This window comes from Sporosarcina sp. AD_1, assembly GCF_057373025.1.
Map to the genome: position 1 here is coordinate 57,672 of NZ_JBPVIR010000010.1, position 57,671 is coordinate 115,342.

At 43.7% G+C, this 57,671-nt stretch carries 62 protein-coding genes and 1 riboswitch (2 of these 63 cut by a window edge); of the genes, 19 read left to right on the plus strand and 43 right to left on the minus strand.

All coding sequences use genetic code 11. From position 1 onward, the window contains the following. Both ACSW3C_RS17605 and ACSW3C_RS17610 read right to left on the minus strand, forming a co-directional pair. Window positions 1-154: the beginning of a hypothetical protein gene (locus ACSW3C_RS17605; RefSeq protein WP_486564102.1), read on the minus strand. The gene continues 1,400 nt to the left of window position 1, outside the view; only the first 154 of its 1,554 coding nucleotides appear in the window; its start codon is at window positions 152-154; its stop codon lies off the left edge, out of view. A gap of 69 nt (window positions 155-223) precedes the next feature. Continuing rightward, entirely contained in the window at window positions 224-772 is a 549-nt protein-coding gene (locus tag ACSW3C_RS17610) for a hypothetical protein (RefSeq protein ID WP_486564103.1), read from the minus strand. Window positions 773-1,006: 234 nt separating this feature from the next. On the opposite strand from ACSW3C_RS17610, the gene ACSW3C_RS17615 reads away from it, so the two are divergent. From ACSW3C_RS17615 to ACSW3C_RS17625, 3 genes are all read left to right on the plus strand, one after another. Then, window positions 1,007-1,486 (plus strand): histone H1-like repetitive region-containing protein, encoded by a 480-nt coding sequence (locus tag ACSW3C_RS17615; RefSeq protein WP_486564104.1) that lies wholly within the window; start codon window positions 1,007-1,009, stop codon window positions 1,484-1,486. 103 nt (window positions 1,487-1,589) lie between these two features. Next, window positions 1,590-2,672, plus strand: a complete 1,083-nt coding sequence (locus ACSW3C_RS17620; RefSeq protein ID WP_486564105.1) for a CotH kinase family protein — start codon at window positions 1,590-1,592, stop codon at window positions 2,670-2,672. A 26-nt stretch (window positions 2,673-2,698) separates the two neighbouring features. Next, window positions 2,699-3,076 (plus strand): SET domain-containing protein, encoded by a 378-nt coding sequence (locus ACSW3C_RS17625; RefSeq protein WP_486564106.1) that lies wholly within the window; start codon window positions 2,699-2,701, stop codon window positions 3,074-3,076. Between the two features lie 228 nt (window positions 3,077-3,304). Here ACSW3C_RS17625 and ccsB read toward each other — a convergent pair whose 3' ends face one another. Further along, complete coding sequence (gene ccsB / locus ACSW3C_RS17630; RefSeq protein WP_486564107.1) at window positions 3,305-4,477, minus strand: c-type cytochrome biogenesis protein CcsB; 1,173 nt, start codon at window positions 4,475-4,477, stop codon at window positions 3,305-3,307. A gap of 140 nt (window positions 4,478-4,617) precedes the next feature. Between ccsB and ACSW3C_RS17635 the strand changes: the two genes are divergently transcribed. From ACSW3C_RS17635 to ACSW3C_RS17655, 5 genes are all read left to right on the plus strand, one after another. Continuing rightward, complete coding sequence (locus ACSW3C_RS17635) at window positions 4,618-5,907, plus strand: sensor histidine kinase (RefSeq protein WP_486564108.1); 1,290 nt, start codon at window positions 4,618-4,620, stop codon at window positions 5,905-5,907. After that, window positions 5,888-6,640: a LytR/AlgR family response regulator transcription factor gene (locus tag ACSW3C_RS17640; protein WP_486564109.1), complete on the plus strand. Its 753-nt coding sequence runs from the start codon at window positions 5,888-5,890 to the stop codon at window positions 6,638-6,640. The genes ACSW3C_RS17635 and ACSW3C_RS17640 overlap by 20 nt, the downstream gene beginning before the upstream one ends. 89 nt (window positions 6,641-6,729) lie before the next feature. Next, on the plus strand, window positions 6,730-7,383 hold the full coding sequence (locus ACSW3C_RS17645; RefSeq protein ID WP_486564110.1) for a GntR family transcriptional regulator: 654 nt from the start codon (window positions 6,730-6,732) through the stop codon (window positions 7,381-7,383). 114 nt (window positions 7,384-7,497) lie between these two features. Continuing rightward, window positions 7,498-7,902 carry a CidA/LrgA family protein gene (locus ACSW3C_RS17650; protein ID WP_486564111.1) on the plus strand — a complete coding sequence of 135 codons (405 nt, stop codon included), beginning with the start codon at window positions 7,498-7,500 and terminating at the stop codon, window positions 7,900-7,902. Continuing rightward, entirely contained in the window at window positions 7,872-8,564 is a 693-nt protein-coding gene (locus ACSW3C_RS17655; protein ID WP_486564112.1) for an LrgB family protein, read from the plus strand. Before ACSW3C_RS17650 ends, ACSW3C_RS17655 begins: the two co-directional genes overlap by 31 nt. 61 nt (window positions 8,565-8,625) lie before the next feature. Here the strand turns inward: ACSW3C_RS17655 and ACSW3C_RS17660 are convergent, their stop codons facing one another. From ACSW3C_RS17660 to ACSW3C_RS17690, 7 genes are all read right to left on the minus strand, one after another. Then, a complete protein-coding gene (locus ACSW3C_RS17660) occupies window positions 8,626-9,984 on the minus strand; it encodes an APC family permease (RefSeq protein WP_486564113.1) in 1,359 nt (452 codons plus the stop codon). Between the two features lie 22 nt (window positions 9,985-10,006). Next, window positions 10,007-10,717 carry a cysteine hydrolase family protein gene (locus ACSW3C_RS17665; RefSeq protein WP_486564114.1) on the minus strand — a complete coding sequence of 237 codons (711 nt, stop codon included), beginning with the start codon at window positions 10,715-10,717 and terminating at the stop codon, window positions 10,007-10,009. Window positions 10,718-10,890: 173 nt separating this feature from the next. Beyond that, window positions 10,891-11,075: riboswitch (Lysine riboswitch) on the minus strand. A gap of 197 nt (window positions 11,076-11,272) precedes the next feature. Then, window positions 11,273-12,388: a mandelate racemase/muconate lactonizing enzyme family protein gene (locus tag ACSW3C_RS17670; RefSeq protein ID WP_486564115.1), complete on the minus strand. Its 1,116-nt coding sequence runs from the start codon at window positions 12,386-12,388 to the stop codon at window positions 11,273-11,275. Beyond that, a complete protein-coding gene (locus tag ACSW3C_RS17675) occupies window positions 12,385-13,545 on the minus strand; it encodes a M20 metallopeptidase family protein (protein ID WP_486564116.1) in 1,161 nt (386 codons plus the stop codon). Before ACSW3C_RS17675 ends, ACSW3C_RS17670 begins: the two co-directional genes overlap by 4 nt. A gap of 26 nt (window positions 13,546-13,571) precedes the next feature. Next, a complete protein-coding gene (locus ACSW3C_RS17680; RefSeq protein WP_486564117.1) occupies window positions 13,572-14,963 on the minus strand; it encodes a YfcC family protein in 1,392 nt (463 codons plus the stop codon). Window positions 14,964-15,093: 130 nt separating this feature from the next. Further along, complete coding sequence (locus ACSW3C_RS17685; protein ID WP_486564118.1) at window positions 15,094-16,404, minus strand: hypothetical protein; 1,311 nt, start codon at window positions 16,402-16,404, stop codon at window positions 15,094-15,096. After that, window positions 16,401-17,003: a hypothetical protein gene (locus tag ACSW3C_RS17690; protein ID WP_486564119.1), complete on the minus strand. Its 603-nt coding sequence runs from the start codon at window positions 17,001-17,003 to the stop codon at window positions 16,401-16,403. The genes ACSW3C_RS17685 and ACSW3C_RS17690 overlap by 4 nt, the downstream gene beginning before the upstream one ends. A gap of 132 nt (window positions 17,004-17,135) precedes the next feature. On the opposite strand from ACSW3C_RS17690, the gene ACSW3C_RS17695 reads away from it, so the two are divergent. Continuing rightward, window positions 17,136-17,456 (plus strand): DUF3889 domain-containing protein, encoded by a 321-nt coding sequence (locus ACSW3C_RS17695; RefSeq protein WP_486564121.1) that lies wholly within the window; start codon window positions 17,136-17,138, stop codon window positions 17,454-17,456. Between the two features lie 72 nt (window positions 17,457-17,528). Here the strand turns inward: ACSW3C_RS17695 and ACSW3C_RS17700 are convergent, their stop codons facing one another. The 3 genes from ACSW3C_RS17700 to ACSW3C_RS17710 form a co-directional block, all read right to left on the minus strand. Further along, the gene (locus ACSW3C_RS17700; protein ID WP_486564123.1) at window positions 17,529-18,020 is read right to left on the minus strand and encodes a hypothetical protein; all 492 of its coding nucleotides are present in this window, start codon (window positions 18,018-18,020) and stop codon (window positions 17,529-17,531) included. A gap of 115 nt (window positions 18,021-18,135) precedes the next feature. After that, complete coding sequence (locus ACSW3C_RS17705; RefSeq protein ID WP_486564125.1) at window positions 18,136-18,294, minus strand: hypothetical protein; 159 nt, start codon at window positions 18,292-18,294, stop codon at window positions 18,136-18,138. 252 nt (window positions 18,295-18,546) lie between these two features. Then, complete coding sequence (locus ACSW3C_RS17710) at window positions 18,547-19,776, minus strand: NupC/NupG family nucleoside CNT transporter (RefSeq protein WP_486564127.1); 1,230 nt, start codon at window positions 19,774-19,776, stop codon at window positions 18,547-18,549. A gap of 170 nt (window positions 19,777-19,946) precedes the next feature. Between ACSW3C_RS17710 and ACSW3C_RS17715 the strand changes: the two genes are divergently transcribed. Further along, the gene (locus tag ACSW3C_RS17715) at window positions 19,947-20,936 is read left to right on the plus strand and encodes a LacI family DNA-binding transcriptional regulator (RefSeq protein WP_486564129.1); all 990 of its coding nucleotides are present in this window, start codon (window positions 19,947-19,949) and stop codon (window positions 20,934-20,936) included. Between the two features lie 28 nt (window positions 20,937-20,964). Here ACSW3C_RS17715 and ACSW3C_RS17720 read toward each other — a convergent pair whose 3' ends face one another. The 4 genes from ACSW3C_RS17720 to rbsK all read right to left on the minus strand — a co-directional run bounded on the left by ACSW3C_RS17720 (window position 20,965) and on the right by rbsK (window position 25,380). Then, a complete protein-coding gene (locus tag ACSW3C_RS17720; RefSeq protein ID WP_486564131.1) occupies window positions 20,965-22,251 on the minus strand; it encodes a uracil/xanthine transporter in 1,287 nt (428 codons plus the stop codon). A gap of 64 nt (window positions 22,252-22,315) precedes the next feature. Continuing rightward, window positions 22,316-23,236, minus strand: coding sequence for a nucleoside hydrolase (locus tag ACSW3C_RS17725; RefSeq protein ID WP_486564132.1), 921 nt, complete (start codon window positions 23,234-23,236; stop codon window positions 22,316-22,318). Further along, window positions 23,233-24,438, minus strand: a complete 1,206-nt coding sequence (locus ACSW3C_RS17730; protein WP_486564134.1) for a M20 metallopeptidase family protein — start codon at window positions 24,436-24,438, stop codon at window positions 23,233-23,235. Before ACSW3C_RS17730 ends, ACSW3C_RS17725 begins: the two co-directional genes overlap by 4 nt. Before the next feature lie 12 nt (window positions 24,439-24,450). Then, entirely contained in the window at window positions 24,451-25,380 is a 930-nt protein-coding gene (gene rbsK, locus ACSW3C_RS17735; protein ID WP_486564136.1) for a ribokinase, read from the minus strand. 248 nt (window positions 25,381-25,628) lie between these two features. Between rbsK and ACSW3C_RS17740 the strand changes: the two genes are divergently transcribed. The 6 genes from ACSW3C_RS17740 to ACSW3C_RS17765 all read left to right on the plus strand — a co-directional run bounded on the left by ACSW3C_RS17740 (window position 25,629) and on the right by ACSW3C_RS17765 (window position 32,124). After that, window positions 25,629-26,348, plus strand: coding sequence for a polysaccharide deacetylase family protein (locus ACSW3C_RS17740; protein ID WP_486564138.1), 720 nt, complete (start codon window positions 25,629-25,631; stop codon window positions 26,346-26,348). Between the two features lie 198 nt (window positions 26,349-26,546). After that, a complete protein-coding gene (locus tag ACSW3C_RS17745; protein WP_486564140.1) occupies window positions 26,547-28,064 on the plus strand; it encodes a phytoene desaturase family protein in 1,518 nt (505 codons plus the stop codon). 14 nt (window positions 28,065-28,078) lie between these two features. Then, window positions 28,079-28,942, plus strand: a complete 864-nt coding sequence (locus tag ACSW3C_RS17750) for a phytoene/squalene synthase family protein (RefSeq protein ID WP_486564142.1) — start codon at window positions 28,079-28,081, stop codon at window positions 28,940-28,942. A gap of 23 nt (window positions 28,943-28,965) precedes the next feature. Continuing rightward, window positions 28,966-30,459 (plus strand): phytoene desaturase family protein, encoded by a 1,494-nt coding sequence (locus ACSW3C_RS17755; RefSeq protein WP_486564144.1) that lies wholly within the window; start codon window positions 28,966-28,968, stop codon window positions 30,457-30,459. A gap of 42 nt (window positions 30,460-30,501) precedes the next feature. Continuing rightward, window positions 30,502-31,611, plus strand: a complete 1,110-nt coding sequence (locus tag ACSW3C_RS17760; protein ID WP_486564206.1) for a glycosyltransferase family 2 protein — start codon at window positions 30,502-30,504, stop codon at window positions 31,609-31,611. Between the two features lie 30 nt (window positions 31,612-31,641). Next, window positions 31,642-32,124 (plus strand): glycosyl-4,4'-diaponeurosporenoate acyltransferase CrtO family protein, encoded by a 483-nt coding sequence (locus tag ACSW3C_RS17765; RefSeq protein ID WP_486564146.1) that lies wholly within the window; start codon window positions 31,642-31,644, stop codon window positions 32,122-32,124. A gap of 45 nt (window positions 32,125-32,169) precedes the next feature. Here the strand turns inward: ACSW3C_RS17765 and ACSW3C_RS17770 are convergent, their stop codons facing one another. The 6 genes from ACSW3C_RS17770 to ACSW3C_RS17795 all read right to left on the minus strand — a co-directional run bounded on the left by ACSW3C_RS17770 (window position 32,170) and on the right by ACSW3C_RS17795 (window position 35,169). Then, the gene (locus ACSW3C_RS17770; protein WP_486564148.1) at window positions 32,170-32,613 is read right to left on the minus strand and encodes a GNAT family N-acetyltransferase; all 444 of its coding nucleotides are present in this window, start codon (window positions 32,611-32,613) and stop codon (window positions 32,170-32,172) included. A 30-nt stretch (window positions 32,614-32,643) separates the two neighbouring features. Next, window positions 32,644-32,982, minus strand: a complete 339-nt coding sequence (locus tag ACSW3C_RS17775; RefSeq protein ID WP_486564150.1) for an NIPSNAP family protein — start codon at window positions 32,980-32,982, stop codon at window positions 32,644-32,646. Window positions 32,983-33,011: 29 nt separating this feature from the next. Then, window positions 33,012-33,488 carry a GNAT family N-acetyltransferase gene (locus ACSW3C_RS17780; protein WP_486564152.1) on the minus strand — a complete coding sequence of 159 codons (477 nt, stop codon included), beginning with the start codon at window positions 33,486-33,488 and terminating at the stop codon, window positions 33,012-33,014. Window positions 33,489-33,584: 96 nt separating this feature from the next. Further along, window positions 33,585-34,442, minus strand: a complete 858-nt coding sequence (locus tag ACSW3C_RS17785) for an aminoglycoside phosphotransferase family protein (RefSeq protein ID WP_486564154.1) — start codon at window positions 34,440-34,442, stop codon at window positions 33,585-33,587. Further along, window positions 34,439-34,654, minus strand: a complete 216-nt coding sequence (locus ACSW3C_RS17790) for a hypothetical protein (protein ID WP_486564156.1) — start codon at window positions 34,652-34,654, stop codon at window positions 34,439-34,441. The genes ACSW3C_RS17785 and ACSW3C_RS17790 overlap by 4 nt, the downstream gene beginning before the upstream one ends. Window positions 34,655-34,683: 29 nt before the next feature. Continuing rightward, window positions 34,684-35,169 (minus strand): NUDIX domain-containing protein, encoded by a 486-nt coding sequence (locus ACSW3C_RS17795; protein ID WP_486564158.1) that lies wholly within the window; start codon window positions 35,167-35,169, stop codon window positions 34,684-34,686. A 200-nt stretch (window positions 35,170-35,369) separates the two neighbouring features. Between ACSW3C_RS17795 and ACSW3C_RS17800 the strand changes: the two genes are divergently transcribed. Further along, window positions 35,370-35,651 (plus strand): phospholipase, encoded by a 282-nt coding sequence (locus ACSW3C_RS17800; RefSeq protein ID WP_486564160.1) that lies wholly within the window; start codon window positions 35,370-35,372, stop codon window positions 35,649-35,651. A 176-nt stretch (window positions 35,652-35,827) separates the two neighbouring features. Then, window positions 35,828-37,900, plus strand: coding sequence for a S9 family peptidase (locus tag ACSW3C_RS17805; protein ID WP_486564162.1), 2,073 nt, complete (start codon window positions 35,828-35,830; stop codon window positions 37,898-37,900). A 50-nt stretch (window positions 37,901-37,950) separates the two neighbouring features. Here ACSW3C_RS17805 and ACSW3C_RS17810 read toward each other — a convergent pair whose 3' ends face one another. The 15 genes from ACSW3C_RS17810 to ACSW3C_RS17880 all read right to left on the minus strand — a co-directional run bounded on the left by ACSW3C_RS17810 (window position 37,951) and on the right by ACSW3C_RS17880 (window position 52,578). Then, window positions 37,951-38,469 carry a DUF402 domain-containing protein gene (locus tag ACSW3C_RS17810; protein WP_486564163.1) on the minus strand — a complete coding sequence of 173 codons (519 nt, stop codon included), beginning with the start codon at window positions 38,467-38,469 and terminating at the stop codon, window positions 37,951-37,953. Window positions 38,470-38,586: 117 nt separating this feature from the next. Beyond that, window positions 38,587-39,420, minus strand: coding sequence for a GNAT family N-acetyltransferase (locus ACSW3C_RS17815; RefSeq protein ID WP_486564165.1), 834 nt, complete (start codon window positions 39,418-39,420; stop codon window positions 38,587-38,589). Between the two features lie 19 nt (window positions 39,421-39,439). Continuing rightward, window positions 39,440-40,459, minus strand: a complete 1,020-nt coding sequence (locus ACSW3C_RS17820) for a serine hydrolase domain-containing protein (RefSeq protein ID WP_486564208.1) — start codon at window positions 40,457-40,459, stop codon at window positions 39,440-39,442. A 189-nt stretch (window positions 40,460-40,648) separates the two neighbouring features. Continuing rightward, window positions 40,649-40,927, minus strand: a complete 279-nt coding sequence (locus ACSW3C_RS17825) for a CD3324 family protein (protein WP_486564167.1) — start codon at window positions 40,925-40,927, stop codon at window positions 40,649-40,651. Window positions 40,928-41,160: 233 nt separating this feature from the next. Then, complete coding sequence (locus ACSW3C_RS17830) at window positions 41,161-42,006, minus strand: DUF4037 domain-containing protein (RefSeq protein ID WP_486564169.1); 846 nt, start codon at window positions 42,004-42,006, stop codon at window positions 41,161-41,163. A gap of 28 nt (window positions 42,007-42,034) precedes the next feature. Continuing rightward, window positions 42,035-43,090 carry a hypothetical protein gene (locus ACSW3C_RS17835; protein ID WP_486564171.1) on the minus strand — a complete coding sequence of 352 codons (1,056 nt, stop codon included), beginning with the start codon at window positions 43,088-43,090 and terminating at the stop codon, window positions 42,035-42,037. Between the two features lie 339 nt (window positions 43,091-43,429). Next, window positions 43,430-44,662, minus strand: coding sequence for an amidohydrolase (locus ACSW3C_RS17840; RefSeq protein WP_486564173.1), 1,233 nt, complete (start codon window positions 44,660-44,662; stop codon window positions 43,430-43,432). Further along, window positions 44,659-45,906, minus strand: coding sequence for an amidohydrolase (locus ACSW3C_RS17845; protein WP_486564175.1), 1,248 nt, complete (start codon window positions 45,904-45,906; stop codon window positions 44,659-44,661). Before ACSW3C_RS17845 ends, ACSW3C_RS17840 begins: the two co-directional genes overlap by 4 nt. 148 nt (window positions 45,907-46,054) lie before the next feature. Continuing rightward, a complete protein-coding gene (locus tag ACSW3C_RS17850) occupies window positions 46,055-46,765 on the minus strand; it encodes an ankyrin repeat domain-containing protein (protein ID WP_486564177.1) in 711 nt (236 codons plus the stop codon). 220 nt (window positions 46,766-46,985) lie between these two features. Continuing rightward, the gene (locus tag ACSW3C_RS17855; RefSeq protein WP_486564179.1) at window positions 46,986-47,753 is read right to left on the minus strand and encodes a 3-hydroxybutyrate dehydrogenase; all 768 of its coding nucleotides are present in this window, start codon (window positions 47,751-47,753) and stop codon (window positions 46,986-46,988) included. Between the two features lie 46 nt (window positions 47,754-47,799). Beyond that, window positions 47,800-49,116 carry a GntP family permease gene (locus tag ACSW3C_RS17860; protein ID WP_486564181.1) on the minus strand — a complete coding sequence of 439 codons (1,317 nt, stop codon included), beginning with the start codon at window positions 49,114-49,116 and terminating at the stop codon, window positions 47,800-47,802. Window positions 49,117-49,137: 21 nt separating this feature from the next. After that, window positions 49,138-49,800 carry a 3-oxoacid CoA-transferase subunit B gene (locus ACSW3C_RS17865; RefSeq protein WP_486564183.1) on the minus strand — a complete coding sequence of 221 codons (663 nt, stop codon included), beginning with the start codon at window positions 49,798-49,800 and terminating at the stop codon, window positions 49,138-49,140. A 17-nt stretch (window positions 49,801-49,817) separates the two neighbouring features. Beyond that, window positions 49,818-50,510, minus strand: a complete 693-nt coding sequence (locus ACSW3C_RS17870; RefSeq protein WP_486564185.1) for a CoA transferase subunit A — start codon at window positions 50,508-50,510, stop codon at window positions 49,818-49,820. A gap of 222 nt (window positions 50,511-50,732) precedes the next feature. Beyond that, the gene (locus ACSW3C_RS17875; protein ID WP_486564187.1) at window positions 50,733-52,076 is read right to left on the minus strand and encodes a sigma-54 interaction domain-containing protein; all 1,344 of its coding nucleotides are present in this window, start codon (window positions 52,074-52,076) and stop codon (window positions 50,733-50,735) included. Window positions 52,077-52,236: 160 nt separating this feature from the next. After that, the gene (locus ACSW3C_RS17880; protein WP_486564189.1) at window positions 52,237-52,578 is read right to left on the minus strand and encodes a VOC family protein; all 342 of its coding nucleotides are present in this window, start codon (window positions 52,576-52,578) and stop codon (window positions 52,237-52,239) included. Between the two features lie 111 nt (window positions 52,579-52,689). On the opposite strand from ACSW3C_RS17880, the gene ACSW3C_RS17885 reads away from it, so the two are divergent. After that, window positions 52,690-53,199, plus strand: coding sequence for a TetR/AcrR family transcriptional regulator (locus tag ACSW3C_RS17885; protein ID WP_486564191.1), 510 nt, complete (start codon window positions 52,690-52,692; stop codon window positions 53,197-53,199). A 69-nt stretch (window positions 53,200-53,268) separates the two neighbouring features. On the opposite strand, the gene ACSW3C_RS17890 is transcribed toward ACSW3C_RS17885, so the two are convergent. From ACSW3C_RS17890 to ACSW3C_RS17910, 5 genes are all read right to left on the minus strand, one after another. Next, complete coding sequence (locus ACSW3C_RS17890; protein ID WP_486564193.1) at window positions 53,269-55,023, minus strand: sensor histidine kinase; 1,755 nt, start codon at window positions 55,021-55,023, stop codon at window positions 53,269-53,271. Window positions 55,024-55,026: 3 nt separating this feature from the next. Beyond that, window positions 55,027-55,794, minus strand: coding sequence for a response regulator transcription factor (locus ACSW3C_RS17895; protein WP_486564195.1), 768 nt, complete (start codon window positions 55,792-55,794; stop codon window positions 55,027-55,029). Window positions 55,795-55,862: 68 nt separating this feature from the next. Then, a complete protein-coding gene (gene msrAB, locus ACSW3C_RS17900) occupies window positions 55,863-56,966 on the minus strand; it encodes a bifunctional peptide-methionine (S)-S-oxide reductase MsrA/peptide-methionine (R)-S-oxide reductase MsrB (RefSeq protein ID WP_486564209.1) in 1,104 nt (367 codons plus the stop codon). Window positions 56,967-56,999: 33 nt separating this feature from the next. Beyond that, window positions 57,000-57,530 (minus strand): redoxin family protein, encoded by a 531-nt coding sequence (locus tag ACSW3C_RS17905; protein WP_486564196.1) that lies wholly within the window; start codon window positions 57,528-57,530, stop codon window positions 57,000-57,002. A 14-nt stretch (window positions 57,531-57,544) separates the two neighbouring features. Beyond that, window positions 57,545-57,671 carry the 3' end of a cytochrome c biogenesis CcdA family protein gene (locus tag ACSW3C_RS17910; RefSeq protein ID WP_486564198.1) on the minus strand. It continues 590 nt past the right edge of the window, so the window shows 127 of its 717 coding nt (coding positions 591-717); its start codon lies beyond the right edge, outside the window; its stop codon occupies window positions 57,545-57,547.

Sequence of the window (57,671 nt, forward strand, 5' to 3'; positions counted from 1 at the left end):
TAAAATAAAACACATTTTTTGATATCTCAACTATGAGATGGTCACGCTTGATATCTAGCAAGATTCCTTCAATAAATTGATCATCTTTTAGAAACAACCCAATTTGTAAACCTCTAAATCCCCCCAATGCCTTCTCAAGGTTTTGCTTGTTCACTTTAGGGGTTCCCCTTTCATAGGTGATTTGTCGCTCCTAGCGAAAGAAGCGACAAATAGAACTGCTCTATTACTTTTCTTTCTTCTTCTCATTTCCTTCGCTAGACTTTTTATTACCGCCATCCTGTTTACTCTTATCTTGTTCCTTGGATTTATCTTCTTTATTTTCTTGCTTGTTAGCTTCAGGGTTTTTTGGGACTTTCTCTCCGTGGCTAATATTCCGGATATGGAACATAGACAGTCGGACGACTTCTTCATTTAATACGATGGTTACATAATCATCGGTAATCTCATCGAGAACTCCTTCTAACTTTTCCGGCCCGCCACGGTTGATTTTCACCCAGTGGTATTTGAGATTGTCTAAAATCCCTTTAAAGGTTTTGGCTTTCTTGTATTCGAAATTATCAGGAACTTCTATATTAAAGTTCAATCCGCTTTTTGTGTTGGCAGTTAAACTTTTAATATGATGAACTTTGTAATAGATAACCCCGTCATCTTCTGTGAGGAGTGTGATATGGTCCTCATTTGCCTCCAATAACTTTCCAATTCTTGACTCAGGTCCACCTCTGTCGACTTTAATTACTTTACCTACTAATGAAAGTAACAATTCTCTGTTCAATGTGCTTTAGCCCCCATTTATCGTAGTCCTATTATCTATATGCATTATCAGATTACGATGAAACAGGCATATGCCCAGTACGGCTGCGACTCTATCTAGATCCAATCGTTCCACTAGTCCTAATTCATCCATTACTGTGGCTTTGCCACCACGATTTTCAATAGGCTATCAACCGACACTGTTCTGGGATTGCTGAATACATTGATATTAGACACTTAGAAAGGTGGAAAATTGATGCCAAAAGGAAAGAAAGCAAGACTTCGTCAACATACTACGACCGGAAACCAAACCACAGGACATGAGACGACCGGACATAAAACAACTGGACAGAAAACGACTGGACATAAAACAACCGGGCAGAAAACGACCGGACATAAAACGACCGGACATAAGACTACTGGGCAGAAAACGACCGGACAGAAACCAACCGGACATAAGACTACTGGGCAGAAAACGACCGGACATAAAACGACCGGACATAAGACTACTGGGCAGAAAACGACTGGACATAAAACTACTGGACATAAGACTACTGGGCAGAAAACGACTGGACATAAAACTACTGGACATAAAACTACTGGACATAAAACGACCGGGCATATTACAACCGGACATAAGACTACTGGTCACCAGACAACCGGGCACCAAACGACTGGTTCTTGTCATTCAGACTCGAAAAAAAGAGTTGAACGAAAAAGACGTCGTACACAATAGTCATGCTTACCACTTCCGCTAATTATTCGATACAGCGGAAGTCTTTCTATTTGGCACCATTTTGCACTTTTCACTGATTGAACAATGAAAGGAAAGGATCTACGTGGACTACCAAGTGCCTTCTTTTTTCTTACACATTGATCAAGACAACCTGGATGAGCTGAGACATGATATTTGGAATGATGAACCCCTTCCCGCCGAGTTGAAAATAGAAGACACATTATTCGATATAGATATAGCCTATCGGGGATCCTATACGAGGAAATTCCGCAAAAGATCGTATCTTATTGATTTTATCCAACCGGAGTTTTACGATAACGCTCGGCAAATTCACTTAAATGCAGAATACAAAGATCCCTCATTCATTCGAAACAAACTATCCTTTGATTTTTTCCACGACATTGGTGTATTAGCCCCGCAAACTCAACACATCAATCTATTTCGCAACGGCACTCGAAAAGGTGTCTATTTGCAAATTGAATCTGTGGATGACTATTTCTTAAAAAACAGAGAGCTTTCTTCCGGTCCTATCTATTATGCTGTAAACAATAATGCGAATTTTTCCTTGCTGCGAGATGAATCACTGAAAAGATCACTACTATCGGGATATGAACGAGCATGTGGTGAAGATTTGGATGAAGCTCGCCTTATTGAATTCATCTCTATAATAAACAAGGCACCCCTGTGTGACTTCCATAAAGAAATTAGTCAACATCTCAACATAGATATGTTTTTACGATGGCTTGCCGGTGCAATTTGCACGATGAATTATGACGGTTTCACCCACAATTACGCTTTGTACCAAAATCGTGACACAGGCTTGTTTGAATTAATTCCTTGGGACTACGATGCTACATGGGGAAGACAGGTTGATGGTGGTGTGATGAATTATGATTACATTCCAATTGAAGGAAAGAAGAGTAATCACCTGTGCTATCTGTTACTTCGAATACCTGAAATCCGCAAGCAGTATCGTGCGATTGTTGAAGAAGTATTAGAGACGCAATTCACTGTAGAGAAGATGGTAAAGAAAATTTCTAGATTACATCAAGCACTTAGACCCCATGTTCTTCTAGATCCCTATAAGCAAGGGGCTATCCAGACATTTGATTCCGAGCCGGAGTTCATCCTTCAATTCATTCGTAATCGAAATAGATACTTGAGAGAGGAATTAGTCAACTTTTGAATGGATTTGAAAAGGAGGTATGCAGCTTGCAAACAGTATTTATTAAAGATACCGATAAGTATGGTAGAGGAGTATTTGCGGCACGCGATATCAAAAAAGGTGAACTGATTGAAGTCTCACCCGTATTAATATCTCCTAAAGAAGAGTGGAAATACTTACGTAAGACCGTACTATTTGATTATTGTTTTACTTGGGGTAAAGATTACGAGCAGACGGCGATTGCCTTAGGGTACGGATCGCTGTTTAATCATTCCTATCAGCCGAACACCATGTTTAGTAACAATAGCGATCATTGTACCATTGATTTTTACGCCATACGCGATATAAAAGAGGGTGAGGAAATTACAATCAATTACAATGAAGATTCGGAAGATCAATCACCTCTTTGGTTTGAAGTGAAATAGAAATATCAATCGGCCATCTGCCACGTCGTGAAATCCACATCTCCTTTCAGCGAGGATTTTATTCACCCTTAATACTTTTTGTAAGGTCTTTCGTCAATTGCATACAGAATCTGAGGGGGGAGCGGTATGCAACTCCCTCCCGTCCTATACGAAATCCCTATACCTTCTTCAGGTTTGCTCCCCCACTCGCTTCCCTTTTTACTATGTGTGTAACCTTCCATTGACTCGTTAGGCGTAGGAATGCAATCCCGAAATAACTAGATTGACAAAGACTTGATTAAATACGATTAAACCAAAACCGATGACTGCCATCCAAGCCGTCCGTTTTCCCTGCCACTCCCGGGAAGAGCGCAAATGAAGAAATCCAGCGTAAAATAACCAAGTAATTAACGCCCATACTTCTTTTGGATCCCATCCCCAAAAACGTCCCCATGCAAAATGTGCCCATATCATAGCGAAAAGTAGACCTCCCAAAGAAAAGAGAGGAAACCCGATGAGGACGGCGCGATATGATATTTCATCCATCAACGGCAGATTCACTTTCTTAGTAAGTGGTTTCATGGCTTGTATGATTTTCCTTCGAGTTAGTAATCGAATCATGATGTATAGAATAGTCCCTGTTAAGACAGCCCATGTAATGGAATTGAGTTTCTTTGCATCTATTGAATTTGGAATAGGTATTGATGAAAACTTCTCCTCCCCTTCACTTTCTACAGCTCCTTTTGTTATGAAAATAGCGGGCAATTGGTATACCGCTTTTTCCTCCATTCCACTTCTGTTTTCAAAACGCACGATCCTCTCTTCTGTTGTCATTGCAAAGATCAGTGAGCTTAGGATAAATCCGATAACCACAATCAAACAATACATAACAAACTCTAATCCTCTTGTCTGCATTGTCTTTCGATTAACATCTGTTTCTCGTAGCAAATAAATGAGGCCAGAAGCAAAGGCGACGGAAAGTATTGCACTCGAAAGAGCGACGGTTATGACGTGAATGGCAAGCCAATTACTCTGAAGGGCCGGAACGAGGGGTGATGCCTCTCTTGTAAAAACAGCCCCATATCCTATAATGATTAATGTAACCGGTATTGAAAACAATAGCACCACCAACTGTTTATATAGATGGTGTATCAGCAATGTGCTGCCTACTAGCATAATGCCAAAGAATGTCATGAACTCATACATATTGCTGACAGGAGCATGTTCAATGGCAGCCCATCTGCATGTGAAGTAAATTAGTTGCAGGATAAATGCCAAGAATGTTAACGCCAATCCCATTTGTCCGATCCATTTTTTATTGGATCGGATTGCCGCAGCAATCGGTATGATAGCAAGTAATAATAAGAGAAAAGATAAAAACAGGGATTGGCTGCTTAATTCGATAAAACTGATAGACGACATAAAATAATCCTCCATTTCTACGGTTGTAAAACTGACTATCTTCATCAAGGATTTATTATAGGCAGTCCGCCCAAGCGAATGGAGGTTTTATCTTAAACGTATGAAAAACAATCATGACCGTCACGGAATGGAGCGTGTCCATGTTATTTATCTTATTTAGCCTTTTAAATTATTTCATTTTATACGGCTCACTTTTTTATGTACTTTCCTTGCGAGTAACTGCATCACGCTTCCTTGCCAGTTTTTTTCTGAATGCCGTTGTCGCTTCTCTCGCCTATTTTTTTCTTAGCCATCTTTGGATTTCTATTTTTGCGGGCATTTTATTAAGCGGCGGCTTATTTTATTTATTCTCTCGAAGGACAAGCGCATTTCTTCATTCTATTGTCATCCCAATTGGCAGCCTCCTTGCAGAATACACGTCGGCTCTGGTCGTTCACCACTTCGACCTTCCTCTTTATATCCATGGCTCTCTAATCGTTCTGTTACTGGCCATTTTTGTAGCTCTTTATAAGCGTGTAGTTGATTATTATGAAGACGCGATTCGTTCATCCAGACTTTCAAAAGCCGTCTTATTTCTAATTGCCAGTCTAACCTTTATTGTGTTTTATTCACTTGTCTTCATTCCCTCAGAGAAGGGAGAGTTCGATCTATCTGCATTCAATCTATCACTTTTGATATTTTATTTTCTCATTATGGTAGCCCTGTCGGGGATCTTGCTCTATACCGTGAATAAAGAAAAAAAGCTGACCGACAAGCTTATAGAGCAACAGCAATTCTCTCATTACATACAAGCGTTAGAACAAGTGAACCGCGAAATGCAATCCTTTCATCATGATTATGCGAATATCTTGCTTTCCTTGCGGGGATACATGGAGCTTGAGGATTGGGAAGGATTGAAATGCTTTTTCGAACAACAAATTCTAAAGGTTGAAGAACAGACTCTTGCTAGGAATCGGATATTCCACCAGCTTGACCGATTGGCGATTACCGAAATAAAAGGACTTTTGGCTACGAAACTTATTCAGGCAGACAAACTTTCGATACCGGTCAATATTGAAATTCCAGATAATATTGAGTCCATCTCATTAAATACAATTGATTTGACTCGCATCTTAGGAATCTTCATGGACAATGCTATTGAAGAAAGTACCCTTGTAAAGGACCCGCAAATTAACTTGGCTTTTATCTCTACTAAGAATCAAGTCATTATCGTCTTTGAGAATAAGATGAAAGAAAGAGATGAATCCGTATCTGCTTTGTACGAGGAGCATTATTCAACAAAGGGGCAAAATCGCGGCTTGGGGCTTCCGATTGCTAAGAAAATACTATCAGCTCATCCAAATGTAACATTTAATTCCCATATCGAGAATGGTTGGTTTATTCATATCGTAATTATTGAGAGGTGCCAAAATGAAAATAGTCATTTGTGAAGATGATCAGCTACAACGAGAGCAATTATTGAACGAAGTTCAGAGCTACGCAGACTTTCATGAACCCAGCATTGAAGTTGTCCTTTGTACAGGCAAGCCTGAAGAAGTGTTGGCTTATTCACGCAACCAGCAAGCGAATTGCTATTTACTAGATATCGAGTTAAATCACCAGCTTGATGGAATGGATATCGCCATGGGTATCCGGCAGAATGATCCGCTAGCGAGTATCATTTTTATTACGACACATGCCGATCGGTTAAAGCTGACCTTTTCGTATAAATTGGCTGCTCTCGATTTTATTGTGAAAGATACACCAAAACAGATTTCCGCTCAATTAAGAGAATCATTACAAGCCGCCTTCACCACCTATAAGCAAATTGGCCAATCCGAACAAATTCCGATGGTTCAACTTGAAATCGGTGAGCGAATTAAAAATATAAAAGTCCAAGACATCTATTACATAGAGACCTCTCCACTCCCACACAAACTTACGTTATATGATAGCAGTGGCTTTTATGAGTTCTATGGGAAATTAAAGGATTATGAACAATTGGATAGTACTTTTTTTCGTTGCCATAAAAGCTTTCTAATTAATTTACTTCACGTCAAAGAGGTAAACAAGAAAAGTCGTACGGTATTAATGGCAAATGGATCAACATGTGAGGTTTCTTTTCGATTGGTTAGAGAGTTGCAAAAGCGATTGATCAGTGAACAGGAGAAACGAAAGATATAAGGTCAATTGCATGATTTTCACTATAGTGATATACTTTTTAGTACATCTGGTATTCCAGATACCAGTTTTCCTACTTCGGAGGGGATACGATGGATTTAAGTAAAATTGCACAACCTGAACTTTTTAAGGACCAGGCTTACAAGGAGATTAAAAAAGCGATTATCTCGTATTCCATTGAGCCGGGCGCTATGCTTTCTGAGCGCTCTTTAAGTGACAGTCTTGGAATTAGCCGGACGCCGTTGAAGCTTGCCTTGCAACAACTGGAAGTGGAGGGATGGGTAATATCCGTTCCCCGAAAAGGTATTTTTGTGAAAGAAATTACTGAAACGGATGTCCGGGAAGTGTTCGAGCTCCGGCGCGCCAATGAAGTGCTTGTAGTCGAGCTTCTAATTCCTTTGTTGAATCAAGAGACGCTGCATCAGATTGAATCAAAATACAAAGAACTAACTGACGAGAAGCATGATGCTTTTAAAGTAGTACAACTCGATTCAGCGTTCCACTTATATCTTGCAGAGCTAAGCCGGAACCGCCGGCTGCATCAATTAATAAAAAATCTTACGGACCACTTTCAATGGTTCGGGATGGCTGCATTAAAGTCGGGCAAAAGCCTGGAAGAAATTATTCAGGAACACGGCTCTATTCTTGAATCGCTTCGTTTACGGGATGTGGCACAAGCCAAAAAAGCGGTGCTCCTCCATCTGGACAATACGTACCAATCCATCAGCAAGAATTTGCAGAATTGAGCACTCGTACTGCATAACAGAACGAATTCAAAACATCCCACTTGTCATGTGATCATCTTAGAAAAACAAACTAGAAAGAAGGAAGTTGTTCCTCAGCGGAGGAGCAACGTTTACATGAAACCTCTCATTATTTGCTTACAAATAGGCATCCTCTTTATTTTTTCGTATATTGGCACTGTGATACAGAATTTCTTCCATTTAATTATTCCAGGGAGCATTATCGGACTGATTCTCCTCTTTCTTTGCTTATGCTTGAAAGTAGTGCCTGTCCAATTGATTGATCAAGGTGCTGGCTTTTTGCTGAGCATCTTAACGTTATTATTCGTACCAATGACGGTCGGTATCATGAAATATCCTTTCTTGCTCTCTTGGCAAGGCTTGCTTTTATTCGCGGCTGTCCTTGTGAGCACGATTCTTACAATCGGCATCTCCGGCCTATCCAGCCAATTCTTTGAGAAGAGTACAGAGAAAAGGAAGGAGGACCAAAAATGCAACAAGCAGTATACGCATTCCTCATGATCCTTTTGACCGTCGCATGCTTTTTTATGATGGCAAAGCTTTATGCAAGGCTCGCCTATGCATTTTTAATACCAGTGTTAACGTCTACCTTTTTGATCATAGTGATTCTAGTTGCCTGTAGGATTCCGTATGAAAGCTACATGGAGGGCGGTAAGTGGATCAATTCGCTTCTTGGCCCTGCAGTCGTGGCACTGGCTTTTCCCCTATATAAGCAACGGGAGTTTTTAAAGAAACACTTGGTTCTCATCGTAGGGAACGTGGCCATCGCCGGTTTCGTCGGAATGGTGAGTGTGGCGCTGATTGCCAAATGGATTCATTTAAACCACTCATTGAGCCTTTCCATTCTGCCTAAATCGGTTACGACCCCCGTCGCGATGGCGGTGGCCGACGGCTTAGGTGGCCGTGCGTCTATGGCAATTGTCGGCGTCATGATTGCAGGGATATTCGGTGCCATGTTAGCTCCGTACATCTTTCGCCTCTTCGGCGTGGAAAGTCCTGTCGGAAGAGGAATCGCCCTCGGCAGCGCCTCCCATGCATTAGGAACATCAAAAGCCGCCGAATATAATGAGCTGGCGTTTTCGATGGCCTCTGTATCCATGACATTGAATGCAATTTTGAGTTCTTTGCTTGGTCCCATCATTGCTTGGCTATTGCTTAGTTGATCTACAGAAAACAAGCTATAAAAAGAGTGCCGGAATCTATCCAGGCACTCTTTTTACATAGTTACAACTCGGCCAGCGCAGGCGGCAGTTTCTTAAATCCTTTCGTTGTCACGAGCGAATAGATAACCCCAAGGGCAAGCCATACAAAACCAACCTTCAGTGTCGTATGGGACAAGTTAATAAATAGATAGAAACAGATGAGAAAACCAAAACCGGGAAGTAAGAAGTAGCGGACAATTTTGCGTTCCTTTTTACGGAAAAAATAATAGATGATGACCGATAAGTTTACGAACATGAATCCTGTCAGTCCGCCAAAGTTCATTAATTCGGCTACCAAATTAATCGGCAAAAAGATCGCTCCCACAATACTGATTCCACACATTAATAAAATATTGTACATCGGTGTCTGATACTTCGGATGCAATCGTGTGAAGAACTTTTTCGGCAGCACTTCATCACGCCCCATACTGAACATTAGACGTGAAGCACTCGCTTGTCCTGTCAAACCGGCAGTGAATGTGGACACGATAACAGCTACTGTAAACAGCGTCGCTAACAGTGCACCGCCTGCCCGTTCCGCCACCTCGAACAAAGCAGTATCTGCAGACTTGAAACTTCCTACATCTGGCCAGACAAGCTGCGCCACATACGCTTGCGCAATAAAAATGATGCCGCCAATCAAGCAGGAAAGAATAGCCGCTTTCCAAACATCATTTTTTGGATTCACTGCTTCTTCAGATAATGTCGTAATCGAGTCAAATCCTAAAAAGGAGAAGCAGGCAATCGCTGCGCCCGAGACGATCGCTCCGATTGCGAACGTATCACTGGCAAAGAACGGTGTAATGGAAACTAAAGCGGACGCCCCCTCTTCTACTGTGATCGCTTTTATGCAAAAGATCACGAAGATGGCGACGATGACTCCCATAAATAAAACGAGAATCCGGTTCGTTTTAGCGGCCATCTGCATGCCGAGAATATTAATCACCGTAATCACGCCTGCTATGATGAGCACCCATACCCAATAAGGAATAAACGGAACTAACGCGTTGGCGTATGACGCACCGATCATAAAGACAATGAGCGGAACCAGAACATAATCCATAAACATGGCCCAGCCAGCAAAAAAGCCCAAGTGCGGATTGATCGCACGCTGTGTATATGTATATGTGGAACCCGAAACAGGAAAAGCGGCAGCCATCCGTCCGTAGCTGTAGGCCGAAAACATCATGGCCAACATGGCAACCAAATATGATAACGGCAGCATCCCGCCTGTTAGCTGGGAAGCATAGCCATAAATATAAGCCGGAGCGATTGGTGTCATAAAGGCGATTCCGTAAATGACCAGGTCCCTCAGTTTCAGAACCCGTTTGAATTGCGGAGCCGCTTGGTCTTGTGATGTATTTTGCTGCATGGTCGTCATCTCGCCCGCTTCCTCTCTATCATTAAACTAAAATTTCTTGCTGCAATTGTTCCTCAATCAACTGAATCGTTTCTTCCGTGCTCATCACTTGGCAATAGATTTGATTCATGATCATGATTTCGGCGTCATGCAATTGTTGTGTTGCCGCGGCACATGCGTCTTCGACGAGTATCACTTCAAAGCCGGCATCTGCTAAACTGCGGACAGTGGAAGCGACACATTGGTCGGTAACCACGCCCGTGCATACGACCGTTTCAATGCCCATATTACGTAGTAGGAATTCATAGTTCGTTCCGCTCAATACGCTGTCCGTTGTTTTATTCACTACAATTTCATCATCCAGCGGCTTCAGCTCCTCGACCATTTCCGCTCCCGGATCGCCAATCGGCAATAAAATATTGTTCCATCCCGGACGGCGCTGTACTGGTGAACGATCGCGGCCGTCTTTATGATGGCATGCAATGCGGCCAAAGGTTACTTCCAGTTGGTTACCACGGAAAAAGTCCAGCAGCTTTTTATTGTTTGGAACGACCATGTCATCAATCCGGTCGAAGAAGTACTCCCACTTATCAAACATGCCGCGTTCATGGGCTAATTTGGCATCTAAGCCATCTCTGCTAATGAATTGATGTTGCATATCAACGATCAATAAGGCAGTTTTCGCGGGATCGACGACCATTTTCTTTTCCTCAGTCGGGGCGAATTCGTAATACAAGGTTTGTTGGTTTTCCATCATAAATTCCTCCAATTCACAGCCATTCTGAGCTGCATTTTAGTAATTCAGAAATACAAAAAAGAGATTCTTCATGTGCTAAAGAATCTCCAAAGGCAATAAAAAAAGACTATATCTTTCCAGAAGAACCGGAAATGATGCAGTCATTCCAAATTCCTCGCCTTTTTATCTCAAGTGGAGATAGCACAACTTAATAAATCGGCAAATTTATTAAGACAGTCCTGTAATTATTCATTACAGGCCCAGTACATAATGGCGAGAACTCATTACATACTTCGGCGACATTTCCTTCTTCATAGCATCCACGTCTTCCCGGACTCCGCTATGCGCTAATAAATATCGCGCCTCTACCTCACCTGCGTAAGCAGCGAGGTCTATTAAATTATAGGTTTCATTCTAGTACTCGTGTCTAGCCTCTGTCAATGAATTTTTTTATTGCTCATTCAATTGCAAAGATAATAAACCCTTCCAAAGCTTGCTCCAGCAGGCATTCCAGGAGTTAGAATAGAGTGCTTAAAAATTTTCAAGCACTCTATTTTATCTCGGCAAAAATCCTCAATATAATTCAATCTTCACATAGTCACTAGTCAGTTTTTCAAGGATAGCTTCGTCCACCTCAATACCAAGGCCAGGACGTTCAGAAAGATAGACAAAAGGAATTTGGAAATCCAATTGTGCCACGTCCTCGCTGAACATTAACGGACCAACAAGTTCATTGCTCTTAATCCGTTTTTTGGCTGTGGATAAATGCAATCCAGCTGCGGATGCGATAGCGGACTCCACCATGGAGCCGACCTGGCATGTATACCCTGCGAGCTGAGCTTGATGTACGATGTGGGTAGCCGGATAGATCCCCCCGCATTTCATCAGTTTGATGTTGACCATATCCACTGCCCGTTTCACGGTAATTTCATACATTTCCTTGTCTCCATGAATACCTTCGTCGATCATGACGGGGATAGATGTCTTTTGTTTGATTTCTGCTAAACCGTCAATATCCGTTGCGATGACCGGTTGTTCAATCCAATCAATATGGCAGTCTGTAATTCGCTGAAGGACATACATCGTATCGGCGCTTGTCTCCCAGCCTTGGTTGGCGTCGACTTTCAGCGCAATTTCCGGCCCGACTGCTTCTCGAACCGCACGGATGCGCTCCACATCAAGGCGTTTATCTGTCCCCACCTTTAGCTTCAAGGTCGTATAACCTTCCGCCACAGCCTGCTTCGCTTTTTCAGCCATTTCCGCCGGTGACAGAATGCTGATAACTTTTGGAAGCTCCAGCTTGTCATAATACCGCCCGCCGAGCAAATTATAGACGGGCTGATTTGCCGCTTTTCCCATGAGGTCGTAGCAAGCGATATCCAGCGCCGCTTTCGCAGTCGTCGCACCTAAGATCGTCTGATTCATCTTGTCATGAATTTTCTCAATGTCGAATGGATTTTCTCCGAGAATAACAGATGCTAATGTCTTGTTCAGCACCGCAAAGACACTTTCCCATGTTTCACCTGTAACATGTTCATCGGGCGTCCCTTCTCCATATCCAACAAGTCCATTGTCTGTTTGTAGTTTCACGATGATCGACGGCATGTCCTTGTACGTATGGTAACTGACGATGAATGGGTCGATAAGAGGAAGCCGGATCGCATATACCTCTACTGATGTTATTTTCAATTCCCTGCCCCCTCCTTCATGTACTCCAGCAGACTCGTAGTGAATAAATCAACACCTACTGAAAGCATTTCTTCATCGATATCAAACTTAGGATGATGGTGCCCATAAGGATGCGAGTCTTTGCCGATTCCGATGAAAATGTAGGATGCAGGGATTTCTGTTGAGTAATAAGCAAAATCTTCACTGCCCATAATCCCATCAATTCGTTGCACCCGCTCTTCCCCCACTAGCGACTTTGCCTGCTTCTCCATGAATGCGGTCAAACGGACATCATTCATGAGCGGAGGGTCGCCATGTTCGTACGCCAGTTCATACGCTGCGCCGTGTGCATTGCATATCCCATCCACGATTGCCTCGAAGCGTTTTCGTATTAAGAACGACGTGTCTTTATTGAAATAACGGACCGTTCCGGAAGCCACCGCTGTGTCTGGGATGACATTATAATTGGAGCCGGAATGCAACTCTCCGATACTGAGCACCGCTTCTTCCTTTGGATCCAGGCTGCGGCTCACTATGGTATGGAGCTGCGTGATAATCGTCGAGATAATCAATGTCGGGTCAATGGTCTGTTGAGGCATGGAGCCATGTCCGCCCTTGCCTTTGATGGTAATCGAGAAACGGTCTGCCCCCGCCATCGTCGCTCCTTCCCGTACACCAATGACTCCTGACGGAATAGGCTGCCATAGATGATAGCCGAATATTGCATCCACTCCATCCAAAAGCTTTGCCGCCACTAGCTCCATCGCACCGCCCGGGAGTTCCTCTTCTGCGTGCTGGAAAATCAACAGAATCGTTCCGTTAATCTCTTCCTTTTTCGTGACGAGAACTTTCGCCACGCCGAGAAGAATGGCCATATGTCCGTCGTGCCCGCAGGCATGCATGACATTGCTGGTTTTTGATGAAAACGGCAAACCGGTCTCTTCCTGAATTGGAAGGGCATCCATATCAGCACGAATTCCAATTATCTTGCCATCTCCGTCTCCTTTGATGATGCCGATAACGTCCTTTCCTGTCAGAGAAAAAGTATCGATTCCTAGCTGATGAAGCTGCTGTGCAATATACGCTTTCGTCTCACGCTCCTGATGGGAAAGCTCCGGATGCTGATGTAAGTAACGTCGCTGGTCAATAACCCAATCCATTAATTCTTGTTGTTTCAAAGCTTTTTTCCACCTCTTTATTCAAATTATGAAAACCCAATCACATGGGCAACTGTAACGAAAATGGCACCTAAGACGTAATGAATGATGATCAATGGGAAAATCCATTTCACCCATTTTGACCAAGGGATTCGTGCCAATGCAAGACCCGCCATGAAGTAGCCGGAAGTTGGTGTGAAGATATTCGATATTCCATCCCCAAACTGGAATGCTAAAACAGCAGTTTGCCGTGTTACGCCGACCAAATCAGAGAGCGGTGCCATAATCGGCATCGTCAATGCGGCCTGACCGCTTCCGGATGGGATGATAAAGTTTAATAGACATTGAACAACATACATGCCGAATGCCGCTAGAACTGAAGGCAATTCGCCAATGGTTGAAGCAAATGCATGCAAGATCGTGTCCATGATTGCGCCATCCTGCAACACAACGAGTATCGCATTCGCAATACCGACAACAAGCGCTCCCATGACAAGTACCCGGCACCCTTCAATAAATGACTCGGCAATGGTGTCGAATTTCATCTTTCCAACAAGCCCCATTGCAATCCCCATTAATAAAAACAAACCAGCAATTTCAGTCAAATACCATCCATACTTGATGACACCAATTGCGAGTCCGACCAATGTTGCAAGCAGAATTAAAAAGATAATCTTATGGCGTGTCGTCATCTCTTCCATTTCCGTAACCTTCTCGAAATCCTGCTCTGTCCCATACAATACGCTTTTCGTAGGATCCGCCTTCACCTTCTTCGCGTATCGCATGACATACCAAATACTTACACTTAAGAAGATGACCCATAAAACAATACGGAATCCAAGCCCCGAGAAAATCGGCAGCTCTGCAATCCCTTGTGCAACCCCGACTGTAAACGGATTCATAAAAGCGGCCGTGAAGCCCGCAGAAGTTCCTAATAACACGATGGCTGCCCCGACAAGGGAATCGTAACCGATCAGCACCATTAACGGCACAAGAATTGTGATGTACGGAATTGTTTCTTCCGCTAATCCCAGCATGGCTCCGGATAACGCGAAAAACGTCATCAAAATAGGAATCAGCCAATATTCCCTGCCACTCATTTTCTTAGAAATTGTACCGACAGCAGCTGAAATGGCTCCCGTCGCATGTAAAATACCAAATGAACCGCCGACGATGAAAATATAAAAGATAATACCGGCAGAGTTCAGCATCCCTTTATGAATTGCTTGAAATATGCCTAAAAAGCTAGTTGGCGAAGATTCTACAAAATGATAGGTACCATCCACTACAATGGTCCGGTTATTCTCATCCACCATCTTGTCATATTCACCCGCTGGTACCAAATACGTTGCAATCGCTGCCAAAATGATAATGGAAAACAGGATGACATACACATGCGGTACATGGAACTTCTTTTTTACTTTCACTTGATCCCCCATTGGTTTCCCCCCAATTTTTATACGTCGGTATATAGACGCTAACTTGGAACAATAGTATCGGAAAACAAAAAAATAGTCAACAACTATTTTGACTATTTTAAATCGGGGGACCCTTTTATTATTTCTAAAACTACCTTTCAGGCAAATCTAATCGATACACGGCTCGGGGGCGTCCATTCTGATACGGTTGCTCTTCGCCGATGACTTGCAGCCAACCAACGTCCATGTATTTTTTCAACATTCTTTCCGCACTCCGCTTTGTAATTCCGAAATAATCTGCTATGTCACTAGACGTCAAACGGTTTAGCGGCCTGGATTTCTGAAATTGAATCATTTTGATTACATTCGTCACACTAATTTTAAGTGTTTTCGCTAATTGGATAATCTGTTCATCATCTGTTAATAAGACATGCTGTTCCTTCGTTGCTTGTGGATTAATGACCATTTTATCTTCTGTAACGACAATAAAGGAATGGGACGATTCTTGCTTTTGGGCATACGTTAACGCAATCATAGCATTATTATTCGCATCCACAAGTGTCATGCCAAATCCGGATCCGAGATGCAGGTAAACGGATAATTGGTCAGCAATAGAGTAAACAGGATGCAGCAGTTCCAAATGCTCCATCAGAAATTCGATGCCTCCCTTTGTTCCATAAAAAACAAACGATTCCTTCGTCAATTGTTGTACCGAGCCATTGACTTGCTTAGACAAGTCCTGCAAGCTTTCAAAGAGGGGCTCCATTTTTTCTGAAGAAAGTTCATGTTCTTTATCTTGAAATGAAATGGACATCGTACTAACCGCCACTTGTGAAAGCTCTGTTTTTTGAAGAAGCCCCTTATGTTTTGCATCCTTCAAAGCATCCAAAATCGTCTTCTCGGCATCCACCATCCGTAAACATGGCAATCCCTGACTGACTAAATGGTCGTATACCGCATGAATGCTTGTAATTGCAAGATCCGTTTTCCCAGCGTTCCACAATTCCAGATGGAAATCTAAAATCGGCTTCATCTGGAAAGCCATGCTCTTATCCGTTTTCACCCACGCAAAATCCTTCACATAAATCGGTTCAGGATCAATATGTAATTGCTCGATAATAATATCCAAATTCTTGCGATCCGGCAGGTCGATTGAGATTCTATCCAGATCAGCAAGACGGTGGTGCACAACGGATAATAGTGTCAATGAAACATTCAATTCATTATCAGCGATATAGACAGCCGGTTTATCAAACTCCCCTACCAGACGTTCTGCATGTACATAAGGTAGAATGCCGGAAAATAAGTAGACATCACAATGACCTGCTTGTGGCAACAGCTTTCCCAAATCTCCTACGGTCCGATAAGGAAAGGCTTGTATTGCTATATTATCAATATGCTTTTCATACCGTTTCACTAAGTTCACGGTCTCTTCAGAACCGAATAATGCAATGGTAATCAATTGTTCAGCCCCTCCTTTTTCTTACTGAAAAAATAAGATTTATCTTTTAATCCATGTTCGCCATAACTAATAAAGTAGTGAAGGTACTCTTCATTCGTTGCGGCTTTACTTTGATAACTCAATGTAATCTCAATAGTAACATCTTCATGAAGTACTTCTTTCAACTCAATTGAACGAAAATCAACATGATCATGATACATCTTAGTTAATTCACCAAATGAATTAGCAGAATATGTGTATGGATATTGTACATCCAATACATCCTCATCCTCATAATAAATTGCTAACAAGTAGTGATACAGATGATCTGTCGCGTACATATATCCAATATAGTCCCCTCTGGATAAATCATCAGCATGTGAACGCAATTGATCCATCACATATTGTAACTGCTGATGTCCCACATCATAGGTCATGGGGATCTGCCGCTTTACCGTCTCCACTGATTGAATCATTTCATCACTTAAATGAAAATCATCATGTTGATTATTTTGCTGTTCGCTAGTTGCATTGAAATTAGTCAATTCATTATTTTGCGCATGACATCCTGCCACAACTAAAAGCATGCCACCAAGACAAAAGGATATGATTCTTTCCACGTCTTCTCTCCTTGTAATGCACTTATTGGAATCATAACACAACTCCGATACACTCCATGTCAAATTTACACAAATAGGTGGCGAATGATTTGTAAGACATGACGCATGATATGGAAAAGGAGAGTTTTCTATATGAAAAAAGTATTGATGAGTCTTGGATTGCTGCTTCCACTCGCCCCGGCATTATTCCCAGCATCCAGTATTCAGGCCGAATCGCCTGCCTACACTAAATGGGGCCGAGTCGCAATGAAAGAAACACAGGCCCGGTACCCCAATGTAAACATTGTCGACTATTTGCATATCGGAAGCACTTCAGAACAAGGAGTGACCAAAGAACAATTCAAGCTATGGGTAAAAGACAGTAAACGAGAATTTGGTGTTTTCGTCACCATTACTTATTGGACTAACACAGGATCACTAAAGGATATTGAATTTCGTGAAACGGATCGCTGACAATGAACTTGTCGCTTTTTATTAGAAAACGCAATAGAAAATCCTGCTCAGGAAAGCCCAAGCAGGATACGGTTAACACATAACAATAACTTGAGAAGGCGTCGTTTGGGCAGGAACGCTTCTTGTCGTGGCGCTATACACGACTATCAACTCCCGATTGCCCGGATTCCTTGTAAACGCCTGCCCATTCTCCAGAACAACTTTCGTTTGCCGCGACAAATTCAACTTCAGCGTTCCTTTGCTGTTCACCAGCTGATTATTAAAATAATCCACATCGATAAATTGGCCCGCTTGGTTTTTCGCCATGACCACCGCCCGATATTGCGGCGGATAAATGAACGGCACCGGCAAGTCTGCATCATAGAAGCCTGTCACCTGGTCGCCCACTTTCACTAGCACATGATCCACAAAATAGGTGGAAGGCTCCACAACAAAATTAACAATCGATCCGTTCCTGCCCTCCACCGTAAACAATTTATAACATCCGGTCATCATATCATTCGGCCCCATCATAAAATCAGTAATCGCCGTCACCCTGCCGCTCACCGCTTGAAAATTAACCATTTCCCCGCCTCCATCCTATCAATCATACGCCTAATTAGAATATGCTAATGTCTGCTTGGGTGTTCGCGGTAACGGTCGGCTGATTTTATTTGCTGGCCGGGAGATTATACGGCGGTTAATGAGTAGAATGCCAGATTAGCGGGCTGAACGCCTGATAATTGAAATGAACGCCAATTAATCGAAACGAATGCCAATAACTTCGGATGAACGCCAATAAGTCGAAACGAACGCTAATAACTCCAGCCGAACGCCAATAAGTCGAAACGAACGCCATTAACTCCTGCTGAACGCCATTAAATCAAAACGAACGCCATTAACTCCTACTGAACGCCAATATATCAAAACGAACGCCATTAACTCTTGCTGAACGCCAATTAATCAAAACGAACGCCAATAACTCCAGCGCACAGATAATAATCACCGTTTCACCTCGTCAAAAAACCGCTTCACTCACTCGGTCCCCAAGCCACGTATTGCCTCAACACACAAAAACCGTCCCGACAAAATGTCAGGACGGTTCATTTTATTACATAAACATACCGGCAATCGTACCGCTCATTAAGTTGGCTAGTGTTCCTGCCAAAACTGCTTTCATGCCTAGTTTTGCGACAACGCCGCGTTGGTTTTCTGCGAATGCTGTCATGCTGGCGATCAAGATTCCAAGTGAGCCGACATTGGCAAAGCCGCAAAGGGCGAATGTCATGATGGCGACAGTCTTGTCAGACAGCGAGTCAATCAAAGGCTGGAATGACGTAAAGGCGACCATTTCATTCAGCACCACTTTTTGACCAAGCAAGTTTCCTGCCGTCAATGCTTCCGACCAAGGAACACCCATGACGAACGCAAGCGGGGAGAAGATATAGCCAAAAATTTGTTGAAGGGACAGTTTTGGATAGCCGAACCATCCGCCGATGCCTCCGAGTAAGCCATTGAACAAGGCCATGATGGATATGAAAGCGATCAGCATGGCGATGATGAGGCCCGCCATCTTCAATCCTTCCATAGCGCCTCTAGTAATCGCGTCAATCACGCTCGGTTTGACTTCATCAGCACTGGATGGTTTCGATTCCTTTGCTTCCACTACATTTAATGGCGTGTCCGTTTCCGGAATCAGTATTTTCGCGAATACGAGTCCAGCTGGAGCGGCCATGAAACTGGCGGCAAGCAAATAATTGATTGGAATGCCCAGTGCGGCGTAGGCAAGGAGTGTTCCCCCTGCGACCGAGGCCAGTCCGCCGGTCATGACGGCAAAAATTTCAGAACGTGTCAACGTTTTAATGTATGGCTTGATGATCACTGGCGCTTCTTGAACACCTAGGAAGATGTTAGAGGCTGCAGTCAACGACTCCGCCTTGCTTGTCCCAAGAATCTTGGAAAGACCGCCTCCGATAATACGGACGAAAAGCTGCATGATTCCAAAATGATAAAGTACAGAAATAAGTGCTGTTACGAAAATCGCCATGGCAGCGACCCGGACTCCGAATATGAAACCGGTCGGCTGGGAAGCATCCGCTAATCCGCCGAAAACGAATGTTAACCCTTCGTTTCCATAATGGATAATATTGCGGACTCCTTCTGAGATTTTTTCAAGCACCTCTCGGCCAAATGCTGATTTCAGCACAATATAGCCAAACAGGATTTGCATCACAACACCGATCCCTACGACTCGGTAGTTGATTCTTCTTTTATTCTCGGATAGTAGAAATGCAATCGCCAAAATGACGAGGCAGCCTAACAGCCCAAATAGTATATTCATAGTCCTCTCCCCTACTCCAAACTAAACTCATTCACACTATTGTGTAATCGGTTACATGTAATTTACCACATCAATTTAGTGACTGTCAATCTGATATTATAAGACTTTCATTGACCAAAACATGGATTATTGCTATGTTGGTGTAAACGATATCACAATTGAGGTGCATTATGGCTACAATTAAAGACGTAAGCAAACTGGCCGGCGTATCTGTGGCTACCGTTTCTCGTTTCTTAAACAAGAACGGATATGTAAGCAAAGAGGCGGCACAAGCGATTACAGAAGTGATTGAAAAGTTGAATTACCGTCCAAATAATATTGCAAGAAGCTTAGCAGGAAAAAAAACAGCGACTGTCGCCCTCATGGTGCCGGATATTTTAAACCCATTCTTTCCCGAAATCGCCCGTGCTGTGGAGGATGCTGCACATGAAATCGGTTACACAGTTATGCTATGCAATACGGATAACGATGCAGACAAAGAAGCAAAGTATATTGAGACGCTCATCCAAAAGCAGATCGACGGCCTCATTATCTCTTCCTATACGATAAAACCTGAACAAGTGGCCAAACTGCAGAAGCATTCCATCCCTGTCATATTGATGGATAATGCATTGCCTGGGCAAGATATCATTTCGCTTCTCTCTGACAACCGGGAAGGCGGCATAGCAGCAACAAAGCACCTGATTGCCCAAGGATGCCAGAAGATCGTACATATTTGCGGCCCGATGCATATCACTTCCTCCCGTGAGAGGACGTTAGGCTATGAAGATGCGTATAAGGAAACTGGACAATTCATGCCGAGTCTCATTACGTACAGTGATTTCACTGTAAAAGGCGGCTACGATTCGATGAAAGGACTGCTTGAAGCGCATCCCGATCTAGATGGAGTTTTCGCCAGCAATGACTTAATGGCTGCAGGCGCGGTCAAAGCTTTAATCGAACGGGGCATCAATGTGCCGGATGATGTAAAAGTCATCGGCTTCGATGGCATCCATATGGAAATGATGATTCCGGAGCTGTCCACGATTGCCCAGCCGATTTATGAAATCGGAAAGACTGCAATGGAATATGTCGTTGCGTTAATTAACAAAGAACCAATTGAAAAGAAAAGCAGACTGTTTGACGTCGAATTGATTGAAAAACAATCAACAAAAAGGTGAGTTCCTAGTATATGGAACTCACCTTTTATTATCCTGCCACCTTTTTCTTCTTTGAAGCCATTTCCATAATAAGTGAAATGAGAACTCCTACAAGCAGGCCATTGCTTATGATTGGCTGCATAAGAACTGGGAATGTGCTGAATGCAGCCGGTGCGATCGTCATGACACTTAGTCCGATCAAGACTGGCAAGGTCAGCCGATACAAGGAGATTTCCTCTAGCGGCAATTGCCGGATGTTTTTCACCGCATTGCCGAATAACTGCAAATAGGCGACAAACAGAACGGCATCTCCGATACTCATCGGCATTAGAGAGAAGAACGATCCGAACAGTGGAACAAGACCCATTATAATGAAAAGCATTCCACCTAGAATGAACGGCAGACGCTGATAAATTTTCGTACTTTCCAAGAAACCAATGGAGGAAGTATAAGGACCATAAGGTATAAGACCGAACAACCCAGCAACAATCGTATGCAACCCCGTCAGCATAAAGGCGCGTCGATATTGGGCATCTGTCGTTTTCTGCTTGAATAGCTTTTCAATTGTGGTGATCGCCACTAAGGAGTTCGCCATATTAATCAATCCTGCGAGGAAAGCGGTTAGAACGATTCCGACATCCATGCGGAATGCACCCCAAGGCAAAAATGGAAATAACATTGAAGCTCCGCCGCTTACTTGTACGCTTGCCTTAAACAAAAGACTATGCGCTATCCAGCCAACAATCATCCCAATTAAAATAGAATAATTCCCAAGTTTGCCAAACCCTTTTACAGCCAGGACCAAAACTAAAATAACAATGCCGATCGAAAGCATAGCCACTGTCGCATCAATTTTTCCTTCTTCGTTCATGCCGAGCATTCCTTTGAAGAACACCATGATGAGCTGGCAGGATAATAAAAACAGATAGACCGTTAACACGACAGGATTAAAAATCTTTTTCAATGTCCCGGCAAAACCAAATGCACCGAGCAAAATTGTCATAATTCCAGCGAGAACAATACCGAGCGCAAGACTGCCCCCGACTTCAGCATAACTAAGTCCGACAGCTGGCGCAGAAGCACAAAGACTGAGCACCAGCCCCCACCAGACACCTCCGTGCCCTTCCATGAGAGGGTATTTATGGCCCCAAGTTGCCTGTAAAATGCTCGCTGCTCCCGTAACGATGAATGACGTCCGAATGATGCCGGCGATTTCCGGATCGGGCAACTCAAATGCAGCCCCTACCGATAACGGAACGACGACCGTATTGGCAAACATGAAAAACAGCCATTGCACGCCAGCCAGTGACAATGCAGGCTTTGATAAAGCGTTCATCCAGTTTCCTTCTTTCTAAACGGAGAAGAGTCTGACATATGTTGTCAGACTCTCCTTCCGCGGCTTATCTCCCTAACGTCTCAACTAACGTATCAATAAACCGTTCCCGTTCTACTTCCAAGCAGACGTTCACGTTCGGCTCTTTCTTCGTCCAGCCCTTAAAATCGCAAACTGTGTGGCCGTCACATAAGTCGCTGTTCGTTTCAACGTCCACATAATACGGCACTGTCCGGACAAGGGATCTATCAAGAGCAACTCCTACCGCAAGTGGATCGTGCATGGAACAAGCCCGGTTACCCGTTAATTCGAAATAGCGGTTGATGTAATGAACAGTTGATTCTTGCACGAAATCGCGAACTTCGCCAGCGTTCATCCGTTCAATATCGCCTTCGGTCAAGAGCGTTTGCTGCGTTACATCAAGTCCGACAAGGGTAATCGGAATGCCTGCGTGAAACACAATCTTTGCTGCTTCTGGATCGATATACATGTTGTATTCCGCGGTCGGTGTAATATTGCCCGGTGCACTGACAGCGCCACCCATGATGACAAGTTCCTTTACCCATTCCTTCAAGCGGGGTTCTTTTCGGACTGCAAGCGCCATATTCGTCAACGGAGCCAGCAAAATGATCGTCAGTTCACCTTTGTGCTCTTTCGCCTGTTCGATAATAAAATCAGGGGCGAAGCCTTCTTCATTCACAGTGACTTCCATTTCTTTCAATGCACCGCCGATTCCGTCATTCCCATGCACGCTCACTTCAAAATGAGGGTCTCTCAGCAATGGACGGTCTGCGCCTTTAATAATCGGAACATCTTCCCGGCCAAGGAGCTTCATCACTTTCGTTGTATTGATGGTTGCTTGGTCAAGGGATGTGTTACCGTTGACTGTCGTAATGCCTAGAATGTCGGCTTGTCCACTTTTCGTTGCCAGACAAATCCCGATTGCGTCATCAATTCCTGTATCCACATCAATAATTACTTTTTTCATGCCTTTGTTCCCCCTGCCTTATCCGATTCAAGTAAAGTTGTAATACATTCTACCGCAGTTGCCACCCCGTATTTCAGCGCATCCAGATTCACATGATACTTGGCGTTATGCCACGGGAAGTTTTCTTTCTCAGTTGATCCTGTACCCCAATACATGAAAACGGAAGGTACATGGTTTGCGACAATGGAAAAATCGTCTCCACTCATATACGGATTTTCCACTTCCACGACTTTATCTTCACCAAAAGCCGTACGAATTGCATTAGCCACAACATCCGTCAATTGAGGATCGTTCCAGCATGCCGGATAGCCTCTGCTATAGTTATATTCATACGAACCGCCCCAAAATGATGTCACGGATTTAAGCAATGCCTCGATTTGCTCCTCGATGCGATCTTGCGTCTCCGACTTGATCGTCCGGACAGTTCCGGAAATATCGACCCGGTCGCACATAACATTTGACGTAAAGCCGCCGTTCACTGTACCGTACGTGATGACCGCTGGATCGAGAGGCGATGTTTGCCGGGAAACAATGTTTTGTGTGCCGACAATAAATTGGCCAGCCATTGCAATGGCATCAATTCCTTGCTGTGGCGCCGCAGCATGGCCGCCCTTCCCGATTAATGAAATATACACACGGTCTGTATTGGCGAGCATATATCCTTTTTTCATTTCAAACTTACCTGGCTCTAAAAATGGATTGGTATGCAAGCAGATCGCCGCGTCCACTTTCGGGTTTTCCAAAATCCCTTCATCGATCATCGGCTTTGCCCCGCCCGGCTGTACTTCTTCGGATGGCTGGAACATCACTTTCACAGTTCCTTTCCAGTCTGCTTTCCGCTCCTTCAAAATAGTCAGCAGACCGAGCCCGATTGTCGTATGTGCATCATGGCCGCATGCATGCATGGCACCAGGGCGTTTGGAAGCATAGTCAAGTCCTGTCTGCTCCTCAATCGGAAGTGCATCGATATCACAACGAATCAGCACGGTCTTTCCTGGCTCACTTCCAGTCAATTCAGCACAAACACCAGTCTTCGCCATTTTCTTGTATGGAACGCCGAGACGGTCCAATTCTTTTACAATAAATGCTTGTGTTTCGTATTCCTCTTTACTTAGCTCGGGATGCTGATGCAAAAACGTATACGTGCCCTTTAAATAGGCTTCCAAGTTTTTCTCTATATATGACAATGAAATATGCTCCATTACACTGACCTCCTATTCCTTTAATTCATTCAGGAAAGGCATTCCTTCCTGGGCACCGAATTTTGTTACCGCCTTTGCCGAAACATTGACTGCGAATGACACCATTTCACCCATTGGCCAACCATTCGTCACGCCGACTGCCAGTGCTCCATTGAATGAATCCCCGGCTCCCGTTGTATCCACTACGTCGACTTTTGGCGGAGGGACAATGTTCAACAAACCGTTGTCCAAATAAGCACATCCTTCATCTCCAAGTGTCACGAGAAGAGTTTGCTGGTGCTTATGTTGCCATTCCTCCATCAGCGTCTTTAGTTGTTCGCGGGAGGAGAAGGAATGTCCTGACATCGCTTCAAATTCTGTTTCATTCGGTGTTAAGAAATCGACCAATTCAAGCAATTCAACAGGCAAGTTTTGTGCAGGTGCCGGATTCAAAATAGTTGTGACACCATGCTGTTTCGCCACTTTCAATACGTGTGCTACTGTGGCAAGCGGGATTTCCAGCTGGGTTACGAGCACATCAGCAGAAGCGATTGCCTGCTCGATACGCCCATCGATTTTTTCCGGAGTCACCGCAAAATTCGCGCCGGGCACAACGGTGATACAATTGTCGTGTTCAACGGAATAGATATTGGCAATTCCCGTCTGAACTCCATCAATCATGTCAACAAACGTTGTTCCTACTCCATTTGCTTTCAATTGTTCAAGAAGACTGCGGCCGAACTCATCGTTACCAACCGCTCCGACCATTTGGACATCGCCGCCAAGCCGCGCCATTGCGACAGCCTGATTGGCTCCTTTACCACCTGGCAAGTAGGTGACCCGTTCACCTAATATTGTCTCTCCCATCTTCGGGAGCCGGCCAGCCGAAATAACAATATCCATGTTTATGCTACCAACAACGACAATTTTCCTATTCACCCTATCACCTATTTCATCCGTCATTCGATAAAACGCCTATGTGTAACCGATTACACATTAAGAATACCATACGCATAACCACCTCGCAAATCGAATTCCGCATTGCTATGTAATGTTCACGTACTGGGATGGGTTTATTCCAAAAACATATACAGTTCTGAGATCTTCTCGCTACAAAGACAGCAGCCTCTCTTGCTTTCTGCTCGATTCAAAATCTTGAATCGACTACAATGGACAACAATTGGAATTATTTTTTTGAGTGAGGTGTTATTGTGGGGAAACGCACTATTGCAACTATTTTGGCTTGTCTAGGCTTCATCCCTCTGCTCTATACAGTGCTGGCGACCGCCTTCATCCGATTGACTGGCTTTGGGATTGTGAAGAAATTAAACAGGAACGGAATCGCCTTGACGTTCGATGATGGGCCACACCCAGTGTATACGGTGGAACTTTTGAATTTATTAAAGAAACATAATGTGCAGGCGACCTTCTTTGTTGTTGGGGAAAAAGCGAAAGCCCACCCTGCTATTTTGAAAAGAATGCATGAAGAAGGACATCAAATCGGCATTCACCATTTGCAGCATACTTCAAGCTGGCTATTAACGCCGACTCAATTAAAAAGACAGCTGGTAGAAACAGAGCGCATTATCCAACAAGTGACGGGCGTTCGTCCATTTCTTTACCGGCCGCCTTGGGGCTTCTTGAATGCCGCTTCCATCCCGCTTGCACGTTTACGAGGTTACCAAATTATTATTTGGACTCACCACTTCAAAGATTGGAAGGTTGCAAGCTGCAAGACCCGCCTGCTGGACGGTTTACGGCAAGTGCCGGCAGATGGTTCCATTATTCTGCTGCATGATGACGGGACCAACCCTGGTGCGGATGATGATGCGCCTGGCGTTATGCTCGAAAAGCTCAAGATCTTCTTAGAAGAAGCTACTGCACAAGGTACTCCCTTCTTGCTCCCCTGCCCTGCTAAACGTAACGTCTAACTTCAAAATCCTTTGGATCGATTTCCGGTCCAAGGGGTTTTTCTTTTACCTAGATAAAACATTGTACAAATTTGTATAAGGTTTTACTTTCCTTTTGGAAAATTTCATGTATAATTCAGAGTAATAGACTAGATTTCCGTCTTCCTGAGGATATAAACTATACAAACATTATACAAACCATGAAATGAGGAGAATGGAATGAAAAAGAAAGTGATTGTGATCGGTGCAGGTGTAGCAGGTTTGGCAAGCGCAATCCGCTTGCAATATCTTGGGTACGATGTAGAGCTCTTTGAAAAAGAAGCACTGCCAGGGGGCAAAATGCATCGCATCGAAAAGGACGGCTACCTTTTCGATCTTGGTCCCACGATTGTCATGATGCCTGAAATTTATCGAGAAATATTTGAATTTTGCGGTCGCAATCCGGATGACTACATACCGATGGAACGCTTAGATCCGATGTATAGTGTCTATTTCGGAAAAGAAGCTGGTGATCATCTCGAAATCTCCTCTGATCTGACTAGATTGATGGAAACTTTCGAAAATGTCAGCGATGAAGATGCACAAGGCTTTCTGAATTATTTACAGGAAATCCATAAACGCTATCTCATTGCGAAAGAACATTTCCTTCAGCGCCCGTTCCGCAGAAAATCAGACTTCTACAATGTCGCCATGATTCGTCAGGGGTTGCGGTTGAAGACGTTCGGCAACGCGGATAAGTTTGTCAGCAAATACATTAAAGATGAACGCTTAAAACAAATGATCAGTTTTCAGACCTTATATATTGGTGTCTCTCCTTATACCGGACCTTCCCTGTATACGATGATTCCAATGATTGAATTCCTTTATGGCGTCTGGTTCATCAAAGGCGGCATGTATACGATGGCACAGTCGATGGAACGGCTCTTTAAGGAGCTGGGTGGATCCGTTCACTATAATGCCCCGGTAGACGAGATTGTCATTGAAGGCGGAAAAGCGGTCGGCATCCGTTTAAAAGGAGATTTCATTCCTGCTGATCATGTTATGTGCAATGCCGATTTCCCATATGCCATGAAGCATCTCGTGCAAGATGTTCAAGCGAAAGGCAAGTATACAGATAAAAAGATTGATAGCATGAAATATTCCTGTTCCTGCTTCCTAATGTATCTCGGCATGGACCGGAAATACGATGAAATTCCGAATGCCCATAACTTTATTTTCAATGATGATCTGAAAGGAAACCTCGATGGAATATTCGATGGAAGACGCTTGGATTCGGCCTCTTTCTATGTATATATCGGCTCCAAGCTCGATCCATCACTTGCTCCTGAAGGAAAGGACGGCTTGTATATTCTTGTGCCTGTTTCGGATTTGTCCTGCTCCTCGTATGAATGGGATGACAGCACAATTCAGCACTATCGTAACTATGTCCTGGGCGAATTAAAGAAAGTAAAAGGCTTTGAAAATATCGAGAATGAAATTGTAACTGAAACTTATATGACACCGGATGCTTTCTTGAAACGATTTAACGCGTATAACGGAGCGTGCTTCGGACTGCAGCCAAGCCTGAGCCAAAGCAATCACCTCCGCCCGCAGAGCAAAGCGACACATTGTGAAAATCTGTACTTCACGGGCAGCAGTACTCACCCTGGTGCAGGCGTCCCGATTGTTTTATTGTCCGCCAAAATTGCCACGGAAGAACTGCTTTATGACGATGGCCAACTACTACAGGCAAGATGAAAGGAGAACCTCTCATGCTACGTAATGAACAATCCGTTCTCGCATCCGACTATGCGTATTGCGAGGCAATCATTAAACAGTATTCCAACAGCTTCTACCAGGCCTTTTCCGTTCTTCCGCAGAAAAAGGCGCAGGCGGTCTATGCCATTTACGCCTTTTGCCGGACCGCAGACAATTGTGTGGATGAAAATGACACGATAGCAGCGAAAACAGTCGCCTTGAACGAGATGGTTGACTCATTGAACCGCTTTGCATTCAACCAGGAAGACGATCATCCACTTTGGCGCGCTCTCCGGGATGTGTTTAATCGCTACGAGATGAATATCTTGCCATTCTACGACCAGTTAACAGGACAGCTAATGGATATTCATTTTGCCCAGCCGGACAGTATGGAAGCGATGGAGGCCTATAGTTATTATGTGGCCGGTTCTGTCGGCCGTATGCTTCTGCCAATTATCGCTAGCGAGGCGAAAGAAGAGTGCACTGATGTTGCAGTCAGTCTCGGCATTGCGATGCAGATTACGAACATTTTGCGGGATGTCGGTGAAGATTATACGAAGCTGGGAAGAGTTTATTTGCCAAAACAGGAGATGCAGCTGGCAGACTATACTCCGGCACATATTGCAAAATACGAAGTGACCGAAGGGTTTAAGGTATTATGGGAGCGGATGGCCTCTCGCGCTGAGGCTCTGTACGATGAGTTTCTCGGTAAAATCGAGTTGTTTGACCAGGATAGCCGGTTTGCTGTGCTTTCTTCGGCCCTCATTTATCGTGCAATTCTGACGAGCGTCAGACAAAACGGCTATGATTGCCTGCGCAGACGCAATTACGTATCCACTCATCAAATGATACAAATTCTATCCGAAGCAACGGGATGAACGAAGAGAAGAGAGGGATCCAGATGGCGCGAAGTAATAAGACGGTCATCGTCATAGGAGGCGGACTTGGCGGATTATCTGCCGCCATCTCTTTGGCGCAAGCAGGATACAGCGTAACATTATTTGAAAAGAACGATCATCTTGGGGGGAAATTAAACCGGCTGGAACAGGACGGTTTCGGATTTGACTTAGGCCCTTCCATTTTGACGATGCCACATATTTTCGAAAAGCTGTTTCACGGCAGTGGAAAACAAATGGCTGATTATGTGCCAATTCACCGGCTGCAGCGCGAATGGCGCTCCTTTTTTCCTGATGGAACAATTGTGGATCTATACGGAGACCTGGAGCTGATGGAGGAAGCAAATCCTTACTTGAGCCGTAAGGATATCGATGACTACAATCAATTCCTCCAGTACGCCAAGCAGCTGTACGACATGACAGAAGCGGGCTATTTCGCAGAGGGGCTTGATACGACAGGTGAAGTAATCCGGCATCATGGTCTATTGAAGTCATTCAAAGGGTTCGATCTGACATCCACGATGTATGAAGCCATCGCAAAGCGAATCGAAGAACCGCATTTGCGTGATATGCTTGCTTATTTTATTAAATACGTCGGATCGTCTCCATACGATGCACCAGCTGTACTCAATATGATGATTTACATGCAGCATGCTCAGGGATGCTGGTATGTACCGGGAGGCATGCATAAGCTCGCAGAAGGTTTAACAGAGCTTGCAAAATTGGCTGATGTCTCTCTACATACCGGCACTGCAGTCAAGAAGCTGCACAAAAAAGACGGACGGATTGCCAGCGTGGAATTGGCAGATGGCCGGACGCTGGAAGCGGATTATTTTGTTTCCAATATGGAAGTAATACCAGCCTACGAAAAGCTGCTGGAAGAAGACAAATCGTTTACTGACAAGCTTACGAAAAAATTTGAGCCATCCAGTTCCGGCCTGGTCCTCCATATTGGCGTGAAAAAGGAATATCCGCAGCTGAACCATCATAACTTCTTCTTTTCCGAAAATTTGAAGGAACAGATGGAGAAAGTGTTCCATCACTACGAGTTGCCTGATGATCCTACGATCTATCTGGTCAATACGAATAAAACGGATCCAAGCCAAGCGCCAGCCGGTCATGAAAACTTGAAGATCCTCCCTCATATTCCTCATATCCAGGAAAATCCGTTTACAGAAGAGGACTACAAGGAATTAGAAGAACGGGTTCTTCTGAAGCTGGAACGGATGGGGCTCGAGGGCCTGAGGGAGAATATCGTGACGAAGGATGTCTGGACACCGCATGATATTGAAAGAATGTACGGCTCCCACAAAGGTTCCATTTACGGCACCGTTTCCGATAAACGGAAGAACAAAGGTTTTAAAAACAAAAAGCAGAGCGAGCTTTATGATAACCTCTATTTCGTCGGCGGTACCGTGAACCCGGGCGGCGGTATGCCGATGGTGACGCTAAGCGGCCAGCAAGTATGCAATAAAATTATAGAGCGGGACAGAACGTGAAAAAGATAACGATGTGGACAGGAGGTAATTGAATTGATCATTGTGTTGACAGTTGCCGGATTACTTGGCGCAGTCGGCCTATTGGCAGGGGGGCTGATGTTTCTCCGCTTCCCTTCCCCTCCTGCTGCCGATCATCCTTCCACATCCTCACTCGTTTCTGTCATCATTCCCGCCCGCAATGAGGAGCAGCGCATTGTTCCGTTATTGAGATCGCTGGCCAAGCAGACAGGAATTGATTTCGAAATGATTGTCGTCGATGACGATTCGGAAGATCAAACCGCTAAAATCGCCGAATCGTACGGCGCCCTTGTCATTCGAAATCTTCCGCCTGAAGATGGCTGGATTGGAAAATCCGCCGCCTGCTGGGCGGGTGTTCAAGCAGCTACAGGCGATTTGCTGTTATTCATGGATGCGGATACTGAATTTCAAGAGAATACAAGTCTGCTGAAATATGTATCTTCTTACGAGCGGCTCCGCGGCACGGGAATTGTCTCCTTGCAACCTTATCATCGTGTCGTTTCATGGTACGAGAACGCCGCCGCTTTATTTCCACTCATTGCAGTTGTCGGGATGAATGTATTCTCGGCATTCTCAGGCCGTTTTTCAAGTGCAGGTTCCTTCGGGCCTTGCCTCTTATGCCGCAGAGAAGAGTATGAAAAAGTCGGAGGGCATGCGGGGGTGCGCGGACATGTCATGGATGATTTAGCACTGGGACGAAAATTTCAGGAGGCCGGATATCCTGTCCATTGCTACAGCGGAAAAGGACTCGTCACGCTGCGCATGTATTCGGAAGGGGCTGGCCAGATGACGGAAAGTTTGACCAAAAGTTTTGCGACTGGCGCCAGCTTCACGGCCCCGGCTGTCATGCTGCTTATCAATCTTTGGATGGCAGGTGGCCTGGCAATCGCATTCATGCTCCCCGCTGCGTTCATTATCCAGAATACTGTGTGGTCTATCATTTCACTTGTTTTGTACTTTGGATTCGCAGCCTCTTTTGCCCTGTTTGCAAGGCGAATTGGCAGTTTTAACATCTGGATGTTCCTATTCTATCCAATTCATTTACTGCTGTTTACTCTTATCTTTCTGCGCTCCTCGTATTTAGGAAAAGTGCGTAAAAGAGTCAGCTGGAGAGGGCGGGATATTCATGTATAATGCGGCTTTCCCAAAGAAGGCGATTTGGAAATGAAAGACTTGCCCATTATCTGGCTTTTTGTCATCAATGCACTTGCTTGGCTCTCCATTCAAATTGGCATTTCGGCCATTACCAACAAGATACCGATCAGATGGTTCGTCAAATATTCTTGGCTCTTTACTAGCTTTCACTGGGAAAAGGAAGGGGTCCTCTGGCAGGACGTTGCGCGTGTGAAAGCATGGAAGCAATATGTTCCTGACGGTACACTGTTCATCCGCTCGGGTTACAACAAAAAACAATTGCATGGCTGGGATTCGGCCTCCTTATCCCTCTTTCTGCTGGAATCAAGGCGCGCCGAATTCACCCATTGGATTTCCATTCCGCCCGCGCTGCTGTTCTTTCTTTGGAATCCCATGTGGGCGGGCTATGTCAATATAGCGTATGCCATACTATTTAACGTACCGCTCATTATTCTGCAGCGATACAATCGGCCTCGAATTGAACGTATAGTAAAAGCCCCTGCTTCGCGTTGAAGCGGGGCTTTTCGCTATTACATCGCTCTTAGATAAGTGCTATCGTTAAAAATGAAATCGCGCAACCTGTTCCCCATCGACTAAGAAGCCTTCCACTTCGTTGAAGCCTAGCCGTCCATAAAGCCGCTTAGCTACCTCATTCTCAGGTTCATATGACAAGTTGATGATCTGATGACGTTCTTCCTTCATGCTCCGAATATCTTCAATGACGAGCAGAACTGCCTGCTTGCCGTACCCTTTTCCTTGATGCTTTTGATCAATCATCATGCGGTACATCCAGTATTCATGATCCTCATCATCAATGCCAAAGAGGGTAAACCCGACCATTTCATCATCCGCATAAATTCCTTTCGCATGAAAGTGATCTAAGAAATTTAATTGTGCAAGTGATACAGCATTCGATGCAACAAATTTCACTTGGTCCTCTCGCACTCGAAGGGATATCGCGTCAATCCAGTTGTCTTTCGTAATCGGCTTTAAATGTAACATGCTTTCATCTCTCTCTCTGTTTGCGTCTAGTTAATTTACAGTGGGCAGCAACTGCTCATCCTTTACTTCCACAAGATAGTGGCGAAGGACATGCTCTCTACCGCCGTTTCTCTCATACCATTCTACAACTCGACTGACATGCTCCTGGTCTGCTCTGATTTTCGTTTCAATTTCTTTGTACGCTTCATGGCTCTCGTACTCCCAGATTGCAAAGATCTCCGTTGTTTCATCACCACGTGGCACCATCCACCTGCCGACCAATTTTGAACCATGCTTCAACTGGTTCGGCAAATTGGTGTTGTTAAAATGGGTATTCAATTCCTTAACAAATTCATTTGTAACGATATACGATTTTCTTCTATAAAACACCGGTTCATTTCCCCTTTCCTGTGATTCCTTTACAAGTCCTTTTTGGCAACCGTCTCCCCCTCAATCAGTTGCCCCGTCTCATGGAAACCGAAAGACTTGTATAAGTTTTTCGCAGTCTCATTTTCCGGTTCATACGAAATATAGACGGAAGCCGCTTCCCCTTGCGGATAGGTCTTTATGTACGCAAGTGCCTTTGCCAGCGCCGCTTTTCCATAGCCCTGCCCTTGATACCGCTTGTCGATCATAAAGCGAAGAATGCCATAGCAGGCCTCATCTCCGAATTCATTCTCTTCGGCCGTATCGTGGTACATCATAATGAACCCTACCATCTTATCTTCCGTATAAATTGCAAATGTCATTGCTGGCAGATCGTCATTCAATAAGGCTACGTACGATTGAGCCAAGCTGTACAAATTGGAAGCCACATAATTTTTCTGCTCTTCCTTGAGTTCCAGCTTGATGCATTCCTCAAAATTCTTCCATGTAATTTTTCGAAATTCCACCACGGTAAATCCCCCCGTTCCCGTATTGTTTACGGTGAAGCAGATCCCAAAGTTTCATATGCCGAATTGATTTGTGAATAAAACCGGACTATTCATACTTTATTGCAACGATAAGGAATCTTTCAGAAACGGATTCAGTTGAATAAAGCGTTCCACGTTACTTACAGTATCCGGTAGCACCGGCACGCCTCCACTTCGATATAGCAAGACCCATCGCAGGCAGGCTAACGCTTTATATGGCTGGAGCTCTGCCACTGTTTCATTCGTTATGTAAGCCGATTCGAATACATCGGCAAATGGTTCGGATGCGTATACATAAAACAGCAAAAAAGCCCACGAAAAATCATACCGGGCGTCCCCCCACTGCGCATTAGTCCAATCGATTACAGTGAATTTGCCATCCTGCTGGACAATGTTCAAAAAATGATAATCCCCATGGATCAGGTCGCTTTGTTTGGGCTGCGCTACTTGAGCCAGTCTTGTCAAAAGTTGTGTAAGGTCTGAATGATCTTGGATGCCTGGAAAAAAATAATTCATAAAATGATAAGCAGGAACTTGCAGGACCCCAATTTCCTCTTTCGTCAGGCGATGGATACTGGACAGGATGCGGGCCATTTCCACCATATTGTCATTCGTCAAATCAGATACTGGACTCCCATTGTCACTGGTAAGCAATACCTGATTTTCATCGTCATCCAGTCCCCAGCCTAATGGTGCAGGCACTTCTATTCCATGCAACCTCAATCGATCAAGCAGCTGATACTGGAACCGAATGTCTGGCTTAGAGGTTTGATTCCATACTTTTAAAACGAACGCCTCCTCCTCGATATGAAGCTTAGCTACTTCGGCCTCAAAGCCTTGGTCGACAGCATGCCAGCTGTTGTCGGTGGCTGATTGCAATAAATAATTTAAATCTACCTTTATATCGATCCAATTAATTGTTCGAAGACGATTCATCTAACATCCCTTTCCTTCAAAAGTGCAATAATTTCATCATTCTGCTTCAATATCGTCTCCATCTTTTCTTCCATACTGATCAAGTGACTGTACTGTTGAGAAGAGTTAGCCGTCCTTCTGCGAGCCAGCAGCATGATGAGCATAAATAATATAATACATGGCAGTGCGAAGCCAACCAGCTTAAATAAGATGATTACCAATATTGATTCCAATCTTTCCCCTCCCTAACGTTTAAAGGGCGTTACACGTTCGTGCTGTATTCCTTCAGGTGCCGCTCCTCAATCAAATCAATAGATCGCTTGTTTTTAACATAATCCATCAGCTGCTCTTTAATATTGGGATAAAGCACAATATGCTCAAGATCCGTCAATGGCACCCAGGTCACCCCTGATTGATTCGGATCGGGAACAGCCGGGAATTTTGGGGTGCTCCCCTCTCGCAAGGTGCAGTCAAAATAAAGAGCCAAAGAATGGGTGGATCCATATCGATGCTCATTGATAGCAGGAGCATATTCATAGACGAATGCCAGCGGCCCTACATCCACCTCTGCAGACGCCTCTTCCCATGCTTCCCTCCGTACCGCGTCAATAATTGTTTCACCAGGATCTACTCCCCCGCCCGGCAAATTATAATGGATTCCCTTTTCTTCTTTCGAAAATTCAACTAGAAGAATTGAATCATTTTCAACAATCACGGCTCCCGCTTTTACTCTGATGTGGTAGGTCATCATTCCATCCCCATTTCCCCAATAAATTTCCATAGTATGTGAACTGTCTAATTCGCCAATTGCCGTTTAAAACCCTCTTCTCCTCCAAGCAAATTCTTGTTCAATGCCTCCTGTACCAGAGCTAACCGTTTAGACAGCAAAACAGTCAAACGAATATTTTAAAATATATAGCAGTTTGGCAAGGAAAGGAGGTTCTTAGAATGACACAGAGAAGAAAAAGAAATTTACGCTTTTGCTTTTTGCCGGGCTATAACTGGTGTGGGCCAGGCTGCAGCGGACCCGGGGAGCCCGTAAATAAAGTAGATGCGGCATGCAAAGCACATGATATATGCTATCAACGCGGCGGCAGACGATGTGAATGCGATCGGGAATTTCTTCGCCGGTTAGAGCGAGAAATCGATCCCTCGACAATAGCCGGCAGACATGCACTCATGCTGTATCGCTACATGAGAATGCAGGCGTTCTTCACTTGTGGACTTTGATCACCAACCTTAGGCTAGTATTCCATCCCTAGGAATCACTAGCTTTTTACGTTTTAAGAGTCACTATTTCAGCCGCCCTCGTTCTACCTAAAACACTCTATCTATTTCCAGAAATAAAAGAGGGTTTCCCGAAGCATTTCACGAACCTAGTACCTAGCCTGAAAGGAGGAGCTACTATGAAACCACCTGTAGCAAAACGAATTCCCCATCCTCATGAATTGCATGGCGATGTGCGAGAAGACGACTATTATTGGCTGAAGGACCGAAACAATCCCGAGGTCATCAAGTATTTAGAGCAAGAGAACGAGTATTTCAGGGACATTATGCGTCCACTGGAAGAGCGTACCGAGCAGATCTACCAGTGCATGGTGGATCGAGTGCCGGAATCGGAAGTACAGGTTCCCGTTCAGCGCGGTTCGTACTTTTACTACTCCCGCTTGGACAAAAGCAAGCAATATCCCATCTATGCGCGCAAAAAGGCAGCAACTCGAAATTTGCTGGAGGACGCGACCGAGGAAATCGTGCTTGATTTGAATGAATTGGCGGAAGAGGATGGCTACCTGAGCGTTACAGCGTTACGTTTGAGCAATGACCAGACCCGTCTTGCCTATTTGGAAAACCGTGATGGCACCGATCGGTACACCGTCTTTGTCAAAGACTTGGAAACGGGAGAGCTCCTGCCGGACCAGATTCCGAATGTCTATATTTATGGCAGCCTTGAATGGAGCCATTGCGGAGACTATCTTTTTTACACTACTGTGGACGACAACGAACGGCCGTGCCGGTTATGGCGGCATAAACTGGGAAGCGAAGCAGGTAGCGACGAACTTATTTATGAAGAAACAGATGAGACCTTCACGTTATACATGGAAACGTCGCAAAGCGGAAAATTCATTTTTGTGTATTCTCATTCGACAACAACGAGCGAAGTCCGAATGCTGCATGCGGATGAACCGCTATCCACTTTCGAAGTGGTGGACAAACGGCGTGAAGGCATCTTGTACGATGTGGAACATTGGGGGGATGATCTGCTCATCTTAACAAACGAAAATGCGATGAACTTCCGGCTGCTGCGCTGTCCGATCAATGATCTGCACTCGCGTGAAGTCGTCGTGGCGTACAAAGAGGAGCGCTTTCTTCAATCGATGTATCCGTTCCGTGATGTGTTAGTCATCTCTGGCCGTGAAAACGGATTGACGCAAATTTGGATGTTGAAGGACAGTGAGCTGGAGCCCATCCAATGGGACGAGCCGCTTTATACTGTCGGGGTAGTTTCAAATCAAAGCTACGAAGCAAGCGAGATATTAATTCAATATGATTCCTTGCTAACTCCTAGAACAACGTTTGGACTACATCCGCTATCTGGAGAGACACACTGTTTACAGGTTGCTCCCGTCAGCGGCGAGTATGACCGCTCTCAATTCCGCCAAGAACAGCTGTGGGCGTTAGCTGAAGACGGCGTACAAGTGCCGCTGACTGCTGTTTACCATAAAGATGCACTGCTTGACGGGCCAGCGCCATTAATTCTATATGGTTATGGATCATATGGAGCAAATAGCGATCCTCGTTTTGATCCGTATCGTCTTCCACTGTTGGAAAAAGGAATTGTATTTGTCACAGCGCAAGTGCGAGGCGGTTCCGAGATGGGACGAGGCTGGTATGAAGACGGGAAAATGCAAAATAAGCGCAACACCTTCACCGACTTCATTGCCGCAGCCAAGCATTTGATTGAAGAAGGCTATACAACTTCAAGCCAAATGGCAGCCCGTGGCGGCAGTGCTGGCGGCTTGCTCGTCGGTGCAGTGGCGAACATGGGAGGAAATCTATTCCAAGTCATCGTGCCTGCCGTGCCGTTTGTCGATGTCGTCACGACGATGCTCGACACCTCCATTCCATTGACGACGCTGGAGTGGGACGAGTGGGGAAATCCGCAGAAGGCCGAGGACTATTTTTATATGAAGTCCTATAGCCCATATGACAATGTCGAAGCGAAGGATTATCCACACCTGTATATAACGACCGGCCTGAACGACCCGCGTGTCGGATACTGGGAGCCAGCCAAATGGGTGGCACGCCTCCGAACGTTAAAAACCGACGACAACATCCTCGTCATGAAAACGAACATGGGCGCCGGTCATTTCGGTGCATCCGGCCGATTCAACCATCTGAAGGAAGCGGCAGAATGCTATGCATTTATTTTGGACAAATTAGGCGTTACAAGTGATGTAGAGATGGCAAACCCCCGTTGATCGGGGGTTTGTTTTTTTACTGTGTGTTTATCTCAATCTTCACGTTTCCTTCAATGTAGTTGCGATAGGAAGAAACCACTCTCGTTATTAACATTTTCTATTAACGTATCGACCTCTCCTAATAGAGAATGTAATACATCCTTCACAATGCCTTCTTCAAATTGATCTAATGGCTCCGGAAGTTCTTCTTCATCTAAAATATAATAATCCCCATTTGGGAGTATCAAAATATCAATAATTAAATCTTCAAAGGACACAATCTCTTCTGTAATGATGGTATTTCGAACAATGTTAAAATAAGAACCCAAATAATTTCCCTCTTCATCTAACCAGTAATAGAAATTATATGGTCGATCAGTCCAATAGGAAGCTATCGTATAGCTGCCTTTAGAAATGGTTACTTCCAACTGACCTGCCTTCATCGTAAAAGATGTTTCAATTTCATGAAATAGCATCATCTTTTCCTGTTCAACCTTTAGCAGCCTACATGTATGATCTACAGTTGTTGAATCATAACAGATCTTTCTTTCGATAACAGTCTTGTCAGCATGTATCGCTAGAGTTTGCATTCTATAATCCCTCTTTTACTACCAGATTCGCATGCCTCTCTGATCTCTCTTCAGCACCATTTCTGCTTGCACTTTATTATTACATAGTTGAAATCATTAATCATATAAGCGGTTCCGTCACTCATCAAACGAAAATGCATATCCCTTGTAATTAAAAGTACGACAAAACCCTAGGTGTTCCGCCACTGCAATAGAAGGTTTATTCATATCCATGCAGTCCCAATACGGAAGCCAATCATTTTCAAAACAATCTTTTACAAAACGGTGGGCTGCAATTGTAGCTAATTTCTTCCCTTGGTGCGCCTGTAAAGTTTCAATACCGATGCATTGCACATTTTCATAAACAAAACTTGAGGAACAGATACTAACGATCTCATTATTATGTACAATACAATAACCAATCCCCTTACTGAAAAACTGATCGGTTGATGACCAAGACCAAACGATTGTGTTGTGTAAAAAAGCTATATTCTGGATTGAATTATTTTTGTTTTCGTAGAGAGTCTTGGTGATTTTATGAACCGTATAACCCCCTTCCAGCATAGGCTCACTTTCTTGCTTGTAATTATCCTTTGGCAGCTCATAAACTCGTTGGAGCCAACTACTTATTTTGCGATGGTTAAACAATTGTTCTATCGTCTTGTCCCATCCTTCATGATTGCCGACCCCTTCAAACCAATGTAGTCCTACTCTTCTCGCGTCCGGTGCAATAACTGCATCGATGAATGAATTCAGTTCCATTTGAAACTGCTCATTATTTTCATCTCCAATAAAAATAAATCCATCGTTATTTCCTAACCAAATAAGACCGGCTGTCGGATTGTGAAGATTATCAACAAATATGCGTCCCGGATTAACCCCCGCAATGACTGCCTTTGCCTCTATCTGTCCTCGCTCATTTACGATTCTCATGCATTTATGAAAGTCTCGTTTCTTTAATTCAGAGATCATTTTTTCTCCCATCCCATTTTTAGATTTCCCATTTTAGAAGCCCTATTTTTTCTTCCATCTCCCTCGATACCTCATATGCCCCTTCCGATTGGTTGGAACATACCACTACTATCGTTGAACTAGTTGGGTAGTACGCAGAATGGAAACTCACGCCGGGATCGTAACCCATTACATGATATTTGAAAATGTCAAAACCGATTTTCTTAACCCATACGCCATACCCATAGTAATCATCCCCATCAATCTCAACATGCGGCCGTAGCAAAACTTGCGTGTACTCTTCGCTAAGGAGTCTATTTTCCAGCAGTGCTCCCCACAGCTTAGCCATGTCTCCAACCGACACATAAGCTCCACCATCCGGTCCCCCTTTTACAGGTAATGAGTAGATATTCGTTTTCCAAGTACCATCTGGATGATCGATGTAACCCAGTGCTGTACTCGATGGAAGAGCATCCAATTCGAAATAACCCGAATCCGCCATACCAGCTTTCTTCAAAACAAATTCTTGAACATACTCAGCAAATCGACGCTTGCTGGCTTTCTCGATAATCAAACCAAGCAAAATATAACCAGCATTATTGTAGTGAAATCTTTCTCCCACTGTGAACTTCATCGGCTGATCTTGAAATAACGGCAGAAAATCCTTTACACATCTCATTCGATACATCGGATTTTTAATCCATAATTCTTCAAAATCGTCCATTACCTCTTCATCAAAGTAGTCTGGTACGCCAGATGTATGGGTAAGAAGATGGTGAATGGTAATATCCTCGTCAAAATTCGGAAAATCCACATCAAGACAATCTGCTAATTTCATATCAAAAGAAAGATCACCTTTCTCAACAAGCTGACAAATTGCAATGGCAGTAAATAGCTTACAGCCGGATGCAATTCCAAACCGGGTAGAGAAAGTATTTTCTAGTTGTTCAGAACGGTTGGCATACCCATAGCTCATTTCTGCACGCATTCCCTGGCTATCTTTAACAAGCACTGACCCTGAGAAATGATTATTCTGAATCTCCGTAATCTGTTGTAGCATCTGTATCCCCCATTTCCTTGCAGTTTGAATAGAATCAAATTCCAATGCGGCACCTCATCATTAGCAACTTATCTATACTTTATCACCAATCTTTGTTAGTAAAAGCTCAAGAACAATTCCTATTCAAAGTAGAGCCCTATTACAAAAAAAGGATGCCTATTATCTTGTCAATAATAAGCATCCTCGCAGTCATATCTCATTCAATTTCTCTTGCCTAATAATTCTCCGAATACTTTTTTCAGAGAGGTAGTACGACTCTGTTAGTTCTATTATTGTGCTGCCCTTACGAAACATGGAATAAATTTCTTTGTTCCTTTTTAGAAGCGCATCACGTGTTCCGTTCTTTTCACCCCAGGATTTTTTCCTTTCCTCTTTCCTTGGAATGTATAACGGTTTTCCATCTACATACTTCTGAATAGCTCTAATCAATTCAGCTGGTAAAACACTTTCCGCATTAAGATAGGTCATCTTCTGCTCACTCCTATATAGTCATTTTCAGAGATTGCAGCTACCCTTAAATCGGAAGTGTTTTATGTAGTTTTCATATTAGCATGACGACTATTTTCATCTAGGGTCACCTCGCAAATTCAACCTGATACTAAATAGGCTGAGTATCATTTCTAGTATTATAGCATTTACTGATGATTGAAATAGATCTTCAGGAAAGCAGGATAAAGGTACTTACACTATATTTTCCTCATTCATTTAACATCCATAGTGTTTTCTGGCCTTAAAAATAGAGTTTTCTCCCTTATTTCAGTTACGTCCATATCCGGATATTCTTTTTGAATTAAATCGAAAATCTCTTCAATCATCACTTCTAACTCTCTTATGCCCTTTTCAGGGTGTTCCATTAGTATAGAAGTTAACCGACTCACCACATTCTCTGGGACAACCGTCATGTTTTCTAATGATTTTTTTTGCCATTTATAAGCTGGATGATGAACATACACTCGATTTAGCCCGAACAGGATGCCCATTATCTTTTCCTGGACAGAAACGATTACTTTATACAACATTAGCCAATCTTCTCTTGCCTGCAACGCCTCACGGTTATGCCATCTATTCCCCAAGTTCATATTCTGACTGATCATTGCTTTACTCAACTCGTCAGGATATCTTTCAACTTGTTCCTTGAGCTGATAAATAAATTGTTCTCCACCAAGCGGGATTCCATCGTGTACGGAGGCTACCAGACATTGTTTATTCAAGTCCGTATCAAATGCCAAAGTTACTTCGTTACTGATCTTTTGAATCGTACTTGTTAAGAAGTTACTAATTTCAAATTTTACACCTTGTGCCACATATGTTTCCGACCACTCCTCTTCCTCATAAGGATGAAAATCAATGATGCTGCCGTTCGCTAACGTAATGGGACGTTTTCTATCTTCTTCTGTCGGGCTCTCTCTCCAAAATATAAATAACTCGATATCCGAGAAATTATCCTGCCAATTCCGAGAAACGGAACCACCAAGTAAGACTGCTTCCACCTTTGCATTCTGCATGTAGTAATTGGAGTGTTCCAACGCCAACCTGTTAAGCTCCATGTAAATCCCCCTTCTTAAAGCCCCGTTACTACTTCTTTATGAAATAACTTTTTCTTATCCTATTAAGTCCAACGATAAGATTATTCAGTTCCCTCTCAGAAGGTGTATGAAAACCATATCGAACAGCATTGTAAATCGACAAGATGTTTTCGCTATTCTCCCAACCCATTCGTAAAAACCATTCATGTATCGTTTCCTCTTGATACCGATTTAATTTATACGTTTGCGCTTCCTTCTCGAATTTTTCAAGTGATTTTCGCACTTTATCTCGGGCGACTGAGTAATCATACAGCATTTTTTGTTGCTCTTTTTTAGGCTCTCTTATGCCTTTAAACGAAAAGGAGTACGTTACTTGTCTGTCCTTATATTGTTTGTTTTTCTTTATTAACATAAGAACGATAGCGATGATTACGAGAACGGCTGCAAAAAATGAGATTGAGAAGTATTCGAATATCGAGGATGTGGCCTTCTGCTCTTCAAAACCGAAGAGCAGAATTTCAGTACGAGTTTCTTCGCTTTTCTCTTCCGATAGATTTGCAATAAGATCCAGTATGGAGTCTATTGCTTGAAAGAAAAACATCATTCCCCCGCCAAAAAGAATGCCTATCGCTTTGAGAAACAGTAACTTTGCAGGCTTAAGGGTGATCAGGACAATGAAAAATACAAAGACCCCTATCCCCATGATGAGACTGAAAACTTTCCCAACTTCTCTTACTCTAAAATTACCTAACTGTCTACTATTAATAGCCACTGTGACCATACGTATAAAATAAAATAGAAATGTTGTTACCAAATAGATGATCAGCTGTTGTTGCAGTAATTCCTCTGGTTGATTCGTAACAAAAAGGATTCTTGCTAAGAAGTACATGGAGATGAAAACGACTGTATTTAGAACAGTAATAAACGGCCAGCCATTTATTCGGGAACCGTTAAAATTCGCTTGAATTCTCCATAACACAAATACGAAGAATAACAGTACATTTAGCAAAGGAACTCCGAGTAAAGACAGCGGCACCGTTACACCTAATGCCAGTCCAATACCGAGGCTATTTGAGTACGCACGGGAATAGAATAGGAGATACAACAAAATTCCACCTATGATTGAAATGAGCATCCAAATATACGGTATTGCCGAGCTTGTCTCCCCTAAGAAAAAAATGAAAAAATATGATACTAGAAACATCTCTGCAACAAGACGTTCAGAGAGGTTAAAGCGGTTCCGGTCATAGTCAAACCTTTCTTGTTCCAGTTGTTTTCTCCCCTTTCAGTACTAGCTGCGATTATTATAGATAGGTTAATTATAACAATATTAATACAGTAATTGGTATTTATTATTAAGAAAGGCAGGATGTTCCTATAACTAGAGCAAATGATGAACTAAAAAGAAGCCGAACCGTTGTTGTCACGGCTGGCTTCCGATCCTTTACCTAAGTGATTTTATTTTTTTGAATAACTTCCCTCTATGCATTAACTGTCTGTCTTTCGGTAACCTTGCAACCGCTTCTGCACTGCAGCTTGCATCTAAAAACACAAAACTTGCCTCATCTCCAACCATCGGCCACACTTGTTTACCTTCGCCATTCAAAGGCGTTACACCTTGCGTAATTAAACTTACACTTTCGCGTAATGAACGTTCGCTTGATTTCCCTGTATAGTCACAGAAGTTATGCACTTTCTCCAAAACATCTCCAGGCACATAAGGGCTCCAAGAATCATAAAAACCGTCGCAGCCTAATGCCACTTTAACGCCTTCCGCTCTCATTATATCTATAGGAATGAGTTGAGAATTTATAGAAATAGGGATGGTAGACATAATTTCCACCTGATGCCCACTTAATTTCTTTGCAAATTGCTTTTGCATAGGAGGCGTCAATGCACTTAAACCAAATGCATGACTAAAAGCAGTGGCTCCCATATAATCTTGTTCTTTCACCATGTCCAGCCATTTATCCATTGTATAGTAGCCGACTTGTCCTCTATCGTGCAAATGCATGTCGACATCCACGTTATACTCCTTCGCAATGTCCATTGTGACTTGCAATGATTTTTCGATGTCTTTATCAATGCCCGCCGGGTCAAGCCCCCCTAAGATGGTGGCACCAGATTCCAGTGCTTGTCTTAATAAGTCTGGCATTTCTTCATGGGCCAGCAAGCCATGTTGAGGAAACGCGACAATTTCATAGGTTACATATTGTTCATAAGCTTTCAATGCTTTCTTAACACCTTCTAAATTTTTCAATTTAATGAAGGGATCAATATTCACATGTGTTCGAATATGGTTCACACCATTGCTCAAGTGCAATTCAATCATAGCGGATGCTCTTTGTTCCACTGTTTCAGCAAGTTCCTCCAACTCTGCGGCTTCAAGTGCCAATCTCTCGGATAAGTTTTTTACAGGACGACAAGCCCGCCACCCTAGCGATAAATACGTCTTGTCCAAATGATTATGCATTTCTTTGAAGGCAGGAAGTGCTAATTTCCCTTCCATATCAATGGCATCTGTATCCGGGACATTTTCAGTTGCGGGAACAATCGCCTGAATGACACCTTCTTTAGCCACTTGTATATGAAACAATTCGGTTACGGTTTGAATGCTGCCATCTTCATACGTTGTTTCACCAATTTCCAGTCGAACGTTTCGCAGCCAAGTACTCATCGGAACTCCCCCTTTAGCTCTATCTCTTCTTCATGAATGATATTCCCTTTTGAAATCACTGTTGAAATAGGGCATTGTCTCGCAATCAGATGCGCAGAGCTGACTGCATCCACGAGTAACGCATCGGCCGTGTCTCCAACCTTTGGCCATTGCTGCTCTCCATTGTCATCTAATGGTGTTAATCCCCCTGTCGCATATTTCAATGACTGTCCAATATGCCACTCATCAATATAACCAAAACGTTGGATGAACTGATTTAATTTCTGGATCGTATCTCCGCTTCCAAAAGGAGACCAATGATCAATCAGGCTATCATGTCCAAAAGAAACTTTTACACCGCGATCATACAAATATTTCACAGGGATAGTAATAGGACCTGCACCGATTGGAACCGTTGATGTCACATTAACATTATTGGCAGCCATCCGTACTATAAGGTTATCTAATGTCTGTTGTGGCAAATCTGCAAATGCGAATGCGTGACTAATAGTGACCTCATTAGTAAAAGATCTTTGTTCTATTTCATTCAGAATTTGTTGGATTTCAAATTCCCCTAATGTGTTTCGGTCATGTAAATGAATGTCAATTCCTACATCATATTTTTCGGCTAATTGAAAAGTCGTTTTAATAACTTCCCCACTATTACGGTCCATTGAAGCAGGGTCCACCCCACCGATATGAGTTGCGCCCATTTGCAATGCTTTTTCAAGGATTGTTAAAAATTCTGGTCCATTACGTAATACACCATGTTGAGGGAAAGCAACGATTTCATACGTGATTTGGTCTTCATAACTTTCTAGAACACGTTTCACTATTTCCATATGTTTCGTCCCAATTTGCGGATCCACATTCACATGTGTACGAATATGCGTATGTCCGTTTTTAATATAGTGCTGCACCATCGCATGCGCTCTCTCTTCAGCAACATCCAATTGCTTAGGCAATAAAGTCGCTTCTTCTTTTAAACGGGTAAAAATGCCTTCTGTTGCTGGAGATGGCGCTTTCCACTCACCCCCGAAGTATGTTTTATCGATATGGGTATGCATTTCTTTAAACGATGGAACGAGCAGTTGGCACTTCGCATCTACCACTACTGCATTCTCTGCATCGATCGTTGGAGCGATCTCAACAAATTTGCCATCATCAATTAAGACATCAAATATGTTCGTATCTGTAGCTGTGACAAACGTTTGGTCATACAAATAGCCAGTTTCCAAACGTACATTCTTTAAAAGTAATGTCAAAAGAATCTATCCCCTTATATTTTTAGTATGTAAGTACAATAGCTAGCAATAATAGTTTTTACGGAGTGACATCCTGAATTCCCATTGCTTTACTCCACAATTTTGCTAAATGCCAAACATCAGGTGGCGGGAAAAGTTGGTGTCACAATTACGCACCTGCTTCTTTCAATATCTGTTGAATTTCCTTATACCCACGTCGTTCCGCATGTTCTAGTGGGGTAACCCCATCTCTATCCGCAATATTGACGTCTGCTCCATGATCAACCAGCAGTTGCACAATCTTTTGATGCCTTTCTCCGCCGTCTCCCAATATAACCGCTTCCAATAGCGCAGTCCAATGCAAATTATTAATATGATTCACATTTGTATCAGAGTTTGTTACTAGCTCCTCGACAACTTCCACATGTCCGCGTTCTGAAGCTGGAATTATTGCTATACCACCATATCGATTTGTTAAGGTCGTATCCGCCCCGGCTTGGACAGCAAGCTGAACGATTTCAAGGTATCCGGCTGCTCCAGCAAATAAAAGTACATTATCCAAATTATGATTACGAATATTTATGTCTGCCCCATGTTCAATCAGTGCCTTAACCATATCTACTTCGTTTTTCTGTGTTGCAGCCAATACTGCTGTATTTCCTTGATTATCTGTCGCGTTAATAGTTGCTCCCTCTTCTAATAACTCAACAACCGTTTCTATGTCCCCTTCTGCTGCGGCAGTAATTAACCGATTTTCCAAATAGGTTCCCTCCTTTTTTTCTACCTGTACTGCTGAACTTTCATTGGAGTCTTGCGCCGTGCTGCATGCTGTGAGCATCACTACAAGCAAACTAATAATAATTCCTCTCTGCTTCAACATTTCTGCACCTCCAATAGTAATGTTATCATAAGGACAAACATTCGAAAAATATCAATAATACTAGTTTTACTTCTACTTCAAAGAACGAGAAAGTCAGCGTTGGAACCTCTATCTGGCAACTAATCCCCGCAATAAAAAAAGTCCCTCTGACCATGATCAGAGGGATTAGGAAAAAAGTGCAACATATTAATCTTTTTTTGTTACGGTGTATTACACCTTTTCACTGCACCGTATACCCGCCATCCAAAACAACAGCCTGACCGGTAATCCCTTTGGCGCTGTCGCTTGCTAAATAAAGGGCGAGGTCTGCAATTTCCTTTACATCAAGCAACCTCTTTTGTGGAACTAACGGATAAATGACTTCATCCAATACAGATTCTATCGGAACGCCGCGGACCGCTGCCAAGTCTTCCAATTGATTACGGACAAGAGGCGTATCCACATACCCCGGACAAATGGCGTTAACTGTAATCCCGTCTGTCGCGGTTTCGAGTGCAGCCACTTTGGTCAGACCGATGACACCGTGTTTAGACGAGTTGTAAGCAGCCTTGCCTGCAAAGCCGACCAGTCCGTTAATGGAAGCCATATTTAGGATTCTGCCGAATTTCTGTTTTCGCATATGAGGCAGCACCAATTTTGTTGCAATAAACGGTGCAGTCAGCATAATTTTTACGAGCAGCTCGAATTTCTCAGTCGGAAAATCTTCGAGCATCGCGACATGCTGCAAGCCCGCATTGTTAATCAAAATATCGATTCTTCCAAACTGCTCGATCGACGTATCAATCGCCCGCTGAATGTCCTGCTCATCTGTCACATCACATGTAAGGCCGATCGCACGGCTTCCTAAATCTGCTGCGGCTTCTCGCACCTTTTCTTCATTCAAATCTGTCAGAACGACAAGCGCGCCTGCTTCATAAAAAGCTTTGGAAATTTCATAGCCAATTCCTTGTGCTGCGCCTGTAATAAAAAGCACTTTATCTTTCACCAAAATAATTCCTCCTTCGACGGGACAACAATCCGAACAATCAATTCTTTTAGATACCTAGACCGAGTGAGAACAAGATGATGGCAATAATGACGCCGATGACCGGTACAATAACTGTTATGGCCCCCATCGCGCCATATGCGGCCCGGTGCGTTTCCCCTGCAATCGATTGGATTGTCGTCACGACATATCCATTATGCGGCAAGGAATCGAGTGCACCCGATGAAATGGCAACAACTCGATGAAGCGCTTCCGCGTTAACACCCATATCCATATAATGCGGTGCTATGAGCGGCAAGGCAATGACTTGGCCGCCAGATGCCGATCCCGTCATCCCGGCAATAACAGATACCGCAATCGCTGCGCCAATTAACGGAGATCCAGGAATATCCACTGCACTTTGGAACGCTGGAACTGCTTTAGCAACGCCTCCAAAACCAACTACTGCCGCTGTGTTCCCAATCGCAATAATTGCACCGAGTGTTCCGGCGGAAATAGCCGCCCCATAATTCTTTGAATATTTTCTGCCTACGAAATACGTGGCGATAATGCCGCCCAAGAGTGCAACAATCAATGCAGACTGCGCTAGCTTATCATGGAAGATGAATGAAATGATGAGTACGATTGCTAATGGAATCATGGACAGAAATGGATTAGGCAGGGGACGGGATGTATCAAATGCCGGATCTGATGTACGGCCTTCAAAGCGTTCCCCTTTGTTCACAGCTTTTGTAATCATCCGCTTCAGCCACCAATAGCCGAAGAATGCCATGAATAAGCCAACAATGATGCTCACTTCCCACCCTGCATATGCATTGGTGCCTAAGTATTCAATCGGAATCCAGTTCTGGATTTCAGGCGATCCGGCAGAAGTCATCGTAAATGTAACTGAACCCAATGCTAATGTGGCAGGGATGAATCGTCTTGGTAAATTCGCTTGCTTAAACAATGAAATCGCCATCGGATAAACAGAGAACGCCACTACGAATAGACTGACACCTCCGTAGGTTAGGATAGCACAAGCAAGGACGATTGCCAGAACGGCATACTTCATCCCTAGTTTTTCAACAGTCCATTTGGCGACTGCATCAGCCGCACCGCTGTCTTCCATCACTTTCCCGAATACCGCTCCGAGAAGGAACATCAAATACCATGACATGATGAAACTTGTAAATCCACTCATATAGCTCGTTACGAAATTCGCTTCCCCTTCAGCGGCAAGCTGCGGAAACAAGGACATCCCGCTCATCAGCGCGACAAACAATGCCGAAATCGGTCCGGCAATTAATATATTCATACCCCTCATAGTCAAAAAGATTAACAGAACCAATCCTCCGACTAAGCCAACCATTCCCAATGCGACCATACCTATACCCCCATTTAATTTCTAGATAGAAACCTTTTCTCTTACATTCGTCTGTATCAAGTCCGCTTCTGTCGAGTCGATGACATCTTGCACGGAATACCCTTCAAAAACCTCTTTCAACTCCAGTCCAGCAGGCGTCACTTCGATCATTGCACGTTCCGTAATAATGACATGCACGACCTCTTTGCCTGTTAGCGGCAACGTACATTCCTTCTTAATTTTCGGCGAGCCATCTTTTGCTACATGATCCATGACGACAATGATTTTCTTGGCACCATGGACAAGATCCATCGCTCCGCCCATTCCTTTAATCATCTTTCCCGGGATCATCCAGTTGGCGAGATCCCCTTTCTCTGAAACTTCCATTGCGCCTAATATCGCAACATCGATATGGCCGCCCCGAATCATGCCAAATGATTCTGCACTCGAAAAGAATGCCGAGCCAGGAACAGTTGTAATGGTCTCTTTCCCTGCATTGATCAATTCCGGATCAACTTCGTCTGCATTGGGATACGGCCCGATTCCAAGCAAGCCGTTTTCCGATTGTAAAATGACTGTTTTGCTTTCTGAAATGAAGTTTGCGACGAGCGTCGGCATCCCAATTCCCAAGTTGACATAGTCACCATGCTGGATTTCCTTTTCAGCCCGCTTTGCAATCTTCTCTCTACCTGTTAACTCTTTCATGCTCCCACTCTCTTTCCCTATGAGGATCTGGTTACCAGCCGCTCAATCCTTTTTTCTTGCTCAGCTTGCAGTATCGCTTGCACGTAGATGCTTGGTGTATGTACTTCAGCAGGATGTATCATTCCTGTTTCTACAATCTCTTCTACTTCAGCGATCGTAACTCTGCCAGCTGCCGCCATCATCGGATTGAAGTTCTGAGCTGTTTTGTGATAGACGAGATTTCCCAAACGGTCAGATTTTGCTGCTCTTACTAAGGCGTAATCAGCATGAAGCGCTTCTTCCAGCACATATTGTTTGCCGTTGAACATCCTCGTCTCTTTTCCCTCAGCGATTACCGTGCCTACACCCGCAGGCGTGAAAAACGCTGGTATCCCGGCACCGCTCGCCCGAATTTTTTCAGCTAATGTGCCTTGTGGAGTCAGCTCTACCTCGATTTCTCCGGATAGCACTTGTCTTTCAAACTCTTTATTCTCTCCAACATAAGATCCGATCATTTTCTTGATTTGCTTGTTCTTCAATAAAAGCCCTAATCCCCAATCATCCACACCGCAGTTATTTGAAATGATGGTCAGATCAGTAACGCCCGTTTCAACAAGTGCGAGGATCAGCTGCTCGGGAATGCCGACTAAACCGAATCCACCTACCATGACTGAAGAACCACTTTGTATAGTACGAACTGCTTCTATGGCAGAATCATAAATCGTTTTCACATCCTCTTCTCCCCTCATTTTTGTCTAATTTATTAACAGTAAAGCGCTTTCATTCATTTAAACAGATAAAAAAAATAAATGCAAACCCACTTATATCAGGGTTTGCACGCATTTAAGGGAAAAAACAGTCCGATTTTCCGGACAAATAATAGAGTATATGATAGAACACAATTGAACACAGTCCGGAAACCCGGAATGAATTCCGTAGTTCCGGAAAATAGTTCATAACTCATATTTTTTCAACTTTTCATATAATGTACTTTTGCTTAATCCAAGTATGATCGCCGCATCTTTTTTATTCGGGAATTGCTGCAATGTATCCTTCAATATTTTCTCCTCCAGTTCTTCAAGCGATTCCGCCAGCGTCCTCGAACTTGGAGTATAGTAGGCATGCCGTTGCTTCACTTGTGGCGGCAACGCATCGGGATAAATGATGTTGCCGCTCGTTAAGTAAACTGCCGCTTGGATGACACTTTGCAATTCACGTATATTGCCAGGCCAATGATAACTAGTCAGATAATCCATCGTCTCCTTGGCAAGTACGAGACTTCTCTTCCCTGCTTTAACAATCGCCTGATGAAACATGTAGCTTGTAATCTCCGAAAAGTCTTCCATTCTCTCTCGCAAGGGCGGCACATGCAAAGTGATAGCCTGAATCCGGTAATATAGATCCTCACGGAAATGCTCAGACTGGATCAGGTCGGTCAACGGCTGATTTGCCGCTCCGATCACACGAACATTGACCTTGTCTGTTTGATGTGAATTTGAGGATTGTACCTCACCTGTGTTGAGCAGACGCAGAAGTTTCACTTGCACGGGAAGCGGCAGGCTGCCGATGTCATCTAAAAACAATGTCCCCCCATCTGCCATGTGAATCCTGCCCTTCACTTCAGGAGAAGTCGACGTTTTCCCCCGTCCAAACAGCTCCACTTCAAGCAAATCGGGAGGGATGGCCGCGCAATTCACTTTTATCAACGGCTTATCTGACCGATCGGACAAGTGATGGATGCTATGAGCAAACATCTCCTTCCCTGTGCCGCTCTCTCCTTGGATTAAGACAGGCAAGTCGCTCGGCGCGATCATTTGAATCGTCTTTTTTATGGACCGGATCGCCTGAGAAGACCCTTTAATATCGCTAATCCGGTAAGATGTTTCTTCTGAGGACAAGGACGTAATATTGATCTTCTCCAGCGTCTGCTTCACATTGGAACTCAAATGATGCCAATCTTGCAGATCCCGAAAGACAACACTCCCAAAAGCCCCGACAATTGTGCCATCCACTTTGATCGGTATCCGGTTCGCAAGCATATACGATCCCTTGATAAAATGAGGCGATGCAATATGTTCCTCCCCCGACTGAACCACCTCATGCATACGCGTATTTTCTATGACCTCATTCACCGGTTTGCCGATCGCCTCTTCGCGATCAACCTCCAGAAACTTGCAGTAATTTTCATTTATGTACAAAATCCTTGAATCCTGGTCGACGACAACAAACCATTGAAACGCATTCTCCAAAATCTGCGTCAATACATACTCCGGTACATTCTTTGTCCACCGTTCCAAACGACCACTCCCCCAGTGTACACTCCAATATTTTATTATCAGTATAGCAAATACAAGTGCAGTTACTAGATGAAGCAGAGGCTGCAGGCAGAAAAAAGGATGCTTATTATTTTATTAATAATAAACACCCTCTTGATCTTACAGGCACGCCCTGCTTACTTTATTGCTCTTTAGACGAATCCATAACCCGTATATAATTCCCCGAGTTATCCTTGCATACCGCATAACGCCCTGGTGGAATATCGCTTGGCCCTTTAATAAAATCCAGTTTATCTTGATTCTCCTCGTAAAAGCGATCGACACTGTCTACGAGGAACATCCCGCCTGCCGCCAGCTCCAATTCATCCTCATCCAGTAATAACTGAACATCTGAACCAGGCAGACGGAGTGCTGCGGTATGATCTCCTTCCCGCCATGCTTCTTCAAAGCCAAGCATATCCAGATAATATGCAAGGGACTCCTTTAGGTTTTCTACTGGGTGATACAAAAACACGAACTTCATACTCTTCTCTCCTTTTCTCTATATTCCGTAACTTGATTATGTAAGACATAAGATGATTATGTATATCGTAATTTATTTACTCGAAACTGTCAATGTGTTACAATTCTAACTATGAAAGAGTGGATACCAATACCAGGCACAAATAAAGATACATTGATTAAAGTAGCATTAGAGGAATTTTGTTTACACGGATACCAGGAAGTCAATATTACGGAGCTCGCCAAAAAAGCGGACATGACAACTGGAGCGATTTATCATCATTTCGGCTCAAAGGCAAACTTGTATGAAGTGATTCGGACGGAGATGGAGCAAAGAGTCATTGATAGAATGGAGGGAGCCGCTTCTTTATTTACAGAGCCAGAAGAAGCTTTGCGGGCTGCACTGTTGACAGGGATCGACGCAGCTGTGAAGTTCAACATCTGCAAGTTGCTCAGCGAAGAACCGCCGTATGAAAAAGAAGATTCGATTGAAGAATTGTTGTCGAACCTATCTGTCACGCATCAAGACTTGCCGATTGAAATCATATTGATTTCTTCCTGGCGATCTATTTTGAAAGGCATTTCAACGAATCAGTTATCTGCTAATCAGGGGAAGGAACTGATTAGGTGGATATTTAAATGAAAACAGCAGCCTCCTTTAATTGGAGTGCTGCTGTTTTCGCTGTTAAACCGCATGGACTTTCTATGGAACCTATTCTTCATGTGCCTCATGCACCTCATTCACTTCCAGCGCAATTGTAATAGTCACAGTTGTCCCCTCGTCTTCAGTTGAGGCAATATGAATACCAAAGGAATCACCATAGTACAATTTCACACGCTGGTCGACATTGCTAATTCCGACGCCGCCCAGTTTCACATGCTGTTTGGATTCTTTATCCTGCAGTCGGTTTATATCAAAACCCGCTCCATTGTCTTTCACTGTAAAGATAATCCGATCGCCATTTTTTTCAGCATGGATTTCAATCTTGCCTTGCCTCTGGATCCCTCGAATCCCATGATACAAGGCATTTTCCACAATCGGCTGCAAAATAATCTTAGGCATTCGGACTTTGGCTAAGGAGTCATCACTTGTTATGGAGTAATCGAGCATGTCACCATACCGTTCCTTTTGAATGAACAAATACTGCCTCACATGCTCCAGTTCATTTTCAACTGTAGTGAGTTCATTTCCCCCACTTAGGGACAGGCGGAAAAATTGTGCCAGTGCCTTTGTGATCTCGATGACTTTCTCACTGTTATTAAACTCCGCCATCCAGACAATCGTATCGAGCGTATTGTAAAGAAAGTGGGGATTAATTTGACTGTGGAGCGTCTTAATTTCGGATGTCCGCAAATGCTTTTCTTTTTCGGTAATTTCCTGCATAAGCTTTTTAATTTTGTCGATCATCCCGTTAAAATGATTGGCAAGGCTCTGTGCTTCATAACAGCCATTTTCATCGATTTTCACTTTCTTTAGGCCATGCTCAATCTCCTGCATCGCCTGTTCTAATTGTTGAAATGGCTTCGTAATTCTGCCTGCGAAAATAAATACACTCGTAGCTGCCACGGATAAGAGAACTAAACCGATGACGAGGAATATTTCAAGGAGCTGCCGTTTGATGGCACGTAAACTGTCTTGTGACGATACGCCGACAAGTGTCCAGTCCGCGTTTTTTAAGTGATAGAGTTGCGTAAGTGTATGTTCATCCGCGTCGTACCGATTCTTATTCGTTACGATTTGCTGCAGTTCTTGTTGTTTACTTGGATCCCTGAAGTACGAAGTGTCCGCATGGTACACGACTTCCCCCTTATCATTGAGAATAAAGGAAAATCCCCGGTCCCCCAATTCGCCATTTGTCAGGTAATCTTCGATGACTTTATACTTGATATCGATAAGCAATACTCCAATATTTTCGCCCTGCTGATTTTTGATTTCCCGGCTGATGGAGATGACCCAGTTGTCCTTATCCATGGAAAACTGCTGCATCCTTGCTGAAGTGAGCACTGGCATATTTCCACTATTGATGGCCGACTGATACCATGCTTCCTTCATCATATCGCCAGACATGCTCATCGTCAGATTACGTTCATTCGAAAGGATCCGTCCATTCTTACTGACCATAATGACCGATTGAATATAAGGATCTGACGCAATAGTTGTATCTATCGTTGTTAACAGCTTTTGCCTCGTCGCATCGTCTCGTCCCGTACTCGAAAAGTAATCGACCAGCTGCGGGTTTTCCGCAAGCAGACTGGATACAGCCTTCAGCCTGTCTATATACAGTTCAATATACATGCCGCTTTTATTGACAGCTGTTTTGGTTGTCGAAACCGATTCGCTTTGTACCAATGAAGAAATACTGAAATACAAGATAGAGCCGATGAGAAAGAAAATCATGACACTTGCAATAAAATAATGCAGGGCAATTTGGACTCGTAATTTTTTTATAGCTCTGCCTTTCCTCATTTTTTATTCCCTCGCTTTATCTTTAAACTGATTAGGGGAACAGTTAAATCGCTTTTTAAAGGCAGCGCTAAAATAATTTGGATCTTCAAAGCCAATAGCCTTTGCGACTTCATAGTTTTTCATATTCGTACTCAACAGCAAGATTTTCGCGCGATCCAACCTTGTCGACAACATATATTCCTGGAAAGGTATGCCGAATAGTCGCTTAAAAAGGCTGCTGAGATAAGTAGGGTTAAGTGCCATCTGACCCGCTAAATATTGGAGCGAGAATTCCACGTTCGAGATATTCGATTCAATCTCCTGCTGTATTTTCACCTTGTATCCTTCGTCCTTGGAATTGGCCGCGCTGCTTATGACATGATCGACCAATTTCGCAAGTTGCTGCTGCCCATGGGACTCTTGCAGTTTTTCAATGAGCTTGACCAATACTTCATGGATATCATGTTTGGATACCGGCTTCAAAATATAATCATCTATGCCCGCCTTCAATGCCGTCACTGCGTAATCAAAATAATCATAGCCCGTGATAATGGCGATTTTCAAATCCGGTTTGATTGCTTTTGCCGCGATTGAAAAATCCAGGCCGTTCATCTTCGGCATATTGATGTCGACTAATACAAGATCCGGCAGCTGCTTCTTGACGATTTCGAGTGCTTGTTCGCCATCATACGCTTCGTAAACTTCTCCGATGGAGAGGGCTTCAAAGTCGACAAACGTACGAATCCCTTTTATTAAAATAGGTTCATCATCTACGACTAGTAATTTATACATTTAAGACACCTTCTTTGTCGTCATACAGCAAAAAAGGTGGAAACGTCCACCTTTCATTGCGCTCTTATTTATTTTACAAGATGTTGTAAATAACCATAACCCTCTTTTTCTAAATCTGCTTTTGGAATAAACTTAATGGCAGCACTGTTAATGCAATAGCGCAGTCCGCCTTTATCTGCCGGCCCATCTTCGAACACATGGCCCAAGTGGCTATCACCTGTCCTGCTTCGGACTTCTGTGCGAACCATGTTAAAGCTTCGATCTTCCTTCGTCGTGATGACTTCAGGTGCAATCGGCTTTGTGAAACTTGGCCACCCACAGCCAGAATCGTATTTATCTGCTGAAGAGAAAAGCGGCTCCCCTGTTACTACATCTACATAGAGACCTGGTTCTTCATTGTCCCAGTACTCGTTCGAGAAAGCAAATTCTGTGTCATTTACTTGCGTCACTTTGTATTGAATATCTGTCAGCTTCTCTTTAATCTCTTTTTCACTTGGTTTTGGATACAATGCAGGGTCGACCAATTGAGGCACATCCTGATCTTCCAGCGAATCAAAACTTACATGGCAATAGCCGTCCGGATTCTTTTCCAAATAATCTTGGTGATATTCTTCAGCAAGATAGAAGTTCCGCAGCGGCTCGACTTCTGTCACAATCGGTTCATCATACTTCTTCTGTTCTTTCGCAACTACCTTTTCAATGATTGCTTTGTCTGCTTCATCTTTGTAATAAATTCCTGTGCGGTATTGTTCGCCGCGATCGTTTCCTTGTTTATTGACACTGGTCGGATCAATAATCATAAAATAATACGAAAGCAGTTTTTCAAGATCTACTCTATCCGGGTCGTACAGCACATGTACCGTCTCCGCGTGGCCGGTGTTATTGTACACAACTTCTTCATACGTCGGATTTTCCGTATTGCCATTCGCATAGCCCGAAGTTACATCCGCTACGCCATAAATACGTGCCATATAGGCTTCGACACCCCAGAAGCAGCCGCCGGCTAACCAAATTTCTTTCAACTTCGTATCGTCAAATGTCAAATTCAGATTGGGGTTTTCAGGATATTTCGAAGAAGCCTCACTCTCCTTCTCCACTGTTCCGCTAATTGTATTCGCACCCATCGCCGAACAACCCGCAAGCAACAATATCCCCATTACGAACACGAGCATACTTTTCTTCACAGAAAACCATCCACCTTTCTCTTAGTCCATGTTTTCGAATGTACTACTAATTTGATCATTGCTCATATGGCCTGGCTGTGTTTTTGACAGTTCCCCTGTCGAACTGATAAATACGGAAGTCGGATAGCCTCTCACTCCATATTTCTTTGTAAATTCTCCGCCTTCATCAAGCAAAACTGGAATGTTTTCCGTATTTTCAACACCCTTAAACCACTTTTCAAATGCTTTCGTCTCTTTTTCATTGTTATAACCGGGCGAAACAATCGTGAGGACAGCAAAATCACGGTCCTCTCCAGCCAAGGTGTTGAGCTCTTCTAAGCCCGCTAAGCAAATCGGACACCAGGAGGCCCAGAACTTCACATACACTTTTTGCCCCTCATAGTCAGACAGCTTGTGTACCTTGCCATCCAAGTCTTTTAATTCAAAATCAGGCGCCAGCTTTACATTCACGGCTTGTTCCGGCGACGAGCTACTGGAAGAGCTTCCTTGAGAACAACCGGCCAGCGCGAGCAAAACAGCTGACACAAGAATCAGCTTCTTAAACAGCTTCATATTGCCTCATCTCCTTATCCTGTAATCAAAGCTGCAAAGACATTTAAATTATTGGTCATGAGCAAAATACCCATTAAAATGACGATAATCCCTCCAGCCACTTGGATCTTCCGCATATGCTTCTGAATTTTCTTCACTTGC

Bases quoted from the DNA above. Each gene is read 5' to 3' on its own strand.
- ACSW3C_RS17615 (WP_486564104.1), top strand. From the start codon at position 1,007: ATGCCAAAAGGAAAGAAAGCAAGACTTCGTCAACATACTACGACCGGA.
- ccsB (WP_486564107.1), bottom strand. From the start codon at position 4,477: ATGTCGTCTATCAGTTTTATCGAATTAAGCAGCCAATCCCTGTTTTTA.
- ACSW3C_RS17635 (WP_486564108.1), top strand. From the start codon at position 4,618: ATGTTATTTATCTTATTTAGCCTTTTAAATTATTTCATTTTATACGGC.
- ACSW3C_RS17640 (WP_486564109.1), top strand. From the start codon at position 5,888: ATGAAAATAGTCATTTGTGAAGATGATCAGCTACAACGAGAGCAATTA.
- ACSW3C_RS17645 (WP_486564110.1), top strand. From the start codon at position 6,730: ATGGATTTAAGTAAAATTGCACAACCTGAACTTTTTAAGGACCAGGCT.
- ACSW3C_RS17650 (WP_486564111.1), top strand. From the start codon at position 7,498: ATGAAACCTCTCATTATTTGCTTACAAATAGGCATCCTCTTTATTTTT.
- ACSW3C_RS17655 (WP_486564112.1), top strand. From the start codon at position 7,872: ATGCAACAAGCAGTATACGCATTCCTCATGATCCTTTTGACCGTCGCA.
- ACSW3C_RS17660 (WP_486564113.1), bottom strand. From the start codon at position 9,984: ATGACGACCATGCAGCAAAATACATCACAAGACCAAGCGGCTCCGCAA.
- ACSW3C_RS17665 (WP_486564114.1), bottom strand. From the start codon at position 10,717: ATGGAAAACCAACAAACCTTGTATTACGAATTCGCCCCGACTGAGGAA.
- ACSW3C_RS17680 (WP_486564117.1), bottom strand. From the start codon at position 14,963: ATGGGGGATCAAGTGAAAGTAAAAAAGAAGTTCCATGTACCGCATGTG.
- ACSW3C_RS17695 (WP_486564121.1), top strand. From the start codon at position 17,136: ATGAAAAAAGTATTGATGAGTCTTGGATTGCTGCTTCCACTCGCCCCG.
- ACSW3C_RS17700 (WP_486564123.1), bottom strand. From the start codon at position 18,020: ATGGTTAATTTTCAAGCGGTGAGCGGCAGGGTGACGGCGATTACTGAT.
- ACSW3C_RS17705 (WP_486564125.1), bottom strand. From the start codon at position 18,294: ATGGCGTTCGTTTCGACTTATTGGCGTTCGGCTGGAGTTATTAGCGTT.
- ACSW3C_RS17710 (WP_486564127.1), bottom strand. From the start codon at position 19,776: ATGAATATACTATTTGGGCTGTTAGGCTGCCTCGTCATTTTGGCGATT.
- ACSW3C_RS17715 (WP_486564129.1), top strand. From the start codon at position 19,947: ATGGCTACAATTAAAGACGTAAGCAAACTGGCCGGCGTATCTGTGGCT.
- ACSW3C_RS17720 (WP_486564131.1), bottom strand. From the start codon at position 22,251: ATGAACGCTTTATCAAAGCCTGCATTGTCACTGGCTGGCGTGCAATGG.
- ACSW3C_RS17725 (WP_486564132.1), bottom strand. From the start codon at position 23,236: ATGAAAAAAGTAATTATTGATGTGGATACAGGAATTGATGACGCAATC.
- ACSW3C_RS17730 (WP_486564134.1), bottom strand. From the start codon at position 24,438: ATGGAGCATATTTCATTGTCATATATAGAGAAAAACTTGGAAGCCTAT.
- rbsK (WP_486564136.1), bottom strand. From the start codon at position 25,380: ATGACGGATGAAATAGGTGATAGGGTGAATAGGAAAATTGTCGTTGTT.
- ACSW3C_RS17745 (WP_486564140.1), top strand. From the start codon at position 26,547: ATGAAAAAGAAAGTGATTGTGATCGGTGCAGGTGTAGCAGGTTTGGCA.
- ACSW3C_RS17750 (WP_486564142.1), top strand. From the start codon at position 28,079: ATGCTACGTAATGAACAATCCGTTCTCGCATCCGACTATGCGTATTGC.
- ACSW3C_RS17755 (WP_486564144.1), top strand. From the start codon at position 28,966: ATGGCGCGAAGTAATAAGACGGTCATCGTCATAGGAGGCGGACTTGGC.
- ACSW3C_RS17765 (WP_486564146.1), top strand. From the start codon at position 31,642: ATGAAAGACTTGCCCATTATCTGGCTTTTTGTCATCAATGCACTTGCT.
- ACSW3C_RS17770 (WP_486564148.1), bottom strand. From the start codon at position 32,613: ATGTTACATTTAAAGCCGATTACGAAAGACAACTGGATTGACGCGATA.
- ACSW3C_RS17785 (WP_486564154.1), bottom strand. From the start codon at position 34,442: ATGAATCGTCTTCGAACAATTAATTGGATCGATATAAAGGTAGATTTA.
- ACSW3C_RS17795 (WP_486564158.1), bottom strand. From the start codon at position 35,169: ATGACCTACCACATCAGAGTAAAAGCGGGAGCCGTGATTGTTGAAAAT.
- ACSW3C_RS17800 (WP_486564160.1), top strand. From the start codon at position 35,370: ATGACACAGAGAAGAAAAAGAAATTTACGCTTTTGCTTTTTGCCGGGC.
- ACSW3C_RS17805 (WP_486564162.1), top strand. From the start codon at position 35,828: ATGAAACCACCTGTAGCAAAACGAATTCCCCATCCTCATGAATTGCAT.
- ACSW3C_RS17810 (WP_486564163.1), bottom strand. From the start codon at position 38,469: ATGCAAACTCTAGCGATACATGCTGACAAGACTGTTATCGAAAGAAAG.
- ACSW3C_RS17815 (WP_486564165.1), bottom strand. From the start codon at position 39,420: ATGATCTCTGAATTAAAGAAACGAGACTTTCATAAATGCATGAGAATC.
- ACSW3C_RS17820 (WP_486564208.1), bottom strand. From the start codon at position 40,459: ATGCTACAACAGATTACGGAGATTCAGAATAATCATTTCTCAGGGTCA.
- ACSW3C_RS17825 (WP_486564167.1), bottom strand. From the start codon at position 40,927: ATGACCTATCTTAATGCGGAAAGTGTTTTACCAGCTGAATTGATTAGA.
- ACSW3C_RS17830 (WP_486564169.1), bottom strand. From the start codon at position 42,006: ATGGAGCTTAACAGGTTGGCGTTGGAACACTCCAATTACTACATGCAG.
- ACSW3C_RS17840 (WP_486564173.1), bottom strand. From the start codon at position 44,662: ATGAGTACTTGGCTGCGAAACGTTCGACTGGAAATTGGTGAAACAACG.
- ACSW3C_RS17850 (WP_486564177.1), bottom strand. From the start codon at position 46,765: ATGTTGAAGCAGAGAGGAATTATTATTAGTTTGCTTGTAGTGATGCTC.
- ACSW3C_RS17860 (WP_486564181.1), bottom strand. From the start codon at position 49,116: ATGGTCGCATTGGGAATGGTTGGCTTAGTCGGAGGATTGGTTCTGTTA.
- ACSW3C_RS17865 (WP_486564183.1), bottom strand. From the start codon at position 49,800: ATGAAAGAGTTAACAGGTAGAGAGAAGATTGCAAAGCGGGCTGAAAAG.
- ACSW3C_RS17880 (WP_486564189.1), bottom strand. From the start codon at position 52,578: ATGAAGTTCGTGTTTTTGTATCACCCAGTAGAAAACCTAAAGGAGTCC.
- ACSW3C_RS17885 (WP_486564191.1), top strand. From the start codon at position 52,690: ATGAAAGAGTGGATACCAATACCAGGCACAAATAAAGATACATTGATT.
- ACSW3C_RS17890 (WP_486564193.1), bottom strand. From the start codon at position 55,023: ATGAGGAAAGGCAGAGCTATAAAAAAATTACGAGTCCAAATTGCCCTG.
- ACSW3C_RS17895 (WP_486564195.1), bottom strand. From the start codon at position 55,794: ATGTATAAATTACTAGTCGTAGATGATGAACCTATTTTAATAAAAGGG.
- msrAB (WP_486564209.1), bottom strand. From the start codon at position 56,966: ATGCTCGTGTTCGTAATGGGGATATTGTTGCTTGCGGGTTGTTCGGCG.
- ACSW3C_RS17905 (WP_486564196.1), bottom strand. From the start codon at position 57,530: ATGAAGCTGTTTAAGAAGCTGATTCTTGTGTCAGCTGTTTTGCTCGCG.